The sequence below is a fragment of the Streptomyces axinellae genome (assembly GCF_039532135.1).
GTDB classification, from domain to species: domain Bacteria; phylum Actinomycetota; class Actinomycetes; order Streptomycetales; family Streptomycetaceae; genus Streptomyces; species Streptomyces axinellae.
Genome location: NZ_BAAARJ010000035.1, coordinates 1 through 46,384, shown reverse-complemented (window position 1 = coordinate 46,384; position 46,384 = coordinate 1). Strand labels below are relative to the sequence as shown.

Here is a 46,384-nt window from a genome sequence, read left to right as displayed (position 1 = left end):
CACCTACCGACGGCCGCACCGCGTGACGAACGCGATGCGGCCGTCGGCATGTGGCCAACAGGCGTGCGCCGTCGCCAACTTGCGCTTGTGTGCGAACTCTTGACGCTCCTATAGGCCACTTCTAATGTGACGTGCTGTTCAACGATCTGGCACATGTTCACGTAGATGAACTAGTCCTGTGAATGAACTAGTTCCGTAGCTGAACTAGGGAGCCGCCATGTCCGGACTGGACTGGGTAGTCGTCGGCGCGTACTTCTTCGTCATGCTCGGCATCGGCTTATGGGCGTCCCAACGGGTCGACAACGTCGCCGACTTCTTCACCGCACGCGGCCGAATACCCTGGTGGCTCTCCGGTATCTCGCACCACATGTCCGGCTACAGCGCCATCATGTTCGTCACCTTCGCCGCCGTCGCCTACGACTACGGCATCACCGTCTACTTCTGGTGGCCGCTGACCATCGGTATCGGCGTCGGCATCGGCGCCTTCCTCTTCGCCCCCCGCTGGAACAGGCTGCGCGCCAAGCACGGCGTCAACTCCCCGCTGGAATACCTCGCCGTGCGCTACAACCTGCCCACCCAGCAGGTCCTCGCCTACAGCGGGGCGGCGCTCAAGGTCGTGGACATCGCCGCCAAGTGGGTGGCCATCGCGGTCCTGTTGCAGGGCTTCGCCGACCTGCCGCTCGCCTGGGGCATCGGCCTGACCGGCGTGTGCACGATGTTCTACATGGCCTTCGGCGGGCTGTGGGCCGATGTCCTCACCGACTTCGGCCAGTTCGTCATCCAGTTCGTCGCCGGCATCGCCATGCTGGTGGCCGTCATGGCACACCTGAGCGGCGTCTCCACCCTCTGGACCATGTGGGACGACCTGCCGCCCAGCCACAGCGACCCGGTCAACGGAACGGTCACCACCACCTTGATCATGGCGTTCCTGCTGGTGAAAACCTTCGAGTACAACGGCGGCATGTGGAACCTCGCCCAGCGCTACATGGCCGCGCCCTCCGGCTCCCGGGCGCGGAAGTCCGCGCTGCTGTCCAGCGCGCTGTGGATCATCTGGCCGCTCATCCTGTTCATCCCGATGATCGCGGCCCCGCTGATCGTGCCCGGCATCGAGAACGGCGAGGAGTCCTACATCAAGCTCGCCCAGGAGCTTTTGCCCACCGGCCTCATCGGGCTCCTGCTGGCCGGGTTCTTCTCGCACACGATGGCCATGGTCGCCTCCGACTCCAACGTCATCACCGCCGTCATCACCCGCGACCTCGCCCCCGTGCTCGTCCCCAAGGTGCGCGCGCTGGGCGAGAAGCCGCAACTGCTGTTCGCGCGGATCACCACGGTCGCCTTCGTCACCGTCAGCATGAGCTTCGCGCTCTTCGCCGACCCGAACGGCTTCATCATGACGGTCGTCGTCAGCATCGTCGCCGCCACCATGGGCCCCGTCTCCATCCCCCTGATGCTCGGCCTGCTCCCCTGGTTCACACGCCACGGATCCTGGGCGGCGATCGGCTCGTGGGCCGGCGGCCTGGCCGTGTGGGCGTACCTGTACTGGGGCGTGCCCGACGCGGACGTGACGGAGTCGATGACGGTCGGCTTCCCCCTGCTGACCTCGCTGGTCCTCTACCTGCTCATCGGCTTCGTCCACCCCCAGGGCTCGACCGAAAGCAACACCCTGGTCGACTCCCTGAACGACGACCCCCGCGTACCGGCCCAGGGCGCCGCCCCGGACGCGCCGACGCTGCCGCCGATGGAGGTGCGCTGACCGGTCGGCATCGACCGGCCGACGCTGACCGGTCGATGCCGACCGGCCGAACGCCGGATGGGCTGCTTGCACCGCGGCCCATCCGGCGTTTGCGTATCCGGCCGCAGCCCGACAGGGCCTGAAGCCGGGGATGCTGGAAATTCTTCGCCGTGCAGGGCTGCCGACGGTTCCGCTCGGAGTCCGGTCAGCGCGTCCGGTCAGCGGTAGTAGATCGCCATCGGGCTGGAGTCGTCGTCACACCAGACCTCGTTGAACCCGTTCGCCTTGGCGTTCGGAAGCTCCGACGCCTCGCACTCCGCCTTCGAGGAGTAGCCCTCGGCACCGACGGGCTGCCAGCCGGCGCCGGGCGGCGGGGAGGCGAAGGCGCTGGTGGCGGTGGTCAGCGGGATCGCGACCGCCGCGGCACCGACTGCCAGACCGACACCGATACGAGTACGCCACGACTTCATAAGTCCTCCATGCGGTAGACCGTCTTCGAGGTTTCTCGCGCACGGCTCTGTCGGAGAGCCGCCCCCGGCCGTGCGGCCATCGGCTGCGTACGCGTCGTTCGGTACGTTGGATGCGGGCTCCGCGCCGAAAGTTCATGGTGCGGTGTGACTTTCTACGGGGGGCGGCCAGGCCGGGCGTGGGCGGTCCGGTGGCCTCCGCGCCGGTCCGGTGGCCTCTGCGGATCGTCACCCCCTGGACCGGTTACTCCCGTGGAGGGGTCCCGCCCCACAGATCGGTCACTCCCACAGATCCAGCTCCGCCCACAGCGTCTTGGTCACCGGGTCGTTCACCCGGTGACCCCAGCGGTCCGCCACCGCGTCCACCAGCAGCAGTCCCCGCCCCGACTCCTCCTCGCCGTCCACCGGCCGGGGCGCCCCCGGCGGCAGCGGCTTGTCCGCACGGGCGTCGGTGACCTCCACCCGCAGCACCCTCTCCGGCTTGGCCTCGCTCAGTACGAGCCGCAGCCGGAAGTCCCGCCCGATGTTGCCGCAGTGCCGGACGGCGTTCGCCGCCAGCTCGGCCACGATCAGCGCCGCCGAGTGCGAGGCCGTACACCGGTACGGCATCCCGTGCTCGTCCAGCCACTGCGCCGCGAGCAGCCGTGCGAGCCGCGCCCCGCGCCGGGTGGAACTGAGCTGCACCGCGAACGTGACCGAAGCGGGGGCCGGTTCACCTACCGGAACCGGCATCGGGGCGGCTGTGCGGGGTGGCTCGGGCTGGCGAATGCTGGGCGTTTGCGGATTCATAGCGTGACGTTCCCGCTACCCGGCTAGCGTCTGCCAGGTCAGAGCGTGCGCCCGGGGCTGCGGGTACGCCCCGTGGGGCGACTTGCGCGGGGATGTACGGGCCGCGCGCCGTGACCGCCGCACGGCGAACGGCGTTGACGCGAGGACCCTTTGAGGGCGCACAAGGATGTGAAGCGTATGACCGGTGCGAACGGCAGCACCCCGCCACGGAAGAAGGACGGCCGGGCCGTCCCCTCACCCCGCACGACCGACACCACCCACCAGCGCAAACGCGAGGAGGACCGCCCCGGCATCTGGGTCGGCTACGGCAAACTCCTGGCCAAGTTCCGCAAGGACGCGGGCTACTCCCAGGAGGCCCTTGCCCCGCTCCTCGACTACTCCCCGGAACAGCTCGCCTCAGTCGAACAGGGCCGCCGCCCGGCGAAGGCCCCGCTCACGGAGGCGGCGGAACGCGTACTGAACGCGGGCGGCGTCCTGCAACTGCTCCAGGACGAGGTGGACTTCGCCAAACTGCCCCCGTTCTTCCGCGACTTCGTGCTGCTGGAGATGGAGGCGGTGAGCCGGTTCGACTACGACCCGCTGCTCGTCCCCGGCCTGTTGCAGACGGAGGCGTACGCACGGGCCCTGTTCGAGGGCCACGTACCGATCCTCGACGAGGAGGCCGTCGAGGACAACGTGGATATCCGGCTGACCAGGCAGAAGATACTCACCAAGAGCCCGTTGGTGGACTTCTCCTTCGTGATCGGAGAGGCAGCGCTCCGCCAGGAACTCGGTGGGCCGGAGGTCATGCGGCAGCAGTACCGCCACCTGCTGACTGTGGGCGAACTGCGTAACGTGGCCATCCAGGTGGTGCGGATCGGCAGCGGCTTCCACACCGGCCTCAACGGCGGATTCGTCGTCGTGGAGACTTCCGAGCACCGCCAGTACGGCTACTTCGAGGCACAAGACATCGGGCATGTGGTCAGTGACGCCAAGCAGGTGAGCACCTTCGCTTTGCGGTATGGCAAGCTGCGATCACAGGCGCTGAACGTCGAGGAATCAGCGGCCTTCATCCGGCACTTGGTGGGAGAACGATGACGAATGAGCAGGAAGCAGCCCGACTCCACGAACTGCCCTGGCGTAAGAGCAGCTACAGCGGTTCGGGTGGCGGCAATTGCGTGGAGGTCGCGCACGCGGCAAGCACCGTCCACATCCGCGATTCGAAGGAGCGGCGCGGCCCGGTCCTGTCCGTGGCGGCCACCCCATGGGCGGCGTTCATCGAGAGCGTGGCGCGATGACGACGGCGAACGTCCCTCACGAGGAGCTGTCCTGGCACAAGAGCAGCTACAGCGGTTCGGGTGGCGGCGAGTGCGTGGAGGTCGCGCACGCGGCAAGCACCGTCCACATCCGCGATTCGAAGGAGCGGCGCGGCCCGGTCCTGTCCGTAGCGCCCACCCCATGGGCGGCGTTCATCGAGAGCGTGGCGCGATGACGACGGCGAACGTGCCTCACGAGGAGCTGTCCTGGCACAAGAGCAGCTACAGCGGCTCGGACGGCGGCAACTGTGTGGAGGTCGCGCACGCGGCCGGCAACGCACACGTCCGTGACTCCAAGGTGCAGCGCGGCCCCGTCCTCTCCGTAGTGTCCGCCCCGTGGGTGGCGTTCCTCACCTTCGCGGCGCAGGCGCAGACGCAGCCCCACCCCTGAGCCCGCACGCACCCCCCTCGTCCCCGTCACCGGTTCAGCAGGTGACGGGGACGAGACGTCTGGGGGCCAGGACTGGGGTGAACCGTGTCGCTTCTGTCCCCGTTGTGAAAGAGCGGGGCCGCTCCGCCGAGAAATTCGGCCAGGCTCCGATCTGCGACAACGAACGGAGTGAGCACGTCATGCCTGTTGACGGACCGGCCTTCGAAGGGCCCCCTGACGGATCTGCGGTTCAGCAGAGACAGCAGCGTCAACGTGCGGGGACAGCGCGGTATCGGGAAAGGGTTGACAGCGATCCGATCACGTCGGCTGCGAAAAATTGGGCGATAGCTGGGACCTTGAAAACGAGGAAACATCCCATATCGACGGACGAAGATCTCGATAAAGTCTGGCGGACCGCTCTTGCGGGTCTGTACCGTGCTGCGGCTGCTAGCGTGAACGACAGTATGAACGGGCCCACATCGTCGACTCCCGTGTCGGGGTATGAATTCAAGGAAAAGTGGCTCAAGACGATCGACATAAGGGCGAAATCGGCAGCCGCACAAGGAGTGAGCCCCCGGGACTTCAGGGATGCTTATCTCCGGGAGAACGGCTGGCAGTTGCCTCTTATGGGAGGTCGGGGGGGATACGACCGGCTGGCGAAGGCCGAGAAAGAGGCAGCGGAGGCGATGGCGGCGCGGGGACCGCTTCCCGGTACGCAGGGCGGCGGCCCTCCGCAAGCCGAGTACCAGGAGCCGGCGGTCCAACAGGCCACCGGCCACTACATGGCAGAGCCCCCTAGGCTCCCCCAGCCGTACGGCACACCGGCTCCGGTGGGCCGTCCTTCCATCGGACGGCTTGGTCCGGCCTTCGACGGGGGGACGTTGCCGCCCCCGCGCCCGGCTGGGGCCCCGGGGTGGGCCCCGCCCCCTCGACTACCCCCCGTGCGCGCGTACTTGCCCGGCCGGCCCCAGCCGCTGGAGCCGGCACCGGGCCTGCGGTCGCACCTGCCACCCGTGCCCGTCCCCTTCGCGGATGTGCTGCCGCGCCCCGTCCAGGGCGGCAGCGGTGTTCCGGCTCCGTATGCCCCGGATAGCCGTCCCTACGGCCCGCCCCCGGGCTGGCAGCCGCAGGGCCCGGCACAGGGCCCACCGCGGGGCCGGGCCCCGGGCAGGCCGCCCAGCAGGTAGAGATGTGTCCTCGGCCGCAGCGCGCCCGGCGCCGTGAACCGTTTTCCCTCCCAGCCCGTGATGCGTGGATGGCGTCACTCTGCAGGGCAGTTCGGCCGGGTGCGTCCCGATAGATGTGGCACGCGTCCTCCGACTGTCCCGGGGAGGACGAATCAGTGTGAGTCCGAACGGAGTGATCACCTCATGGAAATTCAACGGGATGTGCGGGCTGAGAGGCGGATAGCCGAGCGTGCGGCGGCCAGGAGGTACCTCGCGAAGACAAAAGAGAACCCTTACGAACAAGCCGCGCGTCTGCGGGCAGCCACCAACGGCAGGACCACGTACGCGACGAAGAACGAACCGGTCACGGACCGGTGGTGGCGGCTCACGTGTAATGATCTCCATCGCCGCGCCGCTCGTACGGCAGAGGACCAAGGCGCCGACCCTGAGGGCCTGAAGGACCGGTTCGACCATATTGATACGGAGGCAAAGAAAGCCAGAGGATCCGGGCAGACACCTGAATATTTCGCGGCGACATATTCTCGGAACCACGGGCTGGTCGAAAGGGGCAGGCGGCGGCCACCGACGCGCAACCCGGCAGCGCCCGCCGCACAGGCGGTAGTCCCCAGGGGGTCGGGACGGCAGGGCCCCCAGGCCCAGCCGGCTTACAGGGACGACGGGCCGGCCTCAGGCTGGGACCAGGGCGCATCGCTGCCCCCCGACCAGCCCGGCCTGCCCTTCAGGGGCAGGCTGCCGCTTCCCGTCCCGAGGCAGAGCGCACCCGTTCCGGCTCCGGCTTCGGGCCCGGCTCCGGAATGGTCTCCGGTCCCACAACTGCCGCCTCTGCGCGCCTACTTGCCCAGCACCGGGGCACCGCCGCGCCCGGCCCAGGCTCAGGATCCAGGGGCGCTGCCCATCGGAGCCGTGCTGCCCCCGCCCGACCCGCGCGCCGCCCGGGGCCCGTACGCCTCGCAGGGCAACCCGTACACCTCGTACGGCCTGCCTCAGACGTGGCAGCCGCAGGGCCCGGCACAGGGCCCGTCGGGGGGCCGTGCGCGCGGAAGCCGCCGCTGAGGCACTGCCGTTGCGGCCGTTACGAGGCGCTCGACGACCCCGACAACGCCCGTCCCCGCCGCCGCGGCCCGGTGGCGGGGACGGGGTGCCGCCGGATACCGGGAAGATGGTGTACGCCGTCGCCGAACAGCTCGACTCCGCAGGAGCGTGTGCGTGACCGCCGCCCCTGAAGCACTGCGCCGGGATCCGGCCGAACAGATCGGCTCCGCCTGCCCCGGGCTCGCCCCCGAGTGGCGGGACGCGGTCGCCGCCGTGGACCGGGCGGGCTTCCTCCCGCCGGTCGTCTTCCGCCCTCACGGCGGCGCCGGGGCGGACCGGGAGCCGGTCGCGCGCGGAGGTTGGCGAAGAGGAGTGGCTGCGGATGGCCCACTCCGACCGCACCTGGGTGACGCAGGTCGAGGGTCTGGACGGGGCCGACGCGCCCTGCCCGGTCTCCGTAGTCCGACCTCCTCCGCCACGCTCCCTTCCCCTGTCGCCCGCACCTTGGACGTGCCCGCCGTGGAGGAGGGACACCGCGTTCTGGAGGTCGGCACGGGAACCGGCTGTTCCACGGCCGTCCTGTCCCACCGGGTCGGCGCGGACAACGTCGTCAGCGTCGAGTACGACCCGGGCTGTGCCGCCGTCGCGGCCCGGAACCTCGCGGAACTGGGCTGTGCGCCGACCCCCGTCGTCGGCGACGGACTCCAGCGGCACCGGGAGCGGGCCGAGTACGACGCGATCATCGCCACCTGCTCCGTACGCTCCATCCCGCCGGCCTGGCTGTTCCAGCTCGCGGACGCGGGGAGCATTACCGCCACGGTCAGCGGGTGGATGCTCGCGGCCGGCCTGATCCGCCTGGCTCCCGATGACGAGGGCGATGACGCGGGCGCGCTGTCCGGCCGTTTCGAGGCGGACGAGGTCACGTACATGCTCGCGCGCCCCCACGAGCGCCCCCCCGCACACGACGTTCTACCGGCAGACCGGGCACACGCGCCCGACCCGCGTGGATCCGGCGCTCACCGACCTGTGGGCGGGCCGTTTCGTCGCACAGCTCGCGGGCCCCTCCGCCGAACTGATCGCGACCGGTTCCGGGGTGATCCTGCGTGACGTGGCGACTGGTTCACAGGCGTGGACGGAGCCTGCCGGAGGCGGCTGGACCGTCCACCAGCATGGGCCGCTCCAGCTGTGGGACCAGGTCGAGGACGCGCTGATGACGTGGCAGCGGCACGGGGCTCCCGGCCTGACGGAGTTCGGGATGACGGTCACTTTCGAAAGCCAAGCGGTCTGGCTCGGTCACCCACATGGACCTTCCTGTCCGCTCCCGGCATAAAACCCGGCTGAGGCACGGCAGTTGTGAAGCGTGCGGGCTGCCGCGCGCACGCGAGGTAGGGGCCGACGTGCTGCAGGGCGCGCGACCGTGCACCTCGCTCCGTCGATCTCAGTGATCGCGCGAGACGACTACGCGCGGTCGGCCGGCAGGTGCCCGATCGGCCCTGGCCTTCCAGCCCCTTTTCGCGGAACACCGGTGCCCGCCTGCCCTGGCGGCCCCGGCCCCGGCCCCAAGGCTGATGCGTCACCTGTCTGGCCGGTGACGCGGAGGAGCAAGGGCAGTGGGCGGTCGTCGCCCAACTGGCCGCTCCGTCGAGCGGGTTGCTCGCCACGGATGCCGACTGGTCCCGGGTGACGCGGCGACTGGTCCACAGACGCGGCCATCCGCGTCGCGAAGGAGAGAGGGGCGGGGCCGATCAACGTCAGTGGGCCGAGTCCTGCCCGAGTAACGTCGCCCCGGCATCCGGAGAGGGTGAGCCTTTCAGCGTGTCGGGCCCTTCTTCTTTGCGTTTGACGCATCGAAACTGTTGAGGGCGCCCCGCTCGCCTTTCAACGCGTCCCGGTTGCGCTGCCTCCAGTCCCTTTCCTGATCCGCTTTGTCCCTCGCTCCGTGCTTTTCCTGCCAGCCTTCCCGGTACGTGTTCAATCGGGCCGCTGCCGCTATCTCCTTCTGAGTCGGGGCTTTCTGTTCCTTGTCCGTAGCCATGAAATTCTCCTCGTGATTCTGGACGGGCCGGCCTGCCCGAAGGTGAGCTGACCGCTCTCGGCCGCAATGGGGTCATCGTGCTCCCGAAGCGTTTCCCCAGTGCGGTCTTTTCGGCCAGGAGCCCGGTGCCGCACAATGCGCGTAACCAGTCACATCCAGGTCGTTTCTCCCCGGCGCTGACCAGCGCGGACCGGAACGGGGGATTGGCTCAATCCCGGCCCCTCGGTGCTGGCCGGCAGCAGTCGGCCATGGCGCGAGACGGGGGCGCCGTGAGCCTGATGGCGGGCCCTGTGAGGGGGCATGAGACGGGCGTTGACCTACCTGACGCGGTGAACGGCGCATCGGGTGGCCGGCCGGACTGAGGAACGAGGCGGGCCGCGATGCCGGCGAAGGCGGGCTGCCGCTTCCCGCCCGAGCTACGGTGTTTCGGCCCTGAATGCCCCGGGCCGCCGATTCGTATGGCCTGCCCTGCGCCTGATTGCCGCGGGCCCGCAGACCCGCGGACCCGCAGGGGGCAGTAGCCTCCTTCTCCCATCCCCGGTCCGGTGATACCGCGCAGGAGATTCAGGTGACTGTCGGCTGTCCACATGCGGAGCACGGCAGGAAGTGACCTTCGGGTCTGCTCCCCGTCCCCCCGCTCAGTCCCGGTCGGGAAAGCCGCGCTGAGAACCGGAACCTCATCGAGAAGGCGACGCCCGTGCACATAGCCTTGGCAACGTCCCGTTGGGCCCACGGAAAGGACACCGAATTGAGCACACTGCTCGACGAATTGCACGCTATCGGTGCCTCGTGCTCCACCCCCGAGTGGGACGATCCCTCGATCGACTGGGCGGCATTCGATGCCGTCGTCATCCGCTCCGCCTGGGACTACCCCGAGCGTCCGGCCGCGTTCCTGCGCTGGGTCCGGACAGTCGCCGACCGGTCCGCGCTGTTCAACTCGCCCGAGACGGTCGCCTGGAACCTCGACAAGCACTACTTGCGCGACGTGGCCGAGGCCGGAGTCCCGGTCGTTCCCACCGAATTCACCCCGCCGGGAATGACATGGCACGTGCCGCAGGGTGGTGAGTACGTCGTCAAGCCCGCTGTTTCCAACGCCGCGCGCCACACCTGCCGTTTCCGGCCCGGCCTCGACGACGACCGCGCCCGCCTGCATGTCGCCGGTCTCCACGAGGCGGGCCGGACCGTGCTGACCCAGCCCTACCAGCATGCCGTCGATCACAGCGGGGAACTCTCCCTCATTTACCTCGACGGGCAATACAGTCACGCGGCCCGTAAAACGGCTCTGCTCCAGACGGCCGGACCGCCCGCCGACGACCTCTTCTTCCGGTCCCACATCACCCCGGACAAGCCCACGCAGGTCGAACTGGAGTGCGCGGCAAGCGTCTTGGAAGCCGTCACCGCACGCTTCGGAACGCCGCTGTACGCCCGCATCGATCTGATAGAGGGCCCCGGCGGGGTGCCCACTGTCATGGAATGCGAACTCGTCGAACCCCTCCTGTTCTTCGACCAGGGCCCCTCCGCCGTCCAGACCCTGGCTCTCGCCGTCCTCGCCCGCCTCGGCTGAGGCGGCAAGCCGGCTGCGACGGCACGGACGGTCCACCGGGCCGGGCAGTCCCGTCCCGGTGGCACCGTCCTCGTCCGTGGCTTCACGGGCCGGCGCGGCCCCGCACTCTCCGTACCGCTCGCCCGGCGGACACGCCGTTCCCTCCCCTCGCGGAACCGGCCGCGCCCCTGGGCCCGCACGCCTCTCGTCCCCGTCGCCTCCGCAGGTGGCGGGGACGACGTGTGTTCCCGGCCGGTGCGCTGCCGGTGTGCGGTGAACCACGCCTGTCGCGGCCCCGTTGTAGGTCAACGATGCTGCCGGTACGAGGAGTTGGTCCGGATATCTCTCTGGAAGACGGGGGCGCCGCCGGCCTGGTCCGAGGGCCTCCTCAATTCGAGTACCGGCTAGAGCAGGGACAGAGGAACGGCAACCGACCTCGACCGAACGGAGGAACCACATCATGGATTCCGAGGGAAACCCTATCGAAGTCGAGTTTGTGGAGGACGGGAGAAGAACTGCCAGAGTTAGATCTGCTGCGTCAACTAGCAGATATCGAAAGAGCAGAGATGAGTATGGAGCTGCGGTACTCAAGGCGGTCGACAGGGCGAATGGGAGGAAGGCGCCGTTCGAGTCGACTCTGGACTTGGTGTGGCGGAGGGCCCGCGCGGCTATGTACTACGCTGCGGGCAAGGATGCGAAGTCTCAATCGAAAGATGTCAGGGAGCTGGAGACCTGGTTCCGGAACATCGACCACCAGGCCGAAGGGGCGAGATTGAACGGAGCAACTCCTGAAGGCTTCAAAGGCGGCTGCGTCGCGGGTAAAACCTGGACGAGAGGGAATGAGTTTCTGCGGCCGGATTTCGCCCGAGCGGCGCCGGCCCGGCAGCAGACGACCTTGGCGTCATCGTCGCGGACGGGGGGCCACCAAGACTCCCGGTACGCGGTGCCCCACCACGACTCCGGGCACGGGATGGCCCAGCAAGCCCCCGGGTACGGGATGGCCCAGCAAGCCCCCGGGCACGGGATGGCCCAGCAAACCCCCGGGTACGGCGCACCCGGACCCCGGCCTTTCGCCGAAGGCGAGTACGACGCGCCGGCCCCCCGGATTTCCGTGCAGGGCGGGTACGGAGCACCGGACCCCGCGTGGGCTCCGGCCGCGGAGCCGGTCACGCGGCGGCCACCCCCTCCCGGGTGGGACCACCTGCCCTCGGGAGGCCAGGAGCCGTCTTACCAGGACGACAGGGCCTATCCGCACCCGGCCGCGACGTACCTGCCACCTTCCGGGATGTCGGCCGCCGCGCGGGCCCACCCCGGGGATGAAGTGCCCGAGTTCCAGGCTCGACACGACCTGGCTTCCGGAGGGGTGGTGTTGCCGCCTTTGGTCCAGAGCCGGGACGGCCTGGCGCCATATCAGGGCCAGGCCGCACCTCTGCCTGCCATACGGACGGACGTGGCTTTCCTCGGGGTGCTGCCACGTCCGGTCCGCGGAGGCGGTGCGGTGCTGGCGCCTTTGTCCCGGGGAGGCGACGTGCACAATCCGCCGCCGAACAGGGGGTTTCAGAGCTTGGCCCCGGGCATGAGGCGCGGCGGCCGGTAGTCCCCCCGTCGCTCCGGCGGGGACGGGTGCGGCCCCGGGATCCCCCGCCCGCCCGCACCCCTCCGCGTCCCGCTACGAGGACGGTCCCGCGCCCGGGGGCGCCGAGGTGCAGGGGCGCAGGACCGGGCCGGAGAGGCTCGGCAGGGGTCAGCAGGGGCCGGTCCGGGCGCGGGCCCGGCCCCGGACCGGGTGGTCAGCCCGCGCCGCCCTCGACGTCGCGGGGGTCCCGGGGCCCCGGCCCCACATAGCGGGCCGACGGCCGCACCAGGCGGCCCGTCCGCTTCTGTTCCAGGATGTGCGCCGACCAGCCCGCCGTCCGCGCGCAGGTGAACATCGAGGTGAACATGTGCGCCGGCACCTCGGCGAAGTCCAGCACGATGGCCGCCCAGAACTCGACGTTGGTCTCCAGCACCCGGTCGGGGCGGCGGGCGCGCAGCTCTTCGAGGGCGGCCTGTTCCAGGGCGAGCGCCGCCTCGTAGCGGGGCGCGCCCAGTTGCCTGGCCGTCCGCCGCAGCACGCGCGCCCGGGGGTCCTCGGCGCGGTAGACGCGGTGGCCGAAGCCCATCAGCCGCTCGCCCCGGTCGAGTTGCCGCTTCACATAGGCGGTGGCGTCGCCGGTGCGCTCGACCTCCTCGATCATCCCGAGCACCCGCGAGGGCGCGCCCCCGTGCAGCGGGCCGGACATCGCGCCGACCGCGCCGGAGAGGGCCGCCGCGACGTCCGCGCCGGTGGAGGCGATGACCCGGGCGGTGAACGTCGAGGCGTTCATGCCGTGTTCGGCGGCCGAGGTCCAGTACGCGTCCACGGCCGCGACATGCTTGGGGTCGGGCTCGCCGCGCCAGCGGCGCATGAAGCGCTCGACGACGGTGTCGGCCTTGTCGATCTCCTTCTGCGACACCATGGGCAGGCCCTGCCCGCGCGCCGACTGGGCGACGTAGGAGAGGGCCATGACGGCGGCGCGGGCCAGGTCCTCACGTGCCCTCGCCTCGTCGATGTCGAGCAGCGGCTTCAGGCCCCAGACGGGCGCGAGCATGGCCAGCGCCGACTGGACGTCCACCCGGATGTCGCCCGAGTGCACGGGGAGGGGAAACGGTTCGGCAGGCGGCAGGCCCGGATCGAAGCCGCCGTCCACGAGCAGTCCCCACACGTTCCCGAACGACACGTGGCCGACCAGGTCCTCGATGTCCACGCCCCGATAGCGGAGCGCACCGCCTTCCTTGTCGGGTTCGGCGATCTCCGTCTCGAACGCGACGACCCCTTCGAGCCCGGGTACGAAGTCGGACATCTGGCGGCTCCCTCATGAAAGTGCCGCCAGAGCTGAGCTGACGGCGAACGGCCTGCTGCTGGGACGGTGCGGTCCACCTGCCGCGCCGCGGCCGGTCGCGGGACCAGCCGTGCGGCCGGACATGCGACCCGCCGTGCGGCCGACCACGTGAGCGGTCGCGCGGCCGGCGGACCGGGCCGTCCTCCCGGTCGTGCCCGTTCCGGCGGGTGGTCACGCTCCGTCGTGCCAGGGCGGGCGATCGTGCGGACGGAGACGCTCCCGCCGGACGGAGCGGCAACGATAGCCCCCGTGCCCGGATACCACGGCTCCTTGCCCGGAATTGTGGCCCCTCCGGCGCCCGCCGGACAGGGTGAGATGGGGCACAGGAGCCGATTCGGGGGCTGTGGGTACGCGCGAAGTGCCCGGCAGGCAGACTGTTCGACCGCGCGCCGGGCCGATGCTGCAAGATAGCGGCGTGCCACACGCTGACGATGACGCCGCCGCCCGTACCTCCCGCCGTACGACCGCGAGTTCGACCGCCACACCCGCGCGTACGGCGACCACCCTCGACCCCGCCGCGATGCGCGCGCACTACCGTGCCGAGGGGCTCTCCGAGCAGGACCTGGAGCCCGGCCCGTTCGCGCAGTTCTCGCTCTGGTTCGCCCAGGCCGAGGCCAGCGGGCTGCACGAGCCCAACGCCATGATCGTCTCCACCGCCGACGAACGGGGCCGCCCCAGCTCCCGCACCGTCCTGCTCAAGCGCTACGACGAGCAGGGCTTCGTCTTCTTCACCAACTACGGCTCCCGCAAGGGCCGCGAGCTGGAGGCGAACCCGTATGTCTCCCTGCTCTTCCCCTGGCACGGCATCGCCCGCCAGGTGATCATCTCCGGCACGGCCGAGCGCACGGGCCGGGACGAGACGGCCGCCTACTTCCGCACCCGCCCGCACGGCTCCCAACTGGGCGCCTGGGCGAGCGAACAGTCCTCCCGCGTGGCCTCCAGGGAAGAGCTGGACCGCATGTACGCACAGCTCGCGGCCCGCTATCCGGAGGGTGAGGACGTCCCGGCCCCGGCCCAGTGGGGCGGCTACCGGGTGCGTCCGGAGTCGGTCGAGTTCTGGCAGGGCAGGGAGAACAGGCTGCACGACCGGCTGCGCTTTACCCGTACGGAGGACGACGGGTGGGAGGTGGAGCGGCTCTGCCCCTGACGGGCTCTGCCCTGGGTGGCTCCGCCCTGACCGGCTCCGCCCCTGAGCGGGGCCTCCTCACGGCGGGCACCCGGGTCTCCTGCGGCGGGTCTCCTGCGGCCGGGGACCAGGAACCCCGGGGGCCGGAACCGGGGGCGCCGCGCCGCAAGGCGCCGAGGCAGCAGAACGGCCCGTGGGCTGCTCCCTCCGCCCCCAGCCGTGTGGCTGGGAGGTGCCCCTCGGGGGCGGGGAGGGCGCCGGTCGGACGAGTCCGACGAGCCCACGGGCCGGGTGACTGCTCTGGATTGGCCGGCGAGCCGGCGTCACACTGTGGCGTCGGCCCTAGGCCGCAGCCACCTCACACGTCCGGTGCTTGATCATCAGCCGGATCACCTCCTTTCCTGTGTGCCCCACACGCTAGGCACGGCCGGCGGGCCGGGCAAACGAATTTCGGGGCGACAACGATTTTCCCGAATCCGGTGTGTGCTCGGTCACGTTCGAGTTGAATGATCCGTGCACAAGCGGTGGCGTTCCGCAACGGCAGCACGAGCAGGGGGTGCCGAGGTGGCGGCTCGATCGAAGACTCACTCCGCGTCGTCCTCCGACGGTGGCGACGGCGGTCCCGACGACGAACTCCTTCTCGCGGCCCTGCTGGACGGCATGGATGCCGCGCTGTGCGCCTTCGACGCCGAGGGCGTGGTCACGCACTGGAACCGCGAGGCGGAGCGGATGCTCGGCTGGACGCAGAAGGAGGCCGTCGGCCGCCAGGGCCTCGCCGGATGGGCGGTGCGCGCGGCCGACGCCGAGGAGGTCGAGGGCCGCCTCCTGGGCGCGATGCGCGCCCCCGGCCGCCAGGTGCACGAGTTCGCGCTGCTGACCAAGGACGGCGGCCGCGTGCTGGTGCGTATCCAGTCCTCCGGGGTGACCGGCGCCGACGGCCGCCCCATGGGCGTCTACTGCGCCTTCAGCGAGGTGCACGCCCAGATCGACCTGGAGCGCTCCATCGCCCTGAGCGAGGCCCTGCTGGAGGAAGCCTCTTGGGGCGTGGTCCTGGTCGACGCCGACCTGCGCCCCACCGTCGCCAACGCCTACGCGGCCCGCGCCTTCCGCGTACCGGCTCGCGCCGCGATGCTGGGCCGTCCCCTCGGCGAGCTGCTGGAACAGGGCATGGAGGAGCTGGAGGGCGCACTCCAGCACGTGCTCGGCGAGGGCGCGCCCCCGGCCCCGGCCGAGATCTGGGTGACGCTGCGCGGGTATCCGGACGAGCGGGAAGGCGGCCCGGCATCCGGTGCCACGGCAGCCTCCGGCGGCCCCGGAACCGGCGGCCCGGTATCCGGTGGGACGGCATCCGGTGGCACGGGGGCCGGTGGGCACGGGGTTGCCGGGGCGGGTTCGGAGGAGGGGGAGCTGTCGCGCCGCTGCTGCTGGCGCAGCGGCTTCCTGCGGCTGGCCTCGCCCCTGGCCGAGGAGCCCGTACCCCTGGGGGTCGCCTGGCTCTTCCAGGACATCACCGCGGCCAAACGGACCGAGCGCGAGGCCGCGCGGCTGCGCTTCCGCGACGGCCAGCTCCACCGCGCGATGCGGGCGGCCGGGGAGTGCGAGGACCCCATGGACGCGGCGCGGATGCACCTGGAGTTCGCTCTCGCGGGCTTCGCCGACCACGCGCTGCTCGACCTCGCGGCCGACCCGGGCCCCGAACCCGTCCCCGCGCTGGACACCGCGCTGGACGCCCTCCCGTCCGTGGAGCCGCGCCTGGTGCGGGCCGCGCTGACGCCCGCGGCGGCCTGGGGCCGCCTGCCGCTGATCGAGGCGAACGCTGACAGCGGGATCCCGGTGGCCTACGCGGAGGGCCACCCGGCGCTCCAGTCGTACCAGCGGTGCACCTCGGTACGCGCCAGCGGCAGCGGCCCCGGCGTCCCGGAGGACTGGGCACAGTCGCGCAAGTGGCCCCAAGGCACGGCACACGGGCTGTGCACGGTGCTGCGCAGCCGGGGCCGCACGCTGGGGGTGGTCACCTTCCTGCGGGACGCGGGCGGCCGTCCCTTCGACCGCTCCGACGCGGTCTACGCGGAGGAGGTCGCCGCACACGTGGCCACGGCCGTGGACCTGGCGAGCGCCCTGGAGAAGTGACCGGGCATCCGGTGCGCCTGAACAACGGCGGGCATCCGGCGCGGCGGATCAATGGCAAGGCATCCGGTACGTCGGCTCGGCGGTACTCCGCCGGTCCGACGGAATCCGGCGGTCAGCGGTAGAAGATCCGGTCCGCGTACTCGTCCATGACGCGCGCGTTCCATTCGTGTCCGCCGTCCACGTTGCCCGAGCGCAGCATCGGCGGCTCGACACCCAGCCGCACCAGCTCGCCCGTGGCCGAGGCCACGACGGCCTGCATCAGCGCGCTGGTGACCACCGTCGAGGCGGGCGCGAAGGGCGCATCGACGCCCTCGGTCGTCAACTCCGCGTCCCCGACGGGGATCCGGCTGTCGATGACGATGTCGCAGTGGTCCTTGAGGAAGGTGCCCGTGGCGTTCCGGGCGCGGGTGCCCTCGGCGTAGACGACGGAGGTGAGGCCGACCACCTTGATGCCCAGCGCCCGCGCGTTCATCGCCAGCTCGACCGGCAGCGCGTTGCGCCCCGACAGGGAGATGACGATCAGCACGTCGCCCTTGCGCGCGGGGCTGGAGTCCAGCGCGGCGCCCGCCAGCCCGTCGATCCGCTCCAGGGCGCTGCCCAAGGTCGCGGGGCGGACGTCCACTCCGGTGAGGCCGGGCACGTTGAGGAGGTTCATCAGGGCGAGCCCGCCCGCGCGGTAGACGGTGTCCTGGGCCGGCAGTGAGGAGTGGCCCGCGCCGAAGACGAAGATCCGGCCGCCGTCCGCGACGGTCCGCGCGAGCAGCGCGCCGGCCGCCGCGACGTTCTCCGCCTCGCCGTCCCTCACCTGCCGCAGCAGCCCGATGGCAGCGTCGAAGAAGTCTGTCGCCAGCGTCCTGTCACTCATCGCCCGGCCCCTCGCGTCGTTGCGGAAACGGTCCCGTTCCGTAGTACGGCGATCACGACCGTAGTACGGCGATCACGTTGAGGTCTGGACCTTCCGCTGTCAACACCGTGTGCCAATGGCCCGTGACAGGCTTGCGGCGCTGTCCATACCGCATCCCGCCGCGCACGGCACGGTTGTCACCGCGATGCGTCAGAATTGAATCCAGGGCCACCGCACGAGCTGACTAGGGGCTACGCATGTCAGGACTCATCGACACCACGGAGATGTATCTCCGTACCATCCTGGAGCTTGAGGAGGAGGGCGTGGTCCCCATGCGTGCCCGCATCGCCGAGCGACTGGACCAGAGCGGACCGACCGTCAGCCAGACCGTGGCCCGGATGGAGCGGGACGGGCTGGTCACGGTGGCCGGGGACCGGCACCTGGAGCTGACGGCCGACGGCCGCCAGCTGGCCACCCGCGTGATGCGCAAGCACCGGCTCGCGGAGTGTCTGCTGGTCGATGTGATCGGCCTGGAGTGGGAGCAGGTGCACGCCGAGGCGTGCCGCTGGGAGCACGTGATGAGCGAGGCGGTCGAGCGCCGCGTCCTGGAGCTGCTGCGACACCCCACCGAGTCGCCGTACGGCAACCCCATCCCCGGCCTGGAAGAGCTGGGCGAGAAGGCGGAGGCGGATCCCTTCCTGGGCGAGGGCCTGGTCAGCCTGAGCGAGCTGGAGCCGGGCGGCGACGGCAAGACGGTGGTCGTACGCAGGATCGGCGAGCCCATCCAGATGGACGCCCAGCTGATGTACACGCTGCGCCGGGCCGGGGTGCAGCCGGGCGCCGTGGTGAGTGTGAACGCGGGCACGGCAGGCGGGGTGCAGGTCGGCAGCAGCGGTGAGGCGGCGGAGCTGGGCGCCGAGGTCGCCGCGCACGTGTTCGTCGCCAAGCGCTGAGCGGCGGCGGGCGCTTGAGCGCGGCGGGCGTATGAGCGCCGGGCACGAGCACCGCGGCCGGGTGCTGAGTGCTGAGTGCGGGCAGGGTGGCTGAGGGCTGAGGGCTGAGGGCGGCGGCCGGGTGCTGAGCGCGCGGGCCCTGCGCGGCCCCACGTCGCCGTTTCGAGGGGTGCCCGGGCCGTCCTGGCGTCCGGGCCGACCCGGGTTTTCGGCGAGGTGCCGGGCTCTGCGGCGGGGCGTTTTGAGCGTGGTGTCCGAGGGGGGCGCACGGTGGCGCGGGGGAGCGGCGCGTGCTCCGTATCATGCGTCGCCACCTTCCCAATTGGCCCTTGCGGTATCAGAGTTGCCGGAATACGAGCGCTGGTGCGCGGAGCGTGCGACGCTGTCGCTGGTGGGAGAGTGCGCCGAGGGGAACGGTCGCGCCGCCGCGCACTCGGGCGGAAGGGGAGCATCGATGCTGTGTTCCGCGTGGGGCCCGTGCGGGCCGGGGGAGCGGTCGGGGCTCCGGCGCCGTCATTCGCCGAAGCCCCGCCTCCCCATGTCCCCCCAACGGCGACCCGGAGCCCCGAGCTCTCAGGGTCTGCCCCCTCCCGGTTCCTGTCTCCCCCGGGGGGCGCAGGGCAATCCCGGGCCCGTGTCACTCGAAGGTGGGGTGTTCGCCACTGGGCCCGGGTGTTCGAATAGAAGTTCGATAGGGTGATGCGGCGGTCAGAGGGAGTGGGGGTGCCACGACGCATGGTGCGACGGATCAACGTGACAGGTGGGGACGGAACCCGGCTGGCTGCCTGGGAGTTCGCCGATCCGCCCAAGGGTGCGCCGGAGAGCGGGGAGAGCCGGCCGGCCGCCCGGACCGCCGCCGAGGAGGAGCAGGACCGCAAGGCCCCGGGCGTCCTCCTGCTGCACGGACTGATGGGCCGCGCCTCGCACTGGGCGGACACCGCACGCTGGCTCTCGGGCCGCTACCGCGCCATCGCCCTCGACCAGCGCGGCCACGGACGCAGCGACAAGCCCGGTGACGGCCCCTTCGACCGGGACGCCTTCGTCGCCGACGCCGAAGCGGCTATCGAACAGCTCGACCTGGCCCCGGTCGCGCTGGTCGGCCACGCCATGGGAGCGCTCACCGCCTGGCAACTCGCCGCCAAGCGGCCCGATCTGGTGCAGGCCCTGGTCATCAGCGACATGCGGGCCTCGGCCCTGGGCGAGCAGTCGCAGCGCGAGTGGGAGGAGTGGTTCAAGTCCTGGCCCGTGCCCTTCGCGACGCTCGGCGACGTACGCAAATGGTTCGGCGAGGACGACCCGAGGCTGGAGCGCTCCCGGCTCTCGCGCGGCGAGTTCTTCGCCGAGGTGATGGCGGAGCGCGCGGACGGCTGGCGTCCCGTCTTCTCCCCGCGCCAGATGCTGCGCGCCCGCGAGACCTGGGTCTACGACGCGCACTGGGACGAGCTGGCCCAGGTGCGCTGTCCCACCCTCGTGGTACGGGGCATCGACGGCGCACTGGGCCGCGCGGAGGCACAGGAGATGGTGCGCGTGCTGCCGCGCGGCATCTACGCGGAGGTACCGGAGGCCGGTCACCTGATCCACTACGACCGGCCGGAGGACTGGCGCAGAGTAGTCGAGCCATTCCTCCAGGCAGCGCTCCCGACCGGCAGCTGATCCCCCGCCTGCCGCCCCCGCCGTCGGGGGGCGCCCCGTCAGGGGCGCGGGGAACTGCGCGAGCAGCCACCGCGTGCTCGCACGCGGCCGTACGCATCGGCCCTCACGGCGAGTTGCCACCGTCCACCGTGGGGCCCCAGGAAGGCGCGGGGCGCCCCGTCAGGGGCGCGGGGAACTGCGCGAGCAACCACCGCGCGCCCGCACGCGGCCGTATGCATCGGCCCTCACGGCGAGTTGCCGCCGTCAGCCACGTGGGGCTCCAGGAAGGCGCCGGGCGCCCCGTCAGGGGCGCGGGGAACTGCGCAAGCAACCACCGCGTGCTCGCACGCGGCCGTATGCATCGGCCCCCACGGCGAGTTGCCACCGGCCCGGGCCAGGGTCACCGGCCAACGCGGGCCCACAAGAGGGCGCCGGGCTCCGCCCGGCTCACCGTGCGAGAACGGCCGCTTCGCGGCCACACGCGTAGGCGAGGGTGGGCAGCAGTTCCTCGGCGTCGGGGAGCCAGCGGTTGGCCGCGGTGGGCTCGCGCACCCACTGCACCGGCCCCCGCGTGCCCAGCCGGCTGGGCGGGGCGGCCACCCAGTCGCCCTCGCCCTTGGCCCGGAGGTCCAGGGAGCGGGGCGAACGGCCCAGCCTGCGCAGCGCGTCGGGCGTCTTGGCCGCGGCGCCGGGCAGCACGAAGAAGAGCATCCGGCCGTCCGGGGTGCAGGTGACGGGGCCGAGCGCCTGTGCCATGCGCTCCAGCCGGGCCAGCGCCAGGCAGCCTGCCTCCTCCGAGACCTCCAGCGCGTCGAAGGCGCGGCCCGTCGGCAGCAGCACCGAGGCGCGCGGCTCCTTCGTCCACAGGCCGCGCGCTGTTGTCGCGCTGCCTGTGGCCTCCCGTGCCCACCCGGCGTGCGCGGGGTGTGCGCCCGGCGCGGGGCAGTCGGACTGTCCGCACACGCAGCGCGGCACGCCCTCCACGGCCTCCAGCCACGTGCCGGGGAAGACGTCCCAGGCGCGTTCCTGGGCGTAGCGCACCGCGTGTTCGAGCGGGGACGGCGGGGACAGTGGGGACTGGGATCGCTGGCGGGGGATGTGCGCGGCAGGTGCGACGCCGGTTGTGACGTCGGCGGTTACTCCGATGGTCTCTTCCACGACCATCACAACTTTCCCTCCCCGTAAGGGTTACGGGACGGCACCCGGGCCGGACGCGCCCCCGGTGGCGCCGTGGCGGGCGGTCCGTCGCATCCCGCGCTCGGAACGGCGCATGGGTGCAAGTGTGGGGGCGCGTATACAGACGGGCGGCCTTGGGTGGGTAGTTCCCTTGAGGCGCGTTGTGCTGTGAAGGGCGGGGTTTCGCACGAATCAGGGGCATATGCGCTGGGCAGTGATCATGCATAGCCTTCATCAAGAGGGGGGTCACATGGCCGCGAGGCCGCTCGTCGCGAGGCAGCCCAATGAAAGGTTGCAAGCACTCATCCAGGAGGCCGCGTGCTCGAACGCCGGGCTCGCGCGCCGCGTGAACATCTGCGGCGCCGAGCACGGGCTGGACCTGCGATACGACAAGACCTCGGTCGCGCGGTGGCTGCGCGGCCAGCAGCCGCGCGGTCGTGCGCCGGGCATCATCGCCGAGGCGCTGGGCCGCAAGCTGGGGCGCACGGTCACCATCGACGAGATCGGCATGGCCAACGGCAAGAACCTCGCCTCGGGGGTGGGGCTCCAGTTCGCGCCCACGGTCCTCGGCGCGGTGGAACAGGTCTGCGAGCTGTGGCGCAGCGACGTGGGGCGCAGGGACTTCCTGTCCGGTTCGACCGTCGCGGCCTCCGCGCTCGTCGAGCCCAGCAGGGACTGGCTGATCACCGCGCCCGACAACCAGGTCGCCCGGTCCTCGGGCGCCCGGGTGGGCACTTCCGACGTGGAGGCCGTACGCGCCATGACCGAGGCGCTCTCGGAGCTGGACCACCGCTACGGCAGCGGCCACATCCGGCCCGTGGTGGTGCACTACCTCAACAGTGTGGTCTCCGGGCTGCTCGCGGGCTCCTACCGTGAACCGGTGGGGCGCGGGCTGTTCGCCGCTGTGGCCCGGCTCACCGAACTCGCCGGGTACATGGCGGTGGACACCGGCCAGCACGGTCTCGCGCAGCGCTACTACATCCAGTCCCTGCGGCTGGCGCAGGCCGCCGGGGACCGCGCGTACGGGGGCTATGTGCTCGCCGCGAGCATGAGCCACCTGGCCGCTTCGCTGGGGAACCCGCGCGAGATCGCGCAGTTGGCCCGCGCGGCACAGGAGGGCGCGCGGGGGCAGGTCACGCCCCGCGCGGAGGCGATGTTCCACGCCGCCGAGGCGCGCGGGCACGCGCTGATGGGGGACGCGCGCTCCTGCCAGTCCGCGGCCGGACGGGCGCAGACCGCGATGGAGAGCGCGGACGCCGGTGCGGGCGCGGGCGACGACCCGCCCTGGATCGCGCACTTCGACCGCGCGTACCTCGCGGACGAACTCGCGCACTGTCACCGCGACCTGGGCCAGGCCGAGAGCGCGGCGGCGTGCGCGGAAGAGGCGATCGCCGGTCACCCCGAGGGGCGCGCCAGGCGGCGCGCGATCGGCCTGTTCCTGCTGGCGAGCGCCCAGGTCCAGCAGCGCGAGATCGAACGCGCCTGCCATACGGGCACGCAGGCCACCGAGTTGCTGCGCGGGCTGCGTTCGGACCGGGGAGCGGAGTATCTGGACGACTTCCGTCAGCGGCTGGAGCCCTACGGCGAGGAGTCGGTGGTGCGAGAGTTCTCCGAGCGATTGGAGATGGCAGCGGTGGCGTGAGAGCCACATGCCCGGGGAGGAGGGATAGGAGTGTTTTACCCCCTTCATCCCGACATGAGGCGAAGGAAGGGTGTCCGCACCCTGGGGGCGTAGTCGCACCTCAGCGCGAACCGGTAGCGTGACCCGACGATTCCGCCAGCCATGCAACGAGGAGTCTCGGTGACAACGCACAACGGACGCGGACAGGACGGGACTTCCGGCGTGCCCGGAGATCCGCTGCCCGCGGACACGACCCCCCGCGAAGGGATCGTGCTGCCGGCGAACGGGGAACCGTGGACTCCTCAGCAACAGCGTCAGGTCCAGGCAGCACGCACCCAGGTCCAGCCGCCGGCCGGCCAGCCATGGGGCCGGCCCTGGGGGCCGGGCTCCGAGGCATCGGGGTCGGACTCCGGGGGGCCGGGGCCGGCATTCTCGACTTCGGGGCCGGACTTCGGCTGGGGGCCGGGCTTCGAGTCCCAAGGGTCGGACTTCCCCTCCCAGGGGCCGGACTTCGGGAGCGTGGCAGCGGGTGAGTCCGGTACGCACGGCCCCGCCACCTCGATGCCGCTTCCCCCGGAGGGCGCCCCCGCGCCGCCGCCCATGCCCCCGGCACACCCCCCCTCTCCGACCACGGGCCCCGGCGCGTGGCCCGGTGACGGCGCCCGCGCCCTGCCGCAGCCCGACGCGGGCCAGACCCTGCCCCAGTCCCGCCGGGGGCGCCACGGCAGGCCGCAGCCGGCCGACACGAGCGCGCCGCTGCCGCCCGGAGCCGAGTCGTACGGCCAGGGGTCCGGAGCCGGCTCGTACGGCCGGCAGGCCGCTGCGGGCTCCTACGGCCAGCAGGCGGGCGGCGACCTCTACGGACAGCAGCCCGCTTCCGACGCGTACGGCCGGCAGGCCGGTGCGGGCCCCGATACTCACGGTCAGCCGCAGGCCGGGGAGGGCCCCCGCGCGCGGCACTCGCTGCCGCCGACCGACGCTCCCGTCGCGCTCTCCTCGCACCCCTTCGCGCCGCCCCAGCCCGCGCTGCCGCCCGAGCAGTCCGGTGGCGGGGATTCCGAGGCCACCCAGTTCATCCCGCCGATCCCCGGTACCGGTCCCCAGGACATGGGGTATGGACAGGCGCTGACCGGCTCCGAGGACGGCACCCAGCTGCTCCCTCCCGTGTCCGCGGCCCCTCCGGGGCCGGGCAGCCCCGACAGCGAGGCCACGCAGTACATAGCCCCTGTCGTGGACACCCCGCAGGGCCTCTACGGGGGCCAGGGCGGCGACTCGGAGGCGACGCAGATGATGCCCGCCCCCGTGCCCGCCGAGGGCGCGGAGGCGCCGCAGGGCCCTCCTGGCGGCTCCGCCGGCCCCCAGCCGCCCCGTGCGCATCAGCCACCCCGCGCACCGCAGCCGCAGCCCCGGCCGCAATCCCAACCGCAGCCCCCGTCCCAGCCCCAGCCCCAGCCGGGCACCCGGCAGCCGCTTCCCGAGTTCGAGAACCTCTTCAGGGCCGAGCCCTCGGGGCCCTCAGCCCCGGGCCCGCGCGCCGGGCACGGGGCCCAGGACGAGGCGGGGGCGACCCAGCACCTGCCGCTCATCGACCCCGGCGAGGCCCCGCAGCCGCGCCGGGCAGGCCACCAGGGGCCCGGCCGGCCCGAGCCCCAGGGGCGGGCCGCACGGCGCACCGCGCAGCGCGGGCGGCGCGGTACCGTACCGCCCGCCCTGCTGATCGGCGGCGGCCTCGCGGCGGTGGCCGTCATCGGCCTGCTGGTGGGGCTCACGCTCTCGGGCGGCGAGGACGGCGAGAAGAGCGCGAAGGCCGAGGGCCAGGCGGCCTCCAGCAGCCCCGCCGGGCAGGAGAGCCCCAAGGCGCCCGACCCCGCCGAGGAGCAGGCCAAGAGGCTGGACGCGCTGCTGGGCGACAGCAACAACAGCCGCTCGGCCGTGGTCCGTTCCGTCGAGCGCATCAAGTCCTGCAAGGCACTGGGTAAAGCGGCGTCCGATCTGCGCGCCGCGGCCAAGCAGCGCAACGGTCTGGTCACCCGGCTCGCCCAGCTGAAGACCGACAAGATTCCCGGCAGCGCGCAGCTGAACGCCTCGCTCAAGAGCGCCTGGAAGTCCTCCGCCGCCGCCGACAACCACTACGCGGCGTGGGCGGGCCAGGCCGCGGGCAAGAAGGGCTGCCACAAGGGCACGGCCCGGCAGACCTCGCGGACCGCCGCCGGTAACCGTGCGAGCGGCACCGCGACGGCCGCCAAGAAGAAGGCGGCGGCGCTGTGGAACCCGACGGCGAAGAAGTACGGGCTCACCGCCCGGCAGTTCGGCGAGCTGTGAGCGGACGGTGAGCGAGGGGCTGCCCCGTATGCGTGGCGTTTCGCTCCCCGCGCGCGGCGGATCGCTCTTCGCGCGCATGGCGTCGCTCTCCGTGTCCGGCGGGCCGTTCCGTGTGCGGGAGGCGCCGCACAAACCCCGTCCATGCGGAACGTATGGTCGATGACCATGCAGCAAGCTTCCGCGAACTCTTCCCGACGTGGCCGCCGTTCCACCACCATGGGCGGCATGCCTGTCAATGACGTGCCCTGGTGGCGCTGGCGCAGCAACGTGCGCTCGGCGCTGCACATGCTCTCCGACCCGGCCTTCCAGCAGGAGTGCTGGCTGGCGGGGCGCGCCGGATACGGCGATGTGACCGACGCGGTGTACCGCCTCGTCGAGGACACCTGGCTGGACAACTGGTCGGCGGAGAAATACGTCGGAACGATCTTCCGGGACGCGGAGGAGGCCGCGCTCGTGGACGCCGCCGTGCTGCGGGTGCTGCGGATCATGCACCAGGTGGGCGCGGACGCCCCGGTCGCCTCGTACATGGAGCACCAGGCGTGGCCGGAGGCCGTACAGGCGGCCCGGGACGCGCATGTGCGGCTGGCCACGAACGACGGTGAGGACCCGGAGGAGCCGCCCCGCTCGCTGGACGTACTGGCGATCATGCTGCGGACGGTGTGAAAGCCGGCGTGGGCGGGCCGCGCGGGGCGCGGCGGGCCGTTGACCGCGTCACGGAGTGTCGGCGGACCGCCTGCCGACGGTCACGGACCGCGGGCAGGCGGTGTGCCCTGGGGCATCGCACGTGATGTGCCAGTCTTGAGGCCATGAGCCAGTCGCCTCCCCCGCCCACCGCTGCCCCGGTCCCGGATACGGGCCACTCGGATACGGATACGGACAAGGAGCAGTCGGGACAGTTCGTCCTCACCCTCTCGTGCCCGGACAATCAGGGCATTGTGCACGCCGTCTCCAGCTACCTGTTCATGACCGGCTGCAACATCGAGGACAGCCAGCAGTTCGGCGACCGCGACACCGGGCTCTTCTTCATGCGGGTGCACTTCACGGGCGGCATCACGGTCGAGAAGCTGCGGGCCAGCTTCTCCGCCGTCGGAGAGTCCTTCCGGATGGACTGGCAGATCCACCGGGCCGAGGAGAAGATGCGCCTCATCCTGATGGTGAGCAAGTACGGCCACTGCCTGAACGACCTGCTCTTCCGCTCCAGGATCGGCGCGCTCCCCGTCGAGATCGCGGCCGTGGTCTCCAACCACACCGACTTCGCCGAACTGGTCTCCTCCTACGGCATCCCCTTCCACCACATCCCCGTGACGAAGGACACCAAGCCGCAGGCGGAGGAGCGGCTCCTGCGCCTGGTCGAGGAGGAGCACGTGGAACTCGTCGTCCTGGCCCGCTACATGCAGGTGCTCTCCGACCATCTGTGCAAGAGCCTGTCGGGGCGGATCATCAATATCCACCACTCCTTCCTGCCGAGCTTCAAGGGCGCGAAGCCGTACCACCAGGCGCACGCGCGCGGCGTCAAGCTGATCGGCGCCACCGCGCACTATGTGACGGCCGACCTCGACGAGGGCCCGATCATCGAGCAGGAGGTCGAGCGGGTGGGCCACGAGGTCACCCCCGAGCAGCTCGTGGCCGTGGGACGCGATGTGGAGTGCCAGGCGCTGGCCCGCGCCGTGAAGTGGCACAGCGAGCACCGGGTGCTGCTCAACGGCCGCCGCACGGTCGTCTTCGCCTAGCCCCCTCCCTGCTCAGCCCCTCCCTGCCCAGCCTCCCCGCTTGGCCCTCCCCGCCCGGCCCCGACTTCGTCGAGGCCGGTGAGTACGGAGAGGCCGGGTGCCGCACCGGAGCGGAGTCCTCCGGTGCGGGCGCCTACAGCCGGGAGAGCGAGGCCACGGCGAACAGCACGTCGCGGATCGCCTCCCGGTCGCCGTCCTGCCCCGCGGCGGCCTCCAGCGGCGGGACGTGTCCGGCCGCGAGCTGGCAGAACTCCAGCCCGTCCATGGCGACATGGGCCACCTTGCCCTCGGGGGACGCACCGGCGCCGGGTGAGTCCAGCGGGATGTACCAGTCGCCACCGCCCCTCCCCTCGACCTCCAGGTGCAGCGTCCGGCCGGGAGCGCCCGCCGGGCCCAGCCTGCGGGGCGGCGGCGCCAGGCCCGTCCGTCTGCGCACGGCGATCGTGCCCGGCAACTGGCGTGCCGCGAGATCGACGAGCAGGTTCAGATGCTCGGGGCCCGGTGGCCCGTACGGGTAGTCCACCGCGCCGGCGATGTCCTCGGCGTGCATCCAGCATTCGAAGGCGCGGTCCAAGAACGCGTCGTGCAGGGGGAGGGCGAAGTCTCCGTAGGAGATCGGCCGCGCGGCGAACGGTCCGGAGCGGGTGAACGGTCCGGAGCGGGCGGAGGCGTCCGGGTCCCTGGGGCCGGGGCTCGCGCGGATGCCCGGTGGTGTGAACGTGCCGGGGTTCGTGAACGTGCCCGGAGGCGTGAACGGTTCTGGGCCGTCTCCGCCCTCGGCGTCGGCCGCGAAGGAGACATGGCGGATCATCGCGTGACTCTGGGCGCGCCACGGCTCGCGCGCGGCGGGCGTGTGATGCGCGGTGTCGAGGGCCCAGAACACCTCCGTACGCGCCATCGGCCCCGGCCCCGGCCCGGCCTCGACGGAGGCGGCGCCGGACAGCAGCGGATCGGGCAGGCCGAGGGCGGTGGCGACCAGACCGTCCACCGCGAGGAGGTGGCCGATGACCCCCGCGACGGTGGTCTCGCGCCCGGCCTCCCGTTCCCCGTCGAACCAGCGCAGCCGCACCGGCGCGCGCCACTCCTCGTCCGCCATGTCGCGCAGCAGGGCATCCAGACGCGCGGTCTCGGCGTCGTACGGCGCGGCCCATCCGGGGACCGGGATCCGGGCCGGGCGCCGGCCCAGGCAGCCCTCCAGGACGCGGGAGCGGAGCATCGGGTCGAGGTCCAGGCTGTCCTCGGCGTGCAGCAGCCCGACCGCGTCGCGCAGCCGCAGGGCCTCATCGGCACAGGACGCGCAGTCGGTGAGGTGGGCCTCGACGGCCGTGGTCTCCTCGGCGGAGCAGGCGGCCAGCGCCCACGCGCCGAGCAGGGATTTGAGCACTTTGTGGTCGAATCCTCCGGCTCTCTTGCCGGAGCCGGAGCCAGGGCCAGAACCGGAACCGGAGGCTCGGGGGCCGGGGTGCGGGGAGGCTCGCCGGCCGGGGTGGTCCGGTGGACCGGGGGCTTGCGGGCCGCTCATCGCCACTGCTCCGCACCGGGCGGGGACATGGCCGGCCGGATCATGGCCGCGGACAGCAACTGGAGCCCCAGTCGCAGCCGTCGCCGGGCCTCGTCCTCGGTGACGCCCAGGTGGCGGGCCGTCTGGCGGTAGTCCCGCCGCTCGAAATACGCCAGTTCCAGCGCGGCGCGTAACGAGGCGGGCATGGACGTGACGATGTAGTCGGCGCGTGCCGCGGTAGCCGCGGCACGGACCTGCTCCTCGACCCGCTCGGCCTGCTCGGGGGAGTAGGGCCCGGCGCCGCGCTGCTGACGGCGCAGCTTGCCGGTGGCTATCCGCTGGGTGAGGGCGGCGATCCACGCGCGCATGGGGCCCTCGCGGGGGTCGAAGGTGTGCGGGTTCTCCCAGATGTGGGCGAAGACCTCACGGGTGGCGCGGTCGGCGGCCTCCTCGTCGTCCAGCACGCGGTACGCGAGGCTGTGGACGAGCGAGGCGAAACGGTCGTACAGCTCGCCCAGCGCAGCCGCCTCACCGCGCGCGAGGCGCTGCTGCATCTTCCGGTCCCAGCGCGGTGGTGTGTCATTCGCCATGGTGGCTCCCAGCCGTCGGCGCCGCCGTTCCGCTTCCAGCGGCTTCGCTTACACCCTCGGTACGTCCGTCTCGCTCGGTCACGCCTGTCGACTTCTCGAATGTAGTGCGGGCCACCGACAGCACACGCCCCTTTGCGGCAATGTGCGCCCCGGAGCAATAGCGGACAGTGGTGTTTCCGTCACGTAGAGCATGAGGCGCGCGGGAGGAGAGGGGCGTGAGGTGCCGAAGCTGCCGAGAGTTATGCGGGCGTGACCACAAGTTGCCGGAGGTAAGACCCGGGAAGGACATAGGGTCGTACGAGGGAGCCAGTTTCGGCGGGGGTCGGCCGGGCAGCCGAGTGCTGTAGGCGATCGACGAAGGGGGTGCGGGGAGTGTCGTTGAAGGTGCTGGAGGAGGAGCGCGGCGAATGGGCCGTGCTCCGGGTCTCCGGCGAACTTGACCTGGTCACCTCGCCCGCGGTGCGGCAGCACGTTCACGACGCCGTGGCCGACGGGCGGCGGAGCCTGGTGCTCGACCTGTCCGACGTCCTCTTCTGCGACTCCAGTGGCGTGGGTGTCCTGATCGCCTCGCGCCGGCTGATGCGCTCTTGCGCGGGCCGCCTGCGGCTGATCCTCCCCGCACAGGGCGCGGTGGACGGCTCCCACGTCAACCGGGTGCTGGCCGCGCTGGGCGTGCGCCGGCTCTTCGACTGCTACCCGGACCTGGACGCGGCGACGGCGGCCAGGGCGGCGACCGGACCGCTGACGGCCTGACGGCTCCGTGAGGCTGATGGCTGATGGCCTGACGGGAGCCGCGCGGTGTCAGGAAAAGCGTTCCCGCAGCCTGTACTTGAGGACCTTGCGCAGCGCGTCGTTGCGCGGCAGCGCGCTCACCACCTCCAGCTGTTCGGGCAGCTTGTGGGCGGCCAGGCCCTCGCCCCGCAGATAGGCGGTCAGCTCCGCGAGGGTCACCGGGGGTGCGCCGCCGGGCTGTTCGATCACCGCGCACACCCTCTCCCCGCGCTCCCGGTCGGGCAGTCCGATCACCGCGGCGTCGCCGACGGCCGGATGCTCGTAGAGAAGTTGCTCGACTTCCTTGGCCGAGATGTTCTCACCCTTGCGGATGATGATGTCCTTGGTGCGGCCGGTGAGCACCAGATGCCCGCTCGTCAGGAGGCGCCCCACGTCTCCGGTGCGCAAGAAGCCGTCCTGGTCGAACGCCCCTGCTGTCTGCGCCGCGTCCAGGTAGCCCTGGCACACGGCCTCGCCGCGCAGCCTGACCTCGCCTTCCGTATCCGGCGGCAGCGGCGTGCCGTCGGGGGCGGTCACGCGTATCTCCATCGCCTCGGGCGGGCGGCCCTCCGTGGTGGCCAGGTGCTCGGGTGTGTCGTCCGGGGAGCCCATCGTGATCATGGGGGCTTCGGTCATGCCGTAGCCGTGGGCGAGCTCGCAGCCCATCTCTGTGACGACCTCGTGGTACAGCTCGGCGGGTTTGGGCGCGCCGCCGCCGGTGAGCAGTCGGAGGGTGGGGATCAGCCTGCGGCCGGGCTGTTTGCGCTGTTCGGCCAGGAACATCGAGTAGAACGCCGTGGAGCCGCCCGCCGTCGTCACGCCGTGCCGCCGGTAGGCATCCAGTGCGCCGGGCAGCGCGAACTTCTCGAAGAGGACGGCCGGGAAGCCGTACAGCAGCAGCATCACCAGGTAGTCGGGGCCGCCGATGTGCGCGTAGGGGAAGGCGATGGAGCCGACGTCGTCGGGGCGCAGCCGCAGCGCGTGCGCCAGGCAGGAGCCGCCCGCGATGAGGCTGCGGTCGGTGTGCCGCACGCCGCGCGGGGCGGAGGTCGTCCCGGAGGTCCAGTAGATCCACCGCACTTCGGCCCCGTCCGCGGGCGCGGGCACCGGGGGCAGGGCGGCGGACGGTGCTTCGCGGGAGCTGTCGGTGGGGGCTTCCCGCAGGCTGTCGGCCGGGGCTTCCGGGAGGCTGTCGTAGGCGGTCAGCAGGCGGGGTGCCAGGCTGTGTCCGGCGGCGAGGCGGGCGGCCATCGCGCCGTAGTCGAAGCCCCGCCAGTGCCCGGGGTGCACGTAGTGGGAGGCCCCGGTGGCGCGCAGGGCGAGCGCGACCTCCCGGTCCCGGTGGACGGGGATGAGGGGCGTCTGCCGTACGCCCAGCCGGGCCAGGGCCAGGGAGAGCACCACGGTCTCGATGCGGGTGGGCAGCTGCCAGGCGACGGTGCACCCGGGGCGTACGCGCCGCTCGTACAGCCCGGCGGCCGTGCGCTCGGCGCGCTCCCGCAGCTGTCCGAAGGTGAGCGAGCTGTCCTGGTCGGGGGTCTCGCCCGCCTGGATCAGCGCGGTGGTGTCCGGACTGCGGGCGGCCCGGCGGGCGACCAGTTCCCACAGGGTGTGCGAGGCGTCGAGTGCGTGCGCGGTACCGGACATGCGGTCCTCCCAAGCTGACGCGCCGTCAGATCGTGCGGGAAGCGTAGGCGGCGATGCCTTGTCGGTCCAGGGCCCGCGGGCTAGCCTCGACCTGACGGGTCATCAGAAATGGGTGAGGGGACAGAAGGTGACCGAGGTGACCGACCTACCGCGCATCATCAGCGTCGACGATCATGTGATCGAGCCCGCACACCTCTTCGAGACCTGGCTGCCGAAGAAATTCCGCGACCGCGGCCCGCAGCCGCTCACAGCCGGTATCGGCGAGCTGCGGTACACCGGCGGCAAGTACCGGATCACCATGGACCCCGAAGGGCCGCCGACCGACTGGTGGATCTACGAGGACCTGAAGTTCCCGTACAAGCGCAACATCGCCGCCGTCGGCTTCGACCGCGACGAGATGACCCTGGAGGGCATCACCCGCGCCGAGATGCGCCGGGGCTGCTGGGACCCGAAGGAACGCCTGCGGGACATGGACGCCAATCACGTCGAGGGCTCGCTCTGCTTCCCCACCTTCCCCCGCTTCTGCGGCCAGACCTTCGCCGAGGCGCACGACAAGGAGGTCGCGCTCGCCTGCGTGCGCGCCTACAACGACTGGATGGTCGAGGAATGGTGCGGGGACAGCGGAGGACGGCTCATCCCGCTGTGCCTGATCCCGCTGTGGGACATCGGCCTGGCAGTGGCCGAGATCCGCCGCAACGCCGCGCGCGGGGTACGCGCCGTGACCTTCAGCGAGATCCCCACCCACCTGGGACTGCCCAGCATCCACTCCGGATACTGGGACCCCTTCTTCGCCGCGTGCGAGGAGACCGGCACCGTCGTCAACATGCACATCGGGTCCTCGTCCCAGATGCCCGCCGCCTCCCCCGACGCTCCGCCCGCCGTGCAGGCCACGCTCTCCTTCAACAACGCGATGGCCTCGATGACGGACTTCCTCTTCAGCGGCGTCCTGGTCAGGTTCCCCCGCCTCAAACTCGCCTACAGCGAGGGCCAGATGGGCTGGATCCCCTACGCGCTGGAGCGCGCCGACGACGTGTGGGAGGAGCACCGCGCCTGGGGCGGCGTCCGCGACCTGATCCCCGAACCGCCCTCCACGTACTACTACCGGCAGATCTTCTGCTGCTTCTTCCGCGACCGGCACGGGGTGACCGCACTGGATGTGATCGGCCGCGACAACGCCACGTTCGAGACCGACTACCCCCACGTCGACTCCACCTTTCCGCACACGAAAGAGGTGGCCCTGGAGCATATGAAGGGGCTCGACGAGGAGACCGTCTACAAGCTGATGCGCGGAAACGCCATCCGGATGCTGGGTCTGGACCTGGTCTGATGCGCCCCGGTCGCCCGCGCTCCCGCTGCCCGCGCTCCAGTTACCCGTGCTCCTGCTGCCCGTGCTCCTGCTGCCCGTGCTCCTGTTCCGCTCCCCGGGAGGGCGGCTGCCTCTGTTCCGGTTCCGGTTCCCGGGAGGGCGGCTGATGGATCTCGCGTACTCGGCCGAGGAGGAGGACTTCCGGGCGCGGCTGCGCGCCTGGCTCGCCGAGGTCCTGCCGAAACTGCCGCCGCGCCCCGACCCGTTGGACTGGCCGGCCCGGCGGGCCCACGACATGAGCTGGCAGCGCGCGCTCTACGACGCCGGATACGCGGGACTGCACTGGCCGGCGGAAGCGGGCGGCCGGGGCGCGACTCCCACCCAGCACCTGATCTTCCTGGAGGAGACCGAGGCGGCCGGCGCGCCCTACGTCGGCGCGGGCTTCGTCGGGCTGCTGCACGCCGGGCCGACCATCGCCGCCGAGGGCACACCGGAGCAGTGCGAGCGCTGGCTGCCGCCCATCCTGCGCGGCGAACAAGTGTGGTGCCAGGGCTTCTCCGAACCGGATGCCGGCTCGGACCTGGCCGCGCTGCGCACCCGGGCGGTGCGCGACGGCGACGACTACGTGGTGACCGGCGCCAAGATCTGGACCTCGCACGCCGAGGTGGCCGACTGGTGCGAGCTGCTGGTGCGCACCGACCCGGGAGCGCCCAGGCACCGGGGCATCACCTGGCTGGCCATGCCGATGGACGCGCCGGGCATCACCGTACGGCCGCTGCGCACGCTGGCCGGGTCCACGGAGTTCGCCGAGGTCTTCCTCGACGAGGTGCGCGTGCCGGTGCGCAACAGGGTGGGCGCGGAGAACGACGGCTGGCGCGTCACCATGGTCACGCTCTCCTACGAGCGGGGGACCGCCTTCGTCGGCGAGGTCGTCGCCTGCCGCCGCACCCTGCGGCTGCTCGCCCGCCGGGCCCGGGAGAACGGCCGCTGGGACGACCCGGCCGTACGCCGTGAACTCGGCCGCCTGAACGCCGTCTTCACCGCGCTGTGGCGGCTCACCCAGTGGAACGTCAGCGAGGCCGAGCACTCCTTGCGCCGGGGCGGGACGAGCGTGCCGGGCCTGGGCGGTTCGGTCTTCAAGCTGCGCTACTCGCACGCGCGCCAGGAGCTGTACGAGGCGGCGGCCCAAGTCCTCGGCCCCCAGGCGCTGGACCTCGACGAGGAGTGGACCCGAGGACGGCTCTCCTCGCTCTCCTACACGATCGCCGCCGGAACCTCGCAGATCCAGCGGAACATCGTCGCGGAGCGCATCCTCGGCCTGCCGAAGGGGCGGTGAGACGGCACATGGACTTCCGCCTGACGGAGGACCAGGAGGCGCTGCGGCGCGGCATGCGCGACCTGCTGACGGCACGCTTCGACGCGTCCGTCCTGCACCGCACGGCGGCGGGCACGGGTGCGGCCACGGATGCGGGCACGCGTACCGATGCGGGCACGCGTACGAGGGTGGATGCGGATGCGGGGCCCGGCGACGCGGCTTCCGGCGGTGGAGGGCTGCTTCGCGGTTCGGGTCCCGGCGGTGCGGCAGCGCTCGACAGGGCGCTGTGGCGGGAGTTGGGGGCGGCGGGGGTCTTCTCGCTCCGGATACCCGAGGATTCCGGCGGCGCCGGGCTGGGCCTGCCCGAGGCGGTGCTCCTCTTCGAGGAGGCGGGAGCCGCACTGCTGCCGGGGCCGCTGGCCGCGAGCCACCTGGCCGCGGGGCTCGTGCCGGGCGCGGCTGACGGGACGGCGATCGTCACCGCCGTGGACCTGGTGGAGCGCGGACCGGTCGAACACCTGGACTCGGCGGAGACCGTGCTGGTGCTCGGCGACACCGTGGGGACGACGGCCCCGGAGGCGCTCGCCGCCGAGCCCGTGCGCTCCCTCGACCCCCTCTCGCCGCTGCACCGGGTGCGGCAGCCGCCGGATGCCGGAGGGGGGCCGCTGGGCGCGGGCGGGCGGCCGGAGCCGCTGGAGGCCGATCCGGCGGTGCTGCGCCGCCGGGCGGCCCTGCTCACCGCCGCTCAGCAACTCGGCAGCGCGGGCCGCACGCTCGCCTTGGCGGTCGGACACGCGCGGCGGCGCGAGCAGTTCGGGCAGCCGATCGGCGCGTTCCAGGCGGTGAAGCACCTGTGCGCTGAAATGCTGGTCCGCTCGGAAACAGCCAGAAGTATGGTTTACGCTGCCGCGGTCACAGAAGATTACGGTGATATCCGCGCCGCCAAACTCCTCGCCGACGACGCCGCCGTGCAGAACGCCCGCGACTGCCTACAGGTGCACGGCGGGATGGGCTTCACATGGGAAGCGGAGGTTCATCTCCATGTGAAACGAGCGTGGCTGCGCGCAGGGCAGTGGGTAACTGCTGTGACTGCTGAGGAGGAATTGGCGACAGTGCTCTAACGCCCCTTCCGCGAAGGACATCCGAATTCATCCGGGAATTCGAGGTTGCTGACTACGCTGCGTTGATCTCGCGTTGTGTCCGCAGCGTGACCAGTGCGAGCGGTTGCAGACATTCCGCTCCGGTACGCTCCTGCGGGTGCGAGTACCGCGATTTCTCCGCGCCGGACGCGGGAGGCGGCCAGTGGCGAGAGGTGACAGCCCCGTTGACCAAGAAACAAAGGGTGTCCAGCGGATCGGGGCAGCCTTGTCGGTGTCGTTCGACTTCCCGCGATCGGCGTCGCACAGTATGCGCTCCCTCTACTCCTTTGCGCCGGAATATGACTGAAGCGCTTGTTGCGATCACTATGAGTCAACCATGCTGTTCCTTGCCGGAGTCACAATCCGTGACTCCGGGGAGACGCGAGGCGATGTGTCCGCCGGTTCGGATGGTGTGAGCGGTGCAGGTGCTTCTGGAGCAATTGGAGATCGGGCCCGACCCGGCGGAGGTGGGCCGCGCCCGGAGGTGGGCGAGGTCCCGGCTCGCGGGTGCCGGAGTGGACGCGGACGAGTCACTTGCCGAGACCCTGCTGCTGCTGATCTCGGAACTCGTCACCAACGCGGTGGTGCACACAGGTTGTCCGGCCGTGCTCTGCATGCTGCTGCCGACCCAGCGCGCCGGCACGGACGCCCGCGATGCCGTGGGCTCCGTACGGGTCGAGGTCGCCGACACCAGCACCCGCACCCCGCACCGCCGCCAGGCGGAGGGTGGGGACACCAACGGCAGGGGGCTGGAGCTGGTTTGCGGACTGGCGGACCGCTGGGGCTGGGAACGCGAGCCGGGCGGCAAGCGGGTGTGGTGCGAACTGGACACCGCCCGTCCCGCGCTGGGCGGCGACTTCGCCCGAGGCAACCGCCGGAGCCTCCTCCCGGAAGGCGGACGGGAGTCCGGGCCCGGGTTCGGATCCGATCGCTCGCACGTGGCCGGGGTGCTCACTTCGCCGCTGTGGCTCGGCGCGTTCGGCTGAGCGCGCGCCGGTACAAACAGGACTATTTTCCCAAAGTCCAGACCAGCTGTTGACGTCTCGTGTCTGTTTGATCACTCTTGGGTGGAGCGATTCGTTGTGAGGGGACGGCGAGGAACATGAGGTTCCTCGGCGAGTGCGGGTCGCGGTCCGGCGGTTCAGCCCCTTCGGGGGGGGGTGGGGCCTGAGCGTCGGAGTCGGGTGGCGGTCCGCTGTGCCGTGCTCGGGGCGCGCATACGCGCGCCGCCACCCGACTTGATCCCGCGGCCGGTGCCCCCAGGTCCGTCCGCGTCCGTGCCCCCGCCGCCCGCGCCCGTTGACCCGGCCCGGACCAGCGGCCGTCATCCAGCCACCCAGCCGTCCGGTCGGCCGGTCCGTCAGTCGGCCCGCCCGGGGCCACGGCACTGCGCGTCACGGCACCGCGCATCACAGTACTGCGACGGGTGCCACCGGGGCGCCCGTTCCGCCCGTGAACGGCTCCGGCTGGGCCGTCAGAAGGAAGGTGTGGCGGCCCTCCCCGGCGCAGGCTTCGGAGAGTTCCTCCAGGTTCCAGTTCTGGCCCTGGCGCATGCCCATCTCGACCAGGTGGAGGGCGTGTACCGGCATCCACAGGTTCTCGATCTCGGGCGGGAAGACCTCGAAGGTGAGGGTGTCGTTGGCGACCGCCGCCACATCGCGGGCGTGGAACCACTCCGGGGTGCGAAGCGAGAGGCCCGGCGAGGGGAAAGCATAGGCGTTCTTGTCGCCCTGGAGGTAGTGCCGTAGCTGACCGGTGCGGATGAGCACCGCGTCCCCCGGGGCGACGCGGGACCCCGCGAACTCCTCGGCCGCCGCCAGATCTTCGGGCGTCACCACGTGCCCGCCCGCCAGTCTCTCCTCGCCCCGGGCGCGGGCGACATCGAGGAGGATGCCGCGGGTGACCAGCGGCCGGCCCTTCTGGATGCCGGCGAACGCCGCACCGGCATGGGCGGTGACGGTGTCGGCGGGGCGCCCGTTGTAGAGCTTCCCCGAGTGGGAGACGTGGGCCAGCCCGTCCCAGTGGGTGCCCGCCTGGAGGCCCATGGTGACGACATCATCGCTGGTGGCCACCGTGCCGGGCCCGAACATCTCCAAGTTGAGCGCGACCATGGTGCGCAGCGGATTGACCCGGCCGGGGATCATGCCCGTCTGCACGCCGTCCTGCTGGAGAGGCAGCGCCAGGGCGATGGTACGGCCGGTGCGCACGGTGGCCACGGCGGCGCGCACCGTGTGGTCCGTGACCAAGTTCAGGGTGCCCGCCTCGTCGTCCGCCCCCCAGCGGCCCCAGTTGTTCACGCGCTTGGCGATCTCGACGAACTCGGGACACTCCGCCGGCTGCGTCATCGGTTCCTCCCCTGACTGCATGTGACCGCGCGACCGACTGTGCGTCGGTACGGGTCTTGTGTTCACGCGGTGCCTGCTCAAGAATCTAACGGTCCGTCAGAAAACGCGGGAAGGGGCGCGACGTGGGGAACTTCTTGGCCGGCAAAGTGGTCGCTGTCACGGGCGCCGGACGCGGCATCGGCCGTGCGGTGGCGCTGGCCTGCGCCGCTCAGGGTGCGAAGGTCGTCGTCAACGACTACGGCGTGCCCATCGAAGGCGGCACCCCTCAGAGCGAGGTCGCCGGGGCCGTGGTCAAGGAGATCCTCGCGGCGGGCGGCGAGGCCGTGGCGGTCGCGGACGACGTCTCGACCATGGAGGGCGGCCGACGCGTCGTGGACACCGCGCTGTCCCACTACGGGCGCCTCGATGGTGCGGTGTGCGTCGCCGGGATCCTCCGCGAACGCATGCTCTTCAACATGAGCGAGGAGGAGTGGGACCCCGTCATCGCCACCCACCTCAAGGGCACCTTCACCCTCTTCCGTGCCGCATCCGCCGTCATGCGCGAGCAGCGGAGCGGCACCCTGATCGGGTTCACCAGCGGCAACCATCAAGGCTCCGTCTCCCAGGCCAACTACTCGGCGGCCAAGGGCGGCATCATCTCCCTCGTCCGCAGCGCGGCCCTGGGCCTGCACAAGTACGGCGTCACCGCCAACGCGGTCGCCCCCGTGGCCCGCACCCGCATGTCGGCGAACGTCCCCACGGAGCTGAAGGAGATCGGCGAACCGGAGGATGTCGCACCGCTGGTCGTCTACCTCCTGAGCGACCGGGCCAGGGAGCAGGAGATCACCGGGCAGGTGTACACGGTGGCCGGCCCCAAGATCGCCGTGTGGGCCCAGCCACGCGAACTGCGCGCCGCCTACGCCGACGGGTCCTGGACCCCCGAGCAGATCGCCGACTTCCTGCCCGGCACCGTCGGCACCGACCCCATGCCCATGGTGGAGCGGCTCAAGGAGATGGCCGAGGCCGCCGCCAGAAAGGACCGCCCCAACGCCTGACCCGCCCCGGGGCCCCGCCGGTCCGGCCGCGCCGGCCGGCGGGGAGAGGAGGACGCGTGGACTTCAGCTTCACCCCAGTGGACGACGCATTCCGGGCCGAGGCCCGCGACTGGCTGCGCGCCCACCTCGTCGGGGCGTACGCGCAAGTGGCAGGACAAGGCGGGCCGGGCAGCGAACATGAGGCGAGCGCCGCCCGTCACCGCTGGGAGCGTGAACTCGGCCGCGCAGGCTGGATCGGCATCGGCTGGGACCGTGCCCACGGCTCCTACGGCAACCGCGCCGCCACCCTCACCCAGCAGGTTGTCTGGGCCGAGGAATACGCCCGCGCCGGCGCGCCCGGCCGCGTCGGACACATCGGCGAGAACCTCCTCGCCCCCACGCTCCTCGCCCATGGCACCGACGAGCAGCGCAAACGCTTCCTGCCCGCCATCGCACGCGGCGAGGAGCTGTGGTGCCAGGGCTACAGCGAGCCAGGCGCCGGATCCGACCTCGCGGCAGTGCGCACCGCAGCCGTCCGCGACGGCGGCGGGCCCTACCGGGTCACGGGACAGAAGATCTGGACCTCCCTCGCGCACGAGGCCCACTGGTGCTTCCTGCTCGCCCGCACAGGCGAGGGCACGAGGGGGAAGCGGGGCCTGTCCTTCCTGCTGGTGCCGATGGACCAGCCGGGCCGCATCGAGGTACGGCCGATCCGTCAGATGTCGGGAACGAGCGAGTTCAACGAGGTCTTCTTCGACGGCGCGCTTGCGGAGGAGGACCACCGGGTGGGCGAGGAGGGCGACGGCTGGCGGGTGGCCATGTCCCTCCTCGCCCTGGAGCGCGGCGTGTCCACCCTCGTCCAGCAGATCGGCTTCGCCGCCGAACTGGACCAGGTGCTGCGCCTCGCCTTGCGCACCGGAGCCGTCGAGCGCGACCCCGTGCTCCGCGACCGGCTGGTGCGGGCCTGGGCCGAGCTGCGGACCATGCGCTGGAACGCGCTCAGAACACTGGGCGGCTCCGGGGCCGGGGCCGCCTCGGGTGCGCCCAGTGTGGCCAAGCTGCTGTGGGGCGGCTGGCACCAGCGGCTCGGCGAACTGGCGATGCGGGTGCGCGGGCCCGCAGCCGCCCTGGGCCCGCACGACTGGACGCCGCACCGGCCCTACGAACTCGACGCCCTGCAACGCCTGTTCCTGTTCTCCCGCGCCGACACCGTCTACGGCGGCTCGGACGAAATCCAGCGCGACATCCTCGCCCAGCGGGTACTGGGCCTGCCGAGAGAGGCACGCACGTGACGACGGAAGCGAAGACCTACGCGCACTGGATCGACGGCGCCTGGCACCGGCCCCCGGACGGCCACTACCAGATCACCGACCCCGCCACCGAGCAGCCCGTAGGTCACGCGCCCGAGGGTGGCCCCGAGCAGATCGACGCCGCCGTACGCGCGGCGCGCTCCGCCCAGGAGGAATGGGCAAGGACCGGACCCCAGGAGCGCTCCAGGGCCCTGGAGCGGGTCGCGGACCTGCTCACCGAGCGCGGTCCCGAACTGGTGCCCCTGCTCCAGGCCGAGACCGGCGCCACCCTCAAGGTCGCCCGCGGCATGCAGATACCCACCGCCGCCGACCGCTTCCGCCGCTACGCGCGCGGCGCGCTGGAGCCGGACACGGTGCCGCTCGCGCCTCAGCCCGTCAGGGCCACCGCCCTCGCCCCCGGCGGACTGATAGGCGCGGCGGCCGTGCGCCGCCCCGTTGGTGTGGTCGGGTGCATCACCTCCTACAACTTCCCTGTCGTGAACCTCGCGGGCAAGGTGGCGCCCGCGCTTGCGATGGGCAACGCCGTCGTGTGCAAGCCCGCGCCGCAGGACCCGCTCAGCTGCCTGGAGTTGGGCCCACTTCTCCAGGAAGCCGGGCTGCCGGACGGGCTCTACAACGTCGTCACCGGATCCGGGGCCGCACCGGGCGAGGCCCTGGTCGCGCACCCGGATGTGGACATGATCAGTTTTACGGGCTCCACCTCCGTGGGAAAGAAGATCGCTGAAGTCGCCGGCCGGACGATGAAACGCACCCTCATGGAACTGGGCGGCAAGGGTGCGGCGTTGGTGCTGGACGATGCGGGAGACAGCATCCGCAAAGCAGCACTGGGCTCGGTCGCCTCGACCTGGGCCTTTCACAGCGGCCAGATCTGCACGGCACCGACGCGCGTGCTCGTACACAACTCGCACTACGACGAGTTCGTGACTGCCCTTGCACAGTACGCCGCCGCACTGACACTCGGCGATCCCACAAAAGAGCGAACCGTCGTCGGGCCGCTCATCTCCGCCGCCCAGCGCGACCGCGTCGAGGCGTACATCGACGGGGCCCGCGAGCAAGGAGCCAAGATCCTGGCGGGCGGCACCCGCCCCACCGGGCCCGCCACCGGCTTCTACGTCGCTCCCACGCTGATCGGCGACGTCACACCGGAGATGACCGTCGCCCGCGAGGAGTTGTTCGGCCCCGTCGTGGTCGCCCTCCCGTTCGAGGACGACGACGAAGCCGTACGCCTGGCCAACAGCACCCCCTACGGGCTCTACGACTACGTCTTCAGCGGCGACACGGGACACGCCTGGCGGCTCGCCGGACGGCTGCGCAGCGGCAACGTCGGCATCAACACGGTGCAGCGACACCCCGAGACCCCGTTCGGCGGGTTCAAGGAATCCGGAATCGGCCGCGACGGCGGATCCTTCGGACTGCACGCCTACAGCGAACTCCAGTCCGTCGTCTGGCCCTCGTGACCGAGTGAGACCGAGTGAGACCGAGCGGGACCGAGTGAGTGAGTGGGGAGGGAAGTGCCATGAGAGGCGTCATCCTGGAAGGCGAGCGCCCACAGGTTGTGGACGACCTGGAAGTCCGCGCCCCGGGACCCGGTGAGGTGCTCGTGGGCATACGCGCCGCAGGGCTGTGCCACAGCGACCTGTCGGTGATCGACGGGACGATCCCCTTCCCCCGGCCGGTGGTCCTCGGACACGAGGGAGCCGGGGTGGTCGAGGCGGTCGGCGACGGTGTCGTACACGTCGCGCCCGGGGACCACGTGGCCCTGTCCACCATCGCCAACTGCGGGATGTGCGGGGAGTGCGCGCGGGGCCGGCCGACCATGTGCCGCCGGGCCATCGGCCGCCCCGAACAGCCCTTCTCCCGCGGCGGCAGCCCCCTCTACAACTTCGCCTCCAACTCCGCCTTCGCCGAGCGCACCCTCGTCAAAGCCGTTCAGGCGACCCGGATTCCCGAAGAGATCCCGCTGACCTCGGCCGCGCTCATCGGCTGCGGCGTGCTCACCGGCGTCGGCGCCGTCCTCAACAGGGCCGGGGCCGGGCAGGGCGAGAGCGTCGTGGTGATCGGCGTGGGCGGAATCGGACTCAATGTGATCCAGGGCGCGCGGATCGCGGGGGCCGCGCCGATCGTCGCCGTGGACGCCAACCCCGGCAAGGACGCGATGGCACGGCAGTTCGGGGCGACGCACTTCATCGACGCGTCGGCGGTGGACGACACCGTGGCCGCCGTCAGGGAGATCCTGCCGACCGGTGCTGATCACGTGTTCGAGTGTGTGGGGAATGCCGCGCTCGTACGGCAGGCCGTCGAACTGCTCGACCGGCACGGGCAGGCGGTGCTGCTCGGCATGCCCGCGCCGGATGCCGAGGCGTCGTTCCTGCCCGCGTCGATGTTCCTGGACAAGTCCATCCTGGGCTGCCGTTACGGATCCTCGCGCCCCCCACGGGACATCGCGCTGTACGCGGACCTGTACCGGCAGGGGCGGCTGCTGCTGGACGAACTCGTCACCGAGGTCTATCCGGTGGAAGACTTCGCCAAGGCGGCGCAGGACGCACACCACGGGAGGGTGGCCCGCGGCGTTCTCACCTTCTGAACGCCCGACCGCCGCCCACTGTTCCTACGATCGCACGGCGCCCGGCACCGCTGGGCCCCGGCCCGAAGTGCATGCCACAGGAGACCCTTCCGGCTCCGGCTCCGGCTCCGGCTCCGTCTCCGGTTCCGGTTCCGGTTCCGCGCGGAACGTTCGGCGATACGCGCGCGGGGACACTCCGAGCGCGGCGTGCAGGTGCTGGCGCAAGGAGGCCGCCGTGCCGAAACCGCTGTCCGCGGCGATGCGTTCCACCGGCAGGTCGGTCTCTTCCAGGAGCTGCCGGGCCCGCTCGACGCGCTGCTGGGTCAGCCAGCGCAGCGGTGTGACGCCGGCCTCCTCGCGGAAGCGCCGGGTGAAGGTCCGGATGCTCATGGATTCTTGTGCGGCCAGCTCGCGCAGGGTGATGGGCCGCTCCAGCTGCCGGAGTGCCCAGGCGCGGGCGGCGCCGGTGGAGGCGAGCCGGGGTTCGGGGACGGGGCGGCGGATGAACTGTGCCTGGCCGCCGTCCCGGTGGGGCGGGACCACCATGCGCCGTGCCACCGCGTTGGCGACGACGGCCCCGTGGTCGCGGCGGATCATGTGCAGGCACAGGTCGATGCCGGCGGCCTCCCCCGCGGAGGTCAGTACCGAACCGCAGTCCACATAGAGCACATCGGGGTCGAGGTCGATCTTGGGGTAGAGGGCGCGGAAGTCGTCGGTGGACATCCAGTGTGTCGTCGCGCGCCTGCCGTCCAGGAGCCCCGCCGCCGCCAGTACGAAGGCGCCCGTGCAGATCGAGGCGATGCGCGTGCCGGGCGGGATACGGGCGAGCGCGGCGCGCAGCGGCCCGGGGAGGCGGCCCTCGGTCTCGGTCTCGTCCGGCTCGTGAGTGGCCGGGACGAGGACGGTGTCCGCCTCGGCCAGTGCCTGGGTTCCGTGCGCCACATGGATGGGAAAGTCGGCGTCCGTGCGGACGGAGCCCGGCTCGACGGCGCAGGTGGCCACCTCGTAGAGCGGCTCGCCCTCGGAGGAGACCGCACGGCCGAACATCTGGTGGACCAGGCTGAGTTCCATCGGCACCACCCCGTGCCTGACCAGCACCGCGATCCGGTGCCGCCCGGGGTGTGTGAAGACCGGCGTGGCCCCCGGCTCCGGGGTGTGCGCGGAGTTCTGCGCGCCGCTCGGTCTCCTCCGTCCATCCTCGTTCGCCATCACGCGCCCCTCAACGTGCAGTGTCGGTACCGGCACTCGTGCTCAGCGGGTCGCTGCTTGTCGCCGACCGGATGCCGCGGTCTTCCGCGTGCGTCCGGATACCGTCCATTCCAGCCTCTGGCCGGATGCCGTCGTTTTCGCCCGCCGACCGGATGCCGTCGATTCTGGCCTCCGACCGGATGCCGCTGTCTTTCGCGGGGGCCCGGGAGCCGCCGTCGTCCGCGTCCGCTCGGAACGTGCGTCTGTAGGCGCTCGGCGACACACCCAGAGCCGACTGGAAGTGCATCCGGAAGGTGGCGTCGGAATCGAATCCGGCACGCTGGGCAACCTGACCGGCCGACAGGCCCGTCTCCTCCAGCAGTTGGCGGGCCCCTTCGGTCCGCTGCTGGGTGAGCCACTGCTGCGGGCTGGTCCCGGCTTCCTCGCGGAAGCGCCGGGTGAAGGTCCGGATGCTCATGGATTCTTGTGCTGCCGGCTCGCGCAGGGTGATGGGCCGCTCCAGCTGCCGGAGTGCCCAGGCGCGGGCGGTGCCGGTGGAGGCGAGCCGGGGTTCGGGGACGGGGCGGCGGATGAACTGTGCCTGGCCGCCGTCCCGGTGGGGCGGGACCACCATGCGCCGTGCCACCGCGTTGGCGACGACGGCCCCGTGGTCGCGGCGGATCATGTGCAGGCACCGGTCGATGCCCGAGGCGATCCCGGCCGAGGACAGTACCGGGCCCTCGTCCACGTAGAGGACGTCCGAGTCGAGCCGGACGGTGGGAAACAGCCGCTGGAAGCGCTCGCGGGAGTGCCAGTGGGTCGCCGCGTGCTTGCCGTCCAGGGAGGCCCGCGGAGGCCGGTACGAAGGCGCCAGTGCCGATCGAGGCGAGGCGAGGGCCGGGCTGGATACGGGCGAACGCGCCGGCCGGCCCGGGGCTCATCGCGCCTTGGAGATACGGCGCCTCCCGCTCGTGGGCCATGGGCACGATGACCGTGTCCGCCTCGGCCGGCGCCTCGGGGTCGTGATCCACGGTGCTGGTGAAGTCCGCCTCGGCGCGGACCAGGCCGGGGCGCACCGTGCAGGTCACCACCTCGTACAGCGGTTCCTCCCAGGCCGAACACGCTTTGCCCATCGAGGCGTGCGGGATGCCCAGCTCGATCGGCAGCGGTCCATGGCGTACGAGGACGGCGACCCGGTGGAGCCCCGGACGGGTGACGACGGCCATGGCCCGATCGTCGCACAGAGCGGCTCTCCGGCCACTCGTTCCTGTCACGTGCGGGCTGGATGCTGCTTCGCGTGACGCAGAGCCTCCTCCCCGCAGCCGTCCGTCGAGGACGGCGGCACTCCGTTTTCGTCCGCCGAGACGGGGCCGCCGGTACTCCGTCCCCGAACCAGCCGCCCGGCAGGGACCCGGAGAGACCGGAGAGACCGGAGAGACCAGAGAGGCCGTAGAGAGGGGCGCGGCCCGGCGCGCGCTGGGGGCGCTGTTCACGGCGACGCGCGCCAGAGTCTTCTGGCTGCTGGCCGGGTCCTCGCCATCTGCGGAGCCTCTTCCAGCGGCCTGATGGCCACCCGCTTTGGGCCTGCGGCGCACGACCACGGTATGGCTGTACGGCTGCCGCGTGGCGGCGGTCGGCCGCGCGGGTGTGGCCAGATTCTTGCACTTGTCGTCCATCCGGTCGCTCGTTTCCCGAGGAGGCCGGGAGCACGCTCGATGGTATGAAGACGCTGTGGATATTCGCTCATCCGGAAGACCGTTCCCTCAACGCCTCTCTGCGTGACACCGGCATCGCGGCGCTGCGCGAGCAAGGCCATCAGGTGAGGGAGTCCGACCTGTACGCCATGTGCTGGAAGCCGGTCATCGACGGGGCGGACTTCCCGCGGGAGACCGGTGGCCGTCTTCGTGTGGGTGAAGCCCAGGAGCGGGCCCATGCCGGCGGCGGGCTCAGCTGGGACGTTCGCGAGGAACAGGAGAAGCTCGCCTGGGCCGACACCCTGGTCTTCCAGTTCCCGCTGTGGTGGATGGGTCCGCCGGCGATCCTGAAGGGCTGGCTCGACCGGGTGTTCACCCAGGGTTTCGCCTTCGGCGTGAAGGACGCGGAGGGAAACCCCCGCCGCTACGGCGACGGGGGCCTCGCGGGCAAGCGGGCGACGGTCATCACCTCTGTGGGCGCCCGCCCGTCCGGTTTCGGGCCGCGCGGCATCCACGGCCACATCGACGACGTGCTCTTCCCGCTGCACCACGGCACGTTCTGGTACACGGGCATGGAGGCGCTGCCACCGTTCGTGATCTACGGCGCCGACCGGCTCACCGAGGACGAATACGCGCCGTACGCCGATGAGTTGCGCGGCCACCTGCTCGGCCTGCCCACGGCCGAACCGCTCCGGTTCCGGTCCGAGCGGGGCGGGGACTACGGCGGGGATCTCGTGCTCCGGGCCGGGGTCGAGCCGGAGCGCACCGGTTTCGCGGCGCACTCGCTGGGGCGCGCCGGGGGAACGGAAGAAAGGAGGCGGTATCCGGAGGATGGTTCCGGCGCCCGTACGGGGATGTCGGTCTGAAGGGGCCGGTGCGGCAGCCGCGGACCACCGAACCGCTCTGTGGTGCGGCTCTGTCGTGCGTCCCGCGAAGGGCGCGGCGCCTTCTTCGGCCGAATGCGCCCGGCTAAGACGTCATCTCATTTGGCTCGGTAGGCTTTCGGTTGTGGTCTCGATCGTTGAGCGGCTGGTGCCGGATGAGTTGTGGGAACTGTTCCAGCGGGTGGTCCCGGAGGCTCCGTCGAGACCGCAAGG

36 protein-coding genes and 1 pseudogene are annotated in these 46,384 nt (G+C 71.6%); 25 read left to right on the top strand and 12 right to left on the bottom strand.

Features of this window, described 5'->3' with window-relative positions; genetic code table 11:
* Positions 1-217 precede the first annotated feature (217 nt).
* Positions 218-1,753, top strand: coding sequence for a sodium:solute symporter family protein (locus ABD339_RS32275; RefSeq protein ID WP_344570725.1), 1,536 nt, complete (start codon positions 218-220; stop codon positions 1,751-1,753).
* A 197-nt stretch (positions 1,754-1,950) separates the two neighbouring features.
* Here the strand turns inward: ABD339_RS32275 and ABD339_RS32270 are convergent, their stop codons facing one another.
* Together ABD339_RS32270 and ABD339_RS32265 are read right to left on the bottom strand one after the other, a co-directional pair.
* Positions 1,951-2,202, bottom strand: a complete 252-nt coding sequence (locus tag ABD339_RS32270) for a hypothetical protein (RefSeq protein WP_344570724.1) — start codon at positions 2,200-2,202, stop codon at positions 1,951-1,953.
* A 276-nt stretch (positions 2,203-2,478) separates the two neighbouring features.
* Complete coding sequence (locus tag ABD339_RS32265; RefSeq protein WP_344570723.1) at positions 2,479-2,931, bottom strand: ATP-binding protein; 453 nt, start codon at positions 2,929-2,931, stop codon at positions 2,479-2,481.
* A gap of 234 nt (positions 2,932-3,165) precedes the next feature.
* Here ABD339_RS32265 and ABD339_RS32260 point away from each other — a divergent pair, with 234 nt between their 5' ends.
* The 5 genes from ABD339_RS32260 to ABD339_RS32240 all read left to right on the top strand — a co-directional run bounded on the left by ABD339_RS32260 (position 3,166) and on the right by ABD339_RS32240 (position 7,979).
* Positions 3,166-4,065 (top strand): helix-turn-helix domain-containing protein, encoded by a 900-nt coding sequence (locus tag ABD339_RS32260; RefSeq protein ID WP_344570722.1) that lies wholly within the window; start codon positions 3,166-3,168, stop codon positions 4,063-4,065.
* Entirely contained in the window at positions 4,062-4,265 is a 204-nt protein-coding gene (locus tag ABD339_RS32255; RefSeq protein ID WP_344570721.1) for a DUF397 domain-containing protein, read from the top strand. The genes ABD339_RS32260 and ABD339_RS32255 overlap by 4 nt, the downstream gene beginning before the upstream one ends.
* Positions 4,262-4,459, top strand: coding sequence for a DUF397 domain-containing protein (locus ABD339_RS32250; RefSeq protein WP_344570720.1), 198 nt, complete (start codon positions 4,262-4,264; stop codon positions 4,457-4,459). Before ABD339_RS32255 ends, ABD339_RS32250 begins: the two co-directional genes overlap by 4 nt.
* Positions 4,456-4,674 carry a DUF397 domain-containing protein gene (locus tag ABD339_RS32245; protein ID WP_344570719.1) on the top strand — a complete coding sequence of 73 codons (219 nt, stop codon included), beginning with the start codon at positions 4,456-4,458 and terminating at the stop codon, positions 4,672-4,674. Before ABD339_RS32250 ends, ABD339_RS32245 begins: the two co-directional genes overlap by 4 nt.
* 2,708 nt (positions 4,675-7,382) lie before the next feature.
* Positions 7,383-7,979 carry a methyltransferase domain-containing protein gene (locus ABD339_RS32240; RefSeq protein ID WP_344570727.1) on the top strand — a complete coding sequence of 199 codons (597 nt, stop codon included), beginning with the start codon at positions 7,383-7,385 and terminating at the stop codon, positions 7,977-7,979.
* Between the two features lie 703 nt (positions 7,980-8,682).
* Here the strand turns inward: ABD339_RS32240 and ABD339_RS32235 are convergent.
* A complete protein-coding gene (locus ABD339_RS32235; protein ID WP_344570718.1) occupies positions 8,683-8,907 on the bottom strand; it encodes a hypothetical protein in 225 nt (74 codons plus the stop codon).
* A gap of 748 nt (positions 8,908-9,655) precedes the next feature.
* Here ABD339_RS32235 and ABD339_RS32230 point away from each other — a divergent pair.
* The gene (locus ABD339_RS32230) at positions 9,656-10,471 is read left to right on the top strand and encodes an ATP-grasp domain-containing protein (RefSeq protein ID WP_344570717.1); all 816 of its coding nucleotides are present in this window, start codon (positions 9,656-9,658) and stop codon (positions 10,469-10,471) included.
* Positions 10,472-12,240: 1,769 nt separating this feature from the next.
* Here the strand turns inward: ABD339_RS32230 and ABD339_RS32225 are convergent.
* Positions 12,241-13,332, bottom strand: coding sequence for a citrate synthase 2 (locus ABD339_RS32225; protein ID WP_344570716.1), 1,092 nt, complete (start codon positions 13,330-13,332; stop codon positions 12,241-12,243).
* 559 nt (positions 13,333-13,891) lie between these two features.
* Here ABD339_RS32225 and pdxH point away from each other — a divergent pair.
* Both pdxH and ABD339_RS32215 read left to right on the top strand, forming a co-directional pair.
* Positions 13,892-14,518 carry a pyridoxamine 5'-phosphate oxidase gene (gene pdxH, locus ABD339_RS32220; RefSeq protein WP_344570726.1) on the top strand — a complete coding sequence of 209 codons (627 nt, stop codon included), beginning with the start codon at positions 13,892-13,894 and terminating at the stop codon, positions 14,516-14,518.
* 543 nt (positions 14,519-15,061) lie between these two features.
* Positions 15,062-16,627, top strand: a complete 1,566-nt coding sequence (locus ABD339_RS32215) for a PAS domain-containing protein (protein WP_344570715.1) — start codon at positions 15,062-15,064, stop codon at positions 16,625-16,627.
* 112 nt (positions 16,628-16,739) lie between these two features.
* Here ABD339_RS32215 and ABD339_RS32210 read toward each other — a convergent pair whose 3' ends face one another.
* Complete coding sequence (locus ABD339_RS32210) at positions 16,740-17,492, bottom strand: SIS domain-containing protein (RefSeq protein WP_344570714.1); 753 nt, start codon at positions 17,490-17,492, stop codon at positions 16,740-16,742.
* 236 nt (positions 17,493-17,728) lie between these two features.
* Between ABD339_RS32210 and ABD339_RS32205 the strand changes: the two genes are divergently transcribed.
* Complete coding sequence (locus ABD339_RS32205) at positions 17,729-18,424, top strand: iron-dependent transcriptional repressor DtxR (RefSeq protein ID WP_344570713.1); 696 nt, start codon at positions 17,729-17,731, stop codon at positions 18,422-18,424.
* Positions 18,425-19,159: 735 nt separating this feature from the next.
* The gene (locus ABD339_RS32200) at positions 19,160-20,077 is read left to right on the top strand and encodes an alpha/beta fold hydrolase (protein WP_344570712.1); all 918 of its coding nucleotides are present in this window, start codon (positions 19,160-19,162) and stop codon (positions 20,075-20,077) included.
* A 426-nt stretch (positions 20,078-20,503) separates the two neighbouring features.
* On the opposite strand, the gene ABD339_RS32195 is transcribed toward ABD339_RS32200, so the two are convergent.
* Positions 20,504-21,220 (bottom strand): bifunctional DNA primase/polymerase, encoded by a 717-nt coding sequence (locus ABD339_RS32195; RefSeq protein ID WP_344570711.1) that lies wholly within the window; start codon positions 21,218-21,220, stop codon positions 20,504-20,506.
* Between the two features lie 262 nt (positions 21,221-21,482).
* Between ABD339_RS32195 and ABD339_RS32190 the strand changes: the two genes are divergently transcribed.
* From ABD339_RS32190 to purU, 4 genes are all read left to right on the top strand, one after another.
* Entirely contained in the window at positions 21,483-22,874 is a 1,392-nt protein-coding gene (locus tag ABD339_RS32190; RefSeq protein WP_344570710.1) for an NsdA family TPR-like regulatory protein, read from the top strand.
* A 498-nt stretch (positions 22,875-23,372) separates the two neighbouring features.
* Positions 23,373-25,175 carry a hypothetical protein gene (locus tag ABD339_RS32185; protein WP_344570709.1) on the top strand — a complete coding sequence of 601 codons (1,803 nt, stop codon included), beginning with the start codon at positions 23,373-23,375 and terminating at the stop codon, positions 25,173-25,175.
* Positions 25,176-25,340: 165 nt separating this feature from the next.
* Positions 25,341-25,838: an SCO4402 family protein gene (locus tag ABD339_RS32180; protein WP_425576163.1), complete on the top strand. Its 498-nt coding sequence runs from the start codon at positions 25,341-25,343 to the stop codon at positions 25,836-25,838.
* 143 nt (positions 25,839-25,981) lie between these two features.
* Entirely contained in the window at positions 25,982-26,905 is a 924-nt protein-coding gene (gene purU / locus ABD339_RS32175) for a formyltetrahydrofolate deformylase (protein WP_344570707.1), read from the top strand.
* A 133-nt stretch (positions 26,906-27,038) separates the two neighbouring features.
* Here the strand turns inward: purU and ABD339_RS32170 are convergent, their stop codons facing one another.
* Entirely contained in the window at positions 27,039-28,289 is a 1,251-nt protein-coding gene (locus ABD339_RS32170; RefSeq protein ID WP_344570706.1) for a zf-HC2 domain-containing protein, read from the bottom strand.
* 134 nt (positions 28,290-28,423) lie between these two features.
* Positions 28,424-28,996: an RNA polymerase sigma factor gene (locus ABD339_RS32165; RefSeq protein WP_344570705.1), complete on the bottom strand. Its 573-nt coding sequence runs from the start codon at positions 28,994-28,996 to the stop codon at positions 28,424-28,426.
* A gap of 372 nt (positions 28,997-29,368) precedes the next feature.
* On the opposite strand from ABD339_RS32165, the gene ABD339_RS32160 reads away from it, so the two are divergent.
* Positions 29,369-29,749: an STAS domain-containing protein gene (locus ABD339_RS32160; RefSeq protein ID WP_344570704.1), complete on the top strand. Its 381-nt coding sequence runs from the start codon at positions 29,369-29,371 to the stop codon at positions 29,747-29,749.
* A gap of 48 nt (positions 29,750-29,797) precedes the next feature.
* Here ABD339_RS32160 and ABD339_RS32155 read toward each other — a convergent pair whose 3' ends face one another.
* A complete protein-coding gene (locus tag ABD339_RS32155) occupies positions 29,798-31,414 on the bottom strand; it encodes a class I adenylate-forming enzyme family protein (RefSeq protein WP_344570703.1) in 1,617 nt (538 codons plus the stop codon).
* A 136-nt stretch (positions 31,415-31,550) separates the two neighbouring features.
* On the opposite strand from ABD339_RS32155, the gene ABD339_RS32150 reads away from it, so the two are divergent.
* The 4 genes from ABD339_RS32150 (at position 31,551) to ABD339_RS32135 (ending at position 36,160) form a co-directional block, all read left to right on the top strand.
* Positions 31,551-32,741 carry an amidohydrolase family protein gene (locus tag ABD339_RS32150; protein ID WP_344570702.1) on the top strand — a complete coding sequence of 397 codons (1,191 nt, stop codon included), beginning with the start codon at positions 31,551-31,553 and terminating at the stop codon, positions 32,739-32,741.
* A gap of 145 nt (positions 32,742-32,886) precedes the next feature.
* Positions 32,887-34,056: an acyl-CoA dehydrogenase family protein gene (locus ABD339_RS32145; protein ID WP_344570701.1), complete on the top strand. Its 1,170-nt coding sequence runs from the start codon at positions 32,887-32,889 to the stop codon at positions 34,054-34,056.
* Positions 34,057-34,064: 8 nt separating this feature from the next.
* Positions 34,065-35,156: an acyl-CoA dehydrogenase family protein gene (locus ABD339_RS32140; protein WP_344570700.1), complete on the top strand. Its 1,092-nt coding sequence runs from the start codon at positions 34,065-34,067 to the stop codon at positions 35,154-35,156.
* Positions 35,157-35,593: 437 nt separating this feature from the next.
* Complete coding sequence (locus ABD339_RS32135; RefSeq protein WP_344570699.1) at positions 35,594-36,160, top strand: ATP-binding protein; 567 nt, start codon at positions 35,594-35,596, stop codon at positions 36,158-36,160.
* Between the two features lie 423 nt (positions 36,161-36,583).
* Here ABD339_RS32135 and ABD339_RS32130 read toward each other — a convergent pair whose 3' ends face one another.
* The gene (locus ABD339_RS32130) at positions 36,584-37,519 is read right to left on the bottom strand and encodes a cyclase family protein (RefSeq protein WP_344570698.1); all 936 of its coding nucleotides are present in this window, start codon (positions 37,517-37,519) and stop codon (positions 36,584-36,586) included.
* 122 nt (positions 37,520-37,641) lie between these two features.
* On the opposite strand from ABD339_RS32130, the gene ABD339_RS32125 reads away from it, so the two are divergent.
* Genes ABD339_RS32125 through ABD339_RS32110 form a run of 4 tightly spaced genes read left to right on the top strand, consistent with a single transcriptional unit; the run spans position 37,642 to position 42,426 of the window.
* Positions 37,642-38,553, top strand: coding sequence for an SDR family oxidoreductase (locus ABD339_RS32125; RefSeq protein ID WP_344570697.1), 912 nt, complete (start codon positions 37,642-37,644; stop codon positions 38,551-38,553).
* Between the two features lie 56 nt (positions 38,554-38,609).
* Positions 38,610-39,824 (top strand): acyl-CoA dehydrogenase family protein, encoded by a 1,215-nt coding sequence (locus ABD339_RS32120; RefSeq protein ID WP_344570696.1) that lies wholly within the window; start codon positions 38,610-38,612, stop codon positions 39,822-39,824.
* On the top strand, positions 39,821-41,299 hold the full coding sequence (locus ABD339_RS32115; protein ID WP_344570695.1) for an aldehyde dehydrogenase family protein: 1,479 nt from the start codon (positions 39,821-39,823) through the stop codon (positions 41,297-41,299). The genes ABD339_RS32120 and ABD339_RS32115 overlap by 4 nt, the downstream gene beginning before the upstream one ends.
* Before the next feature lie 59 nt (positions 41,300-41,358).
* Positions 41,359-42,426 (top strand): Zn-dependent alcohol dehydrogenase, encoded by a 1,068-nt coding sequence (locus ABD339_RS32110; protein WP_344570694.1) that lies wholly within the window; start codon positions 41,359-41,361, stop codon positions 42,424-42,426.
* A gap of 24 nt (positions 42,427-42,450) precedes the next feature.
* Here the strand turns inward: ABD339_RS32110 and ABD339_RS32105 are convergent, their stop codons facing one another.
* Together ABD339_RS32105 and ABD339_RS32100 are read right to left on the bottom strand one after the other, a co-directional pair.
* Positions 42,451-43,614 (bottom strand): GlxA family transcriptional regulator, encoded by a 1,164-nt coding sequence (locus ABD339_RS32105; protein WP_344570693.1) that lies wholly within the window; start codon positions 43,612-43,614, stop codon positions 42,451-42,453.
* A 217-nt stretch (positions 43,615-43,831) separates the two neighbouring features.
* Positions 43,832-44,819, bottom strand: a pseudogene (locus ABD339_RS32100) (GlxA family transcriptional regulator); the annotation flags it as partial.
* A 494-nt stretch (positions 44,820-45,313) separates the two neighbouring features.
* On the opposite strand from ABD339_RS32100, the gene ABD339_RS32090 reads away from it, so the two are divergent.
* On the top strand, positions 45,314-46,153 hold the full coding sequence (locus ABD339_RS32090; RefSeq protein WP_344570692.1) for an NAD(P)H-dependent oxidoreductase: 840 nt from the start codon (positions 45,314-45,316) through the stop codon (positions 46,151-46,153).
* Positions 46,154-46,384: the final 231 nt, after the last annotated feature.

Excerpts from the sequence above, each read along its gene's own strand:
- ABD339_RS32205 (WP_344570713.1), top strand. The coding sequence starts at position 17,729 with ATGTCAGGACTCATCGACACCACGGAGATGTATCTCCGTACCATCCTG.
- ABD339_RS32110 (WP_344570694.1), top strand. The coding sequence starts at position 41,359 with ATGAGAGGCGTCATCCTGGAAGGCGAGCGCCCACAGGTTGTGGACGAC.
- ABD339_RS32130 (WP_344570698.1), bottom strand. The coding sequence starts at position 37,519 with ATGACGCAGCCGGCGGAGTGTCCCGAGTTCGTCGAGATCGCCAAGCGC.
- pdxH (WP_344570726.1), top strand. The coding sequence starts at position 13,892 with ATGCGCGCGCACTACCGTGCCGAGGGGCTCTCCGAGCAGGACCTGGAG.
- ABD339_RS32105 (WP_344570693.1), bottom strand. The coding sequence starts at position 43,614 with ATGGCGAACGAGGATGGACGGAGGAGACCGAGCGGCGCGCAGAACTCC.
- ABD339_RS32250 (WP_344570720.1), top strand. The coding sequence starts at position 4,262 with ATGACGACGGCGAACGTCCCTCACGAGGAGCTGTCCTGGCACAAGAGC.
- ABD339_RS32165 (WP_344570705.1), bottom strand. The coding sequence starts at position 28,996 with ATGGCGAATGACACACCACCGCGCTGGGACCGGAAGATGCAGCAGCGC.
- ABD339_RS32270 (WP_344570724.1), bottom strand. The coding sequence starts at position 2,202 with ATGAAGTCGTGGCGTACTCGTATCGGTGTCGGTCTGGCAGTCGGTGCC.
- ABD339_RS32255 (WP_344570721.1), top strand. The coding sequence starts at position 4,062 with ATGACGAATGAGCAGGAAGCAGCCCGACTCCACGAACTGCCCTGGCGT.
- purU (WP_344570707.1), top strand. The coding sequence starts at position 25,982 with ATGAGCCAGTCGCCTCCCCCGCCCACCGCTGCCCCGGTCCCGGATACG.
- ABD339_RS32275 (WP_344570725.1), top strand. The coding sequence starts at position 218 with ATGTCCGGACTGGACTGGGTAGTCGTCGGCGCGTACTTCTTCGTCATG.
- ABD339_RS32180 (WP_425576163.1), top strand. The coding sequence starts at position 25,341 with ATGCAGCAAGCTTCCGCGAACTCTTCCCGACGTGGCCGCCGTTCCACC.
- ABD339_RS32200 (WP_344570712.1), top strand. The coding sequence starts at position 19,160 with ATGGTGCGACGGATCAACGTGACAGGTGGGGACGGAACCCGGCTGGCT.
- ABD339_RS32245 (WP_344570719.1), top strand. The coding sequence starts at position 4,456 with ATGACGACGGCGAACGTGCCTCACGAGGAGCTGTCCTGGCACAAGAGC.
- ABD339_RS32265 (WP_344570723.1), bottom strand. The coding sequence starts at position 2,931 with ATGCCGGTTCCGGTAGGTGAACCGGCCCCCGCTTCGGTCACGTTCGCG.
- ABD339_RS32140 (WP_344570700.1), top strand. The coding sequence starts at position 34,065 with ATGGACTTCCGCCTGACGGAGGACCAGGAGGCGCTGCGGCGCGGCATG.
- ABD339_RS32225 (WP_344570716.1), bottom strand. The coding sequence starts at position 13,332 with ATGTCCGACTTCGTACCCGGGCTCGAAGGGGTCGTCGCGTTCGAGACG.
- ABD339_RS32145 (WP_344570701.1), top strand. The coding sequence starts at position 32,887 with ATGGATCTCGCGTACTCGGCCGAGGAGGAGGACTTCCGGGCGCGGCTG.
- ABD339_RS32260 (WP_344570722.1), top strand. The coding sequence starts at position 3,166 with ATGACCGGTGCGAACGGCAGCACCCCGCCACGGAAGAAGGACGGCCGG.
- ABD339_RS32210 (WP_344570714.1), bottom strand. The coding sequence starts at position 17,492 with ATGAGTGACAGGACGCTGGCGACAGACTTCTTCGACGCTGCCATCGGG.
- ABD339_RS32195 (WP_344570711.1), bottom strand. The coding sequence starts at position 21,220 with ATGGTCGTGGAAGAGACCATCGGAGTAACCGCCGACGTCACAACCGGC.
- ABD339_RS32155 (WP_344570703.1), bottom strand. The coding sequence starts at position 31,414 with ATGTCCGGTACCGCGCACGCACTCGACGCCTCGCACACCCTGTGGGAA.
- ABD339_RS32190 (WP_344570710.1), top strand. The coding sequence starts at position 21,483 with ATGGCCGCGAGGCCGCTCGTCGCGAGGCAGCCCAATGAAAGGTTGCAA.
- ABD339_RS32090 (WP_344570692.1), top strand. The coding sequence starts at position 45,314 with ATGAAGACGCTGTGGATATTCGCTCATCCGGAAGACCGTTCCCTCAAC.
- ABD339_RS32235 (WP_344570718.1), bottom strand. The coding sequence starts at position 8,907 with ATGGCTACGGACAAGGAACAGAAAGCCCCGACTCAGAAGGAGATAGCG.